The 41,250-nt window shown below is 34.5% G+C and carries 47 protein-coding genes; 12 read left to right on the top strand and 35 right to left on the bottom strand.

Annotated elements, in window-relative coordinates; all coding sequences use genetic code 11:
* Positions 1-158: 158 nt before the first annotated feature.
* Entirely contained in the window at positions 159-2,030 is a 1,872-nt protein-coding gene (locus tag B0A67_RS23030; protein ID WP_072964716.1) for an alpha-amylase family protein, read from the top strand.
* Positions 2,031-2,106: 76 nt separating this feature from the next.
* Here B0A67_RS23030 and B0A67_RS23025 read toward each other — a convergent pair whose 3' ends face one another.
* The 8 genes from B0A67_RS23025 to rsfS form a co-directional block, all read right to left on the bottom strand.
* Positions 2,107-3,165 (bottom strand): glycoside hydrolase family 130 protein, encoded by a 1,059-nt coding sequence (locus tag B0A67_RS23025; protein WP_072964682.1) that lies wholly within the window; start codon positions 3,163-3,165, stop codon positions 2,107-2,109.
* Between the two features lie 63 nt (positions 3,166-3,228).
* Positions 3,229-4,011, bottom strand: a complete 783-nt coding sequence (locus B0A67_RS23020; protein ID WP_072964681.1) for a superoxide dismutase — start codon at positions 4,009-4,011, stop codon at positions 3,229-3,231.
* Between the two features lie 8 nt (positions 4,012-4,019).
* Positions 4,020-4,289: an acyl-CoA-binding protein gene (locus B0A67_RS23015; RefSeq protein ID WP_072964680.1), complete on the bottom strand. Its 270-nt coding sequence runs from the start codon at positions 4,287-4,289 to the stop codon at positions 4,020-4,022.
* On the bottom strand, positions 4,289-4,942 hold the full coding sequence (locus tag B0A67_RS23010; RefSeq protein ID WP_072964679.1) for a phosphatidylserine decarboxylase family protein: 654 nt from the start codon (positions 4,940-4,942) through the stop codon (positions 4,289-4,291). The genes B0A67_RS23015 and B0A67_RS23010 overlap by 1 nt, the downstream gene beginning before the upstream one ends.
* A complete protein-coding gene (locus tag B0A67_RS23005; protein ID WP_072964678.1) occupies positions 4,932-5,819 on the bottom strand; it encodes a phosphatidate cytidylyltransferase in 888 nt (295 codons plus the stop codon). The genes B0A67_RS23010 and B0A67_RS23005 overlap by 11 nt, the downstream gene beginning before the upstream one ends.
* Position 5,820: 1 nt before the next feature.
* The gene (locus tag B0A67_RS23000; RefSeq protein WP_072964677.1) at positions 5,821-6,426 is read right to left on the bottom strand and encodes a lactate utilization protein B/C; all 606 of its coding nucleotides are present in this window, start codon (positions 6,424-6,426) and stop codon (positions 5,821-5,823) included.
* 113 nt (positions 6,427-6,539) lie between these two features.
* Positions 6,540-8,465: an ATP-dependent zinc metalloprotease FtsH gene (ftsH, locus tag B0A67_RS22995; protein WP_072964676.1), complete on the bottom strand. Its 1,926-nt coding sequence runs from the start codon at positions 8,463-8,465 to the stop codon at positions 6,540-6,542.
* 15 nt (positions 8,466-8,480) lie between these two features.
* Positions 8,481-8,852 (bottom strand): ribosome silencing factor, encoded by a 372-nt coding sequence (gene rsfS / locus B0A67_RS22990; RefSeq protein WP_072964675.1) that lies wholly within the window; start codon positions 8,850-8,852, stop codon positions 8,481-8,483.
* Between the two features lie 93 nt (positions 8,853-8,945).
* Here rsfS and B0A67_RS22985 point away from each other — a divergent pair, with 93 nt between their 5' ends.
* The gene (locus tag B0A67_RS22985) at positions 8,946-9,674 is read left to right on the top strand and encodes a biotin--[acetyl-CoA-carboxylase] ligase (RefSeq protein WP_072964674.1); all 729 of its coding nucleotides are present in this window, start codon (positions 8,946-8,948) and stop codon (positions 9,672-9,674) included.
* A 233-nt stretch (positions 9,675-9,907) separates the two neighbouring features.
* On the opposite strand, the gene B0A67_RS22980 is transcribed toward B0A67_RS22985, so the two are convergent.
* Positions 9,908-10,300 carry an SRPBCC family protein gene (locus B0A67_RS22980; protein ID WP_072964673.1) on the bottom strand — a complete coding sequence of 131 codons (393 nt, stop codon included), beginning with the start codon at positions 10,298-10,300 and terminating at the stop codon, positions 9,908-9,910.
* Positions 10,301-10,483: 183 nt separating this feature from the next.
* Complete coding sequence (gene pyrE, locus B0A67_RS22975) at positions 10,484-11,134, bottom strand: orotate phosphoribosyltransferase (RefSeq protein WP_072964672.1); 651 nt, start codon at positions 11,132-11,134, stop codon at positions 10,484-10,486.
* Positions 11,135-11,141: 7 nt separating this feature from the next.
* Between pyrE and B0A67_RS22970 the strand changes: the two genes are divergently transcribed.
* Positions 11,142-11,744: an NUDIX hydrolase gene (locus B0A67_RS22970; protein ID WP_072964671.1), complete on the top strand. Its 603-nt coding sequence runs from the start codon at positions 11,142-11,144 to the stop codon at positions 11,742-11,744.
* 247 nt (positions 11,745-11,991) lie between these two features.
* Complete coding sequence (locus B0A67_RS22965; RefSeq protein WP_072964670.1) at positions 11,992-12,588, top strand: class I SAM-dependent methyltransferase; 597 nt, start codon at positions 11,992-11,994, stop codon at positions 12,586-12,588.
* A gap of 217 nt (positions 12,589-12,805) precedes the next feature.
* On the opposite strand, the gene B0A67_RS22960 is transcribed toward B0A67_RS22965, so the two are convergent.
* From B0A67_RS22960 to B0A67_RS22950, 3 genes are read right to left on the bottom strand one after another with little or no spacing between them, the layout of a single operon-like run.
* Complete coding sequence (locus B0A67_RS22960; RefSeq protein WP_072964669.1) at positions 12,806-13,555, bottom strand: DUF6882 domain-containing protein; 750 nt, start codon at positions 13,553-13,555, stop codon at positions 12,806-12,808.
* Positions 13,556-13,600: 45 nt separating this feature from the next.
* Entirely contained in the window at positions 13,601-14,050 is a 450-nt protein-coding gene (locus B0A67_RS22955; protein WP_072964668.1) for a GNAT family N-acetyltransferase, read from the bottom strand.
* 45 nt (positions 14,051-14,095) lie between these two features.
* Complete coding sequence (locus B0A67_RS22950; protein ID WP_072964667.1) at positions 14,096-14,326, bottom strand: DUF4287 domain-containing protein; 231 nt, start codon at positions 14,324-14,326, stop codon at positions 14,096-14,098.
* A gap of 644 nt (positions 14,327-14,970) precedes the next feature.
* Here B0A67_RS22950 and B0A67_RS22945 point away from each other — a divergent pair.
* A complete protein-coding gene (locus tag B0A67_RS22945; protein ID WP_072964666.1) occupies positions 14,971-15,387 on the top strand; it encodes a helix-turn-helix domain-containing protein in 417 nt (138 codons plus the stop codon).
* Positions 15,388-15,506: 119 nt separating this feature from the next.
* Here the strand turns inward: B0A67_RS22945 and B0A67_RS22940 are convergent, their stop codons facing one another.
* The 3 genes from B0A67_RS22940 to pdxR all read right to left on the bottom strand — a co-directional run bounded on the left by B0A67_RS22940 (position 15,507) and on the right by pdxR (position 19,762).
* Complete coding sequence (locus B0A67_RS22940) at positions 15,507-16,106, bottom strand: hypothetical protein (RefSeq protein WP_072964665.1); 600 nt, start codon at positions 16,104-16,106, stop codon at positions 15,507-15,509.
* A 212-nt stretch (positions 16,107-16,318) separates the two neighbouring features.
* Positions 16,319-18,046, bottom strand: a complete 1,728-nt coding sequence (locus B0A67_RS22935) for a M14 family metallopeptidase (RefSeq protein ID WP_072964715.1) — start codon at positions 18,044-18,046, stop codon at positions 16,319-16,321.
* Between the two features lie 303 nt (positions 18,047-18,349).
* Entirely contained in the window at positions 18,350-19,762 is a 1,413-nt protein-coding gene (pdxR, locus tag B0A67_RS22930; protein ID WP_072964664.1) for a MocR-like pyridoxine biosynthesis transcription factor PdxR, read from the bottom strand.
* A gap of 100 nt (positions 19,763-19,862) precedes the next feature.
* Here pdxR and B0A67_RS22925 point away from each other — a divergent pair, with 100 nt between their 5' ends.
* The 4 genes from B0A67_RS22925 to B0A67_RS22910 all read left to right on the top strand — a co-directional run bounded on the left by B0A67_RS22925 (position 19,863) and on the right by B0A67_RS22910 (position 23,458).
* Entirely contained in the window at positions 19,863-20,321 is a 459-nt protein-coding gene (locus B0A67_RS22925) for a cupin domain-containing protein (RefSeq protein ID WP_072964663.1), read from the top strand.
* A gap of 15 nt (positions 20,322-20,336) precedes the next feature.
* Positions 20,337-21,218, top strand: a complete 882-nt coding sequence (locus B0A67_RS22920) for a dihydrodipicolinate synthase family protein (protein ID WP_072964662.1) — start codon at positions 20,337-20,339, stop codon at positions 21,216-21,218.
* A 194-nt stretch (positions 21,219-21,412) separates the two neighbouring features.
* Positions 21,413-22,762: a DEAD/DEAH box helicase gene (locus tag B0A67_RS22915; RefSeq protein ID WP_072964661.1), complete on the top strand. Its 1,350-nt coding sequence runs from the start codon at positions 21,413-21,415 to the stop codon at positions 22,760-22,762.
* Positions 22,763-23,011: 249 nt separating this feature from the next.
* Positions 23,012-23,458, top strand: a complete 447-nt coding sequence (locus B0A67_RS22910) for a hypothetical protein (RefSeq protein ID WP_072964660.1) — start codon at positions 23,012-23,014, stop codon at positions 23,456-23,458.
* A 190-nt stretch (positions 23,459-23,648) separates the two neighbouring features.
* On the opposite strand, the gene B0A67_RS22905 is transcribed toward B0A67_RS22910, so the two are convergent.
* From B0A67_RS22905 to B0A67_RS22890, 4 genes are all read right to left on the bottom strand, one after another.
* Complete coding sequence (locus B0A67_RS22905) at positions 23,649-24,227, bottom strand: PhnA domain-containing protein (protein WP_072964659.1); 579 nt, start codon at positions 24,225-24,227, stop codon at positions 23,649-23,651.
* A gap of 119 nt (positions 24,228-24,346) precedes the next feature.
* Positions 24,347-24,805 carry a pantetheine-phosphate adenylyltransferase gene (gene coaD, locus B0A67_RS22900; RefSeq protein ID WP_072964658.1) on the bottom strand — a complete coding sequence of 153 codons (459 nt, stop codon included), beginning with the start codon at positions 24,803-24,805 and terminating at the stop codon, positions 24,347-24,349.
* A gap of 87 nt (positions 24,806-24,892) precedes the next feature.
* Positions 24,893-25,585: a DUF421 domain-containing protein gene (locus tag B0A67_RS22895; protein ID WP_072964657.1), complete on the bottom strand. Its 693-nt coding sequence runs from the start codon at positions 25,583-25,585 to the stop codon at positions 24,893-24,895.
* Positions 25,586-25,711: 126 nt separating this feature from the next.
* Positions 25,712-26,683: a D-alanine--D-alanine ligase gene (locus tag B0A67_RS22890; RefSeq protein ID WP_072964656.1), complete on the bottom strand. Its 972-nt coding sequence runs from the start codon at positions 26,681-26,683 to the stop codon at positions 25,712-25,714.
* Between the two features lie 198 nt (positions 26,684-26,881).
* On the opposite strand from B0A67_RS22890, the gene B0A67_RS25310 reads away from it, so the two are divergent.
* The 3 genes from B0A67_RS25310 to B0A67_RS22880 all read left to right on the top strand — a co-directional run bounded on the left by B0A67_RS25310 (position 26,882) and on the right by B0A67_RS22880 (position 28,747).
* Positions 26,882-27,016 carry a hypothetical protein gene (locus B0A67_RS25310; RefSeq protein ID WP_262494753.1) on the top strand — a complete coding sequence of 45 codons (135 nt, stop codon included), beginning with the start codon at positions 26,882-26,884 and terminating at the stop codon, positions 27,014-27,016.
* 77 nt (positions 27,017-27,093) lie between these two features.
* Positions 27,094-27,717 (top strand): PASTA domain-containing protein, encoded by a 624-nt coding sequence (locus B0A67_RS22885; protein ID WP_072964655.1) that lies wholly within the window; start codon positions 27,094-27,096, stop codon positions 27,715-27,717.
* On the top strand, positions 27,707-28,747 hold the full coding sequence (locus B0A67_RS22880) for an RluA family pseudouridine synthase (protein ID WP_072964654.1): 1,041 nt from the start codon (positions 27,707-27,709) through the stop codon (positions 28,745-28,747). Before B0A67_RS22885 ends, B0A67_RS22880 begins: the two co-directional genes overlap by 11 nt.
* Positions 28,748-28,870: 123 nt before the next feature.
* Here the strand turns inward: B0A67_RS22880 and B0A67_RS22875 are convergent, their stop codons facing one another.
* The 15 genes from B0A67_RS22875 to B0A67_RS22805 form a co-directional block, all read right to left on the bottom strand.
* Positions 28,871-29,485, bottom strand: a complete 615-nt coding sequence (locus B0A67_RS22875) for a hypothetical protein (RefSeq protein ID WP_072964653.1) — start codon at positions 29,483-29,485, stop codon at positions 28,871-28,873.
* Between the two features lie 8 nt (positions 29,486-29,493).
* Complete coding sequence (locus B0A67_RS22870) at positions 29,494-30,735, bottom strand: ATP-binding cassette domain-containing protein (RefSeq protein ID WP_072964652.1); 1,242 nt, start codon at positions 30,733-30,735, stop codon at positions 29,494-29,496.
* Between the two features lie 168 nt (positions 30,736-30,903).
* A complete protein-coding gene (locus B0A67_RS22865; RefSeq protein ID WP_072964714.1) occupies positions 30,904-31,779 on the bottom strand; it encodes a sulfurtransferase in 876 nt (291 codons plus the stop codon).
* A gap of 1 nt (position 31,780) precedes the next feature.
* On the bottom strand, positions 31,781-32,611 hold the full coding sequence (locus tag B0A67_RS22860) for a ThuA domain-containing protein (protein WP_072964651.1): 831 nt from the start codon (positions 32,609-32,611) through the stop codon (positions 31,781-31,783).
* A 21-nt stretch (positions 32,612-32,632) separates the two neighbouring features.
* Entirely contained in the window at positions 32,633-33,022 is a 390-nt protein-coding gene (locus B0A67_RS22855; protein ID WP_072964650.1) for a DUF1398 domain-containing protein, read from the bottom strand.
* Between the two features lie 113 nt (positions 33,023-33,135).
* Complete coding sequence (locus B0A67_RS22850) at positions 33,136-34,128, bottom strand: alpha/beta fold hydrolase (protein ID WP_072964649.1); 993 nt, start codon at positions 34,126-34,128, stop codon at positions 33,136-33,138.
* Positions 34,129-34,243: 115 nt separating this feature from the next.
* Positions 34,244-35,083, bottom strand: coding sequence for a mechanosensitive ion channel family protein (locus B0A67_RS22845; protein ID WP_072964648.1), 840 nt, complete (start codon positions 35,081-35,083; stop codon positions 34,244-34,246).
* 88 nt (positions 35,084-35,171) lie between these two features.
* Complete coding sequence (locus B0A67_RS22840) at positions 35,172-35,609, bottom strand: acyl-CoA thioesterase (RefSeq protein WP_072964647.1); 438 nt, start codon at positions 35,607-35,609, stop codon at positions 35,172-35,174.
* A 152-nt stretch (positions 35,610-35,761) separates the two neighbouring features.
* A complete protein-coding gene (locus tag B0A67_RS22835) occupies positions 35,762-36,232 on the bottom strand; it encodes a hypothetical protein (RefSeq protein WP_084074652.1) in 471 nt (156 codons plus the stop codon).
* A gap of 28 nt (positions 36,233-36,260) precedes the next feature.
* Positions 36,261-36,923 (bottom strand): hypothetical protein, encoded by a 663-nt coding sequence (locus B0A67_RS22830; RefSeq protein WP_072964645.1) that lies wholly within the window; start codon positions 36,921-36,923, stop codon positions 36,261-36,263.
* Between the two features lie 131 nt (positions 36,924-37,054).
* The gene (locus tag B0A67_RS22825) at positions 37,055-38,329 is read right to left on the bottom strand and encodes a Na+/H+ antiporter (RefSeq protein ID WP_072964644.1); all 1,275 of its coding nucleotides are present in this window, start codon (positions 38,327-38,329) and stop codon (positions 37,055-37,057) included.
* Between the two features lie 159 nt (positions 38,330-38,488).
* Entirely contained in the window at positions 38,489-39,112 is a 624-nt protein-coding gene (locus B0A67_RS22820; protein ID WP_072964643.1) for a hypothetical protein, read from the bottom strand.
* Between the two features lie 3 nt (positions 39,113-39,115).
* The gene (locus B0A67_RS22815) at positions 39,116-39,886 is read right to left on the bottom strand and encodes a hypothetical protein (RefSeq protein WP_072964642.1); all 771 of its coding nucleotides are present in this window, start codon (positions 39,884-39,886) and stop codon (positions 39,116-39,118) included.
* A gap of 41 nt (positions 39,887-39,927) precedes the next feature.
* The gene (locus B0A67_RS22810) at positions 39,928-40,515 is read right to left on the bottom strand and encodes a hypothetical protein (protein WP_072964641.1); all 588 of its coding nucleotides are present in this window, start codon (positions 40,513-40,515) and stop codon (positions 39,928-39,930) included.
* 73 nt (positions 40,516-40,588) lie between these two features.
* Positions 40,589-41,137, bottom strand: a complete 549-nt coding sequence (locus tag B0A67_RS22805) for a hypothetical protein (RefSeq protein ID WP_072964640.1) — start codon at positions 41,135-41,137, stop codon at positions 40,589-40,591.
* Between the last annotated feature and the right edge of the window lie 113 nt (positions 41,138-41,250).

Genomic DNA, 41,250 nt, shown 5'->3' with positions numbered 1-41,250 from the left:
GTACTCTTTCGTTATAGTTCGGTTTTTTAAATTGAAATCAGAATAAAATTGATTTTAGATTCTTCTTCATTTAAAAATTAGCCTAAATTTAGAAATTGGTTTCTAAAATTATTGATTTGATTTTAAATTTAGAAAAGGTATTAGTTTATAAAATGAATATGATAAATAAAAAAGTTTTTGTTGCAGGAATGGCTGCAACCATGCTGTTTAGTGCATGTAAAACCAAAGATTTAAAAATGAATACAGCGAAAGAAGAAGTTGCTACTAATAAGAAAATTGTAGTGTATCAGGTTTTTACCAGATTGTTTGGGAATAAAGCTACAACCAATAAACCCTGGGGAACAATTGAAGAAAACGGTGTTGGAAAATTTAATGATTTTACGGATCAGGCACTTCACGAAATTAAAGATTTAGGAGTTACTTATATATGGTATACCGGAGTTCCTCATCATGCTTTGGTTGGGGATTATAAAGCTTACGGAATTTCTGATGATGATCCTGAAGTGGTCAAAGGCCGTGCTGGATCGCCCTATGCTGTAAAAGATTATTATAATGTAAATCCGGATTTGGCGGTAAATCCTGCGAACCGATTACAAGAATTTGAAGATTTGATTGTCCGTACGCACAAAGCGGGTTTAAAACTGATTATTGATATTGTTCCCAATCATATTGCCCGAAAATATGAAGGAAAAAACAATCCTGAAGGTGTTAAGGATTTTGGTGCCAATGACGATGTAAATGTTGAATACAAACGAGACAATAACTTTTATTATATCCCAAATAACCATTTTGAAATTCCTGACAATGATATTCCGTTAAATGGAGAAAAAAATCCGCTGGTTGATGGGATTTTTGATGAAAATCCTGCAAAATGGACAGGAAATGGTTCCCGAAAAGTAAAACCGGATCAAAATGACTGGTACGAAACAGTGAAAGTAAATTACGGAATTCGTCCTGACGGTTCTAAAGATTTTCCTGAGCTTCCTGTCGGGTTTGATCAAAAATCATATCCGGAACATTTTGCTTTTTGGCAGGATAAAGATGTGCCTGATTCCTGGAAGAAATTCAGATCAATCGCTTTGTATTGGATTGGTAAAGGTGTTGATGGTTTTCGTTATGATATGGCAGAAATGGTTCCGTATGAGTTTTGGAGTTATATGAATTCGGCTATCAAAATGAAAAATCCAAATGCTTTTTTATTGGCAGAAGTGTATAATCCGAATGAATACCGAAATTATATTCGTTTAGGAAAAATGGATTATTTATATGATAAGGTTGAAACGTATGATAAGCTGAAAGATATTATTCGCGGAAAATCTTCTCCGGACGGATTGTCGGATATTAAAAAAGGAATGTCGGATATTGAACATAATATGCTGCATTTTCTGGACAATCATGACGAACAACGTTTGGCTAGTGCTGAATTTGCCGGAACCCCGGAACGAGGAAAACCTTTGATGGTGGTTTCTACAACTATAAGCACATCGCCAACAATGGTTTATTTTGGACAGGAAGTAGGAGAGGCCGGAAATGAAGATGCCGGATTCGGAAAGCCTACAAGAACTTCTATTTTTGATTATATTGGTGTTCCTAATCATCAGCGCTGGATGAATGACGGAAAATTTGATGGAGGACAACTTTCTGATTCAGAGAAAAATCTTCGTGACTTTTATAAACGATTGCTAAATTTCTCTATTAATAGTCCTGCTTTAATGGGAAGTTTTCAGGAAATTCAAACTGCAAATCGTCAAGATAATGCCGGATATGATGAATTGCTTTATTCTTATGTACGCTGGTCAGCCAATCAAAAATTGGTTGTTGTGGCAAATTTTTCATCAGAAAAAACAAGCGAGTTTGATTTGAAAATCCCTGCTGATATTATCTCAAAATGGAATCTAAAAGATGGGGAATATGTCCTGACAGATCAATTGTATCAAAAGAATGCAGTTCGATTAAAAGTAAATAATGGAGAAGGAAGGGCAGGAGTTACAATTGCGCCATCTGAATCTTTTATTTATGAATTGAAATAGTTTTGATCAAAAAATATAAAAAGAACTTGTTTAGTAATAAATTATACTAAACAAGTTTTTTTATTATAATTTGTGTTTAGATGTTTTCCAGAAGTAAAAGAATTTCTTTAATTGAAAATTTGGCCCCACAAACAAATTCATCAGAAGCGCCATAATAAACGGTAAGTGTATCCCTGTCATTTTCTACAATATGGCCATTTGTAAAGACTACGTTGCCAAAAAAGCCACTTAATTCATAATTTGTAGCAGGAACCATAATTGGTTTTTTGGTTCTTGAAATCACTTTACTTGGATCTTCAAGATCCATTAAAAAAGCACCCAAACAATACTGGTGGCTTTCATTAGCTCCATGATAGATTTCCAGCCAGCCTTTTTCAGTTTTTATAGGTGCAGCTCCGGCTCCAACCCTTTTGCTGTCCCAATGGTCTTTTCTTGTTTTAAGAATACAATGGTGATTGCCCCAGTGAATGCCATCCGGAGACGAAGCTATCCAAATATAATTTCCTCCAATGTCTACACTACTTGGTCGATGCAATGCGTAAAATAAGCCATTTATTTTTTCTTCAAAAATGGCGCAATCTTTATTGTGTGGAGGTAATATCATGCCGTGTTTTTCAAAATTTTTCCAATCCTTAGTGGTGCGCAGGCCAACACCGACACCATTATCTGAAACAGAGGTGAAAGTTAGGTAATAACGTCCCTGTATAAGAGAAACACGACAATCCTCGATTCCGAAAGTTTCTAATGCGCCTTCGCCGGTTAAAATGGGATAATTTTCAGGTTCGTAAAACTCACGTCCGTTTTCGCTGCACAACAACCGAATGTGTGATAATGTGGTCAAATAATCAGTTCCTTTGTAATTGATTACGCGAGCGTCTGTTGCTATTAATTCCGGATCGTCTTTGGGAATCTCAATGATTTCAATCGTCCCTGTTTCTGTTAATATCGGAAAAGAAATTGTATCTTCTTTTTGTTTAGGTCTTTCGGCGACACGTACTGCCAGCCAGATTTTATTTTCAAATTGAAATACTCCCGGATTCAGAAGACAGGTAATTTCTAATCCTTCTCTGCTCGACGGGATGTCGGAAGGAGATATTAAGGGGTTTTCTATAAAACGAGTTGCTATATCTTTCATGTTTTTTGCATAAGTTTTGGATATAAAAAAAGCTGATACTCAATTGCATCAGCTTTTTATGTTTTATACTCTTTTAACTTTTTTCAAAGCCTCTATGTAATTTTCGTTTACTTTTTCCCAGTTTATGTGTTCGTAAAAAGCATCGATATAACTTCCTTTTCTATTTTGGTAATCCAGGTAATAAGCATGTTCCCATAAGTCGATTCCTAAAATTGGTGTTCCCGGAATCAGGGCATTTTTCATTAGCGGATTGTCTTGGTTTTCTGTAGTAGTCACTTGCAGTTTTCCTGCTTTATCGACTACCAGCCAAACCCAGCCAGAACCAAATTGTTTTATAGATTGACCTTTGAACTGATTGGTTAAATTAGCCAGAGAGCCAAATTCTTTATTAATAGAGCCTGCCAAAGTATCTTTGGGAGTTTGCTCTTTAGGTGTCAGGATATTAAAATACAACGTGTGATTGTAATAGCCACCTGCATTTTGGCGAAGTTTAGCATTGTTAAGATCCATTTTTTTCAGGATGTCTTCAATTGGTAAATTCTCAAACTCTGTATTTAGAATTGCTTTATTAAGATTATTCGTGTACGTTAAATAATGTTTGGAATAATGTGTTTCTAAAGTAAGGGTTCGTATTGCGGGAGCCAGAGCATCGTATGAAAATGGCAATTTTGTCAACTCAAAAGAACCGGGATCTGCTTTTATATCATTTGGTGATCCTATCGTTATTTTCTCCTCTTTACTTGGTAGTGGAACTTCTACAACTTCGGTCAGCTTGTCTTTATCATTACAAGAAAATAAGAGGAATAATGAAGTTAAAATGCTGAAATGAACAATGTTTTTCTTCATAATAATAGTTATTTTAATGTTAGTGAATTAATGATTTCAATATAACTTTCTTTAGCTTCATCGATCGATATATGACTAATCTGCATCCATGCGTTTGTTTTGAAAGCATCTCTTAAATCAAAATTTTCAGATTGATTATAGACTGCAGTTCCAAAAGTTGCCTGTTTGTAATAGGCATAAAGTCGCAGCTGCACATCTTGTGGCAGTGAGGCCTGAGTCATTTTGAGAGCGATTTCTACAGCCTCTGAAAAACGTGTATCTAAATCTTTTTCGGTCATTAAGCTTTTGTAGCAATAATAGTTTTTCCACCAATTGCTTTTTGGTTTAATACTACATTAATTGGAGTACCTAAAGGTAGAAATAAATCTACTCTTGAACCAAATTTTATAAAACCTGCATCTGTACCTTGTACGACTTGCATGCCTTCCTGAGCATAATTTACAATTCTTCTCGCTAAAGCGCCTGCAATTTGTCTGTAAAGTATTTGTCCGAAAGTTTCATTTTCAATTACAACTGTTGTTCTTTCATTTTCTTCACTCGCTTTAGGATGCCATGCAACCAAAAATTTTCCCGGGTGATATTTACTGAACTTTATGATCCCGTCCATTGCGTAACGTGTTACGTGTACGTTGATTGGTGACATAAAAATAGAAACCTGTAAACGTTTGTCTTTAAAAAATTCACCTTCGTAAACTTCTTCAATAACTACAACTTTACCATCTACCGGAGCAAGAATCTGATCGCTGTTTCTAATCGCAATTCTTTTAGGGTTTCTGAAAAATTGTAAAATGATGATCAAAATTAGCACGCCTGCAATTTGTACAAGCATTCTTAGCCAGATAATATCAATGAATTTCTCAGCAATTAAAAGTACAGCTACTGCAAATGCAGTACCTAATAAAATGGATGGGCCTCCCTCTTTATGAAACATAATATAAAATTTGATAAAATAAAAATATAATTGGTGCTACAAATATAACACTATCTAGTCGATCTAATACACCTCCGTGACCTGGCATTATGGTACCGCTGTCTTTTACGCCGGCGACTCTCTTAAACTTTGATTCGATCAAATCTCCGATAGTTCCAAAAACGCTTACAATTAAAGCGATTATTGTCCATATTAAGATCGATTTGCTGCTGAAATCCGGATTGGGCTGAATGTATAACTTCGAAATTAAGAAGCCTGCAAAAGCAGCAAAAACAACTCCGCCAAAAAATCCCTCTATGGTTTTTTTAGGAGAAATGCGTTCAAATAATTTATGTTTTCCAATTGATTTTCCAACTAAGTAAGCAAAAGTGTCATTGGTCCAGATTAAAACAAATAGTCCAATGATGATTTTTGCATTGTAATCTTTTACTCCAAACGAAATCTTGGTAATAAAAAGAAAAGGTAACATAATATATCCAATTAAATAAATGTATTTGGATGCTTTGCTTATGGTTTGTGTATCATCAAATAAAAAAACAATACATTTTACAGATACAATAAGGGTAATAATAAGTAATACAGTAAATAACCGATCTGTATCAATGGTAAATACTATATTCTCTTTTAAAAGCTTATTGATGTAATTTTCGGTTTCATTTCTGTAAAAACTAATTAAAGAAACAGTCGAATAAAAAAGAGAAACAAACAAAATCGAAAAGAATTTGTTGATGCCTACTAAGTTGCAGAACTCGTAAGTGGCAATGACAAGGAAGATACCAAAAAGAATAATAAAGCTTTCTGTAGAAAACAAAATCGAAGTTAGTAATAAAGCGATATAAACAGCACCAGAAATGGTTCTCTTGAGTGTTTCATTCATCTTAAAGGTCTTCTAAGAGCAATAAATATAAATTCTTGGCAACACTTCCGTATTGTGTAAAATCTTCTTCTTTTGCTTTTTCGAAATATTTTATGGTGGTGATGTTAGTAGGGTAATCCCTTTCGTATTTTCTCTTGATGGCGCTTAAACCATCGCTTTTTATTAATTGCAGTTGACTTGTTGTCGCAATAATGACAATGTTTGCCGGTAATTCGTTTGGTTTGTCTTGTCTGATTTGTTTTGATGAAAATAAGATTGATCCCTCTTCAGCAATTAAATTCTCACAGGTAGCCAATAAAAATTTAGGATTTTTAGGAGAAGTATAAATTAATTTATTTTCAGCTAGTAAATGAAAAAGCCCGGGCTCATAACATAATACTTCGCTTTCGAACCAATCATTTTCTTCCAGGATATTTTCAAACTGTTCAGCAACCTCTTGTTTGTTTTCACAGTACAAAAATTTACCTCCATTTTTTTTGAAATTAAAAATGAATCTTTCGTCGATAGATAAATGACTGTCAGGAGCATGGTTTCCTCCGTACTCGCTTTCATTTTCTTCATCTGAAGCAGAATCGCTTGATCCAAATATTTTTTTGAAAAAATTCATTTTATATGAAATACTTTACATGTTAATTGAAAACGTTCAAAGATAAAAAAATCTTAATTCAAAAGGCTATTTTGAATTAAGATTTTAAAAAATATTACATATTTACTGAATATTTACGAAACCACTTCTTCTAAATTTTTATCAAAAGTACGTTTTCCGAAAATAGTCTCTAAGTCATCTTTAAAAATAACTTCTTTTTCAATCAATATGTCAGCTAGTTGATTTAGCTTGTCTTTGTTTTCTTCCAGAATTTGAATGGCTCTTTGGTATTGACCTTCAATTAATTCTGAGATTTCTTTATCAATAACTTTTGCAGTTTCGTCAGAATATGGTTTAGAGAAATTGTATTCACTCTGACCAGTTGAGTCATAATAAGTAACATTTCCTATTTTATCATTCAAACCATAAATCGTTACCATGGCACGAGCCTGACGTGTAACTTTTTCTAAATCGCTTAATGCACCGGTTGAAATTCTGTCAAAAGTTACCTTTTCAGCAGCTCTTCCGCCCATAGTAGCACACATTTCGTCGAGCATTTGGTCTGTTCTCACGATTTGTCTTTCTTCAGGAAGGTACCATGCAGCTCCTAAACTCTGTCCGCGAGGAACAATAGTTACTTTAATAAGCGGTGCAGCATGCTCTAACATCCAGCTTACAGTTGCGTGACCGGCTTCGTGAATAGCGATTGCTCTTTTCTCGTCCGGAGTAATGATTTTGTTTTTCTTTTCAAGACCGCCAATGATTCTGTCAACAGCATCTAAGAAATCTTGTTTGTCAACTGCTGTTTTGTTGTAACGTGCAGCAATTAAGGCAGCTTCGTTACAAACATTAGCGATGTCAGCACCAGAGAATCCCGGAGTTTGTTTTGCTAAGAAGTCAAGATCAAGACCTTCTACTTTTTTGATAGGAGCTAAGTGAACTTTAAAGATTTCAGCTCTTTCGCGAATGTCCGGTAGGTCAACAAAAATTTGTCTGTCAAAACGCCCGGCACGCATTAAAGCCTTGTCAAGAACGTCAGCTCTGTTGGTTGCAGCAAGGACAATTACGTTAGAGTTTGTACCAAAACCATCCATTTCTGTTAGTAATTGGTTCAGTGTGTTTTCTCTTTCGTCATTTCCGCCTGACATATTGCTTTTTCCTCTTGCTCTACCTACAGCGTCAATCTCGTCAATGAAGATAATGGCAGGGGATTTTTCTTTTGCTTGTTTGAATAAGTCACGAACACGTGAAGCACCAACTCCTACGAACATTTCTACGAAATCAGAACCTGATAACGAGAAGAAAGGTACCTGAGCTTCTCCTGCAACTGCTTTTGCAAGTAATGTTTTACCAGTTCCCGGAGGACCTACAAGTAAAGCTCCTTTAGGAATTTTACCACCAAGATTCGTGTATTTTTCTGGATTCTTAAGGAATTCTACAATTTCTTGTATTTCTTCTTTAGCACCTTCTAAACCGGCAACATCCTTAAATGTGGTTTTGATATCTGTTTTTTCATCAAATAACTTAGCTTTTGACTTTCCAATGTTAAAAATTTGTCCGCCACCGCCACCTGCGCCACCTGACATTTTACGCATAATGAAAATCCAAACACCAATAATGATGATGATAGGAAGTAAACTGATTAAAATATCGCTCCAGTTGTTTTTCTGTAAAAAATTAAAATCTTTCAGTTTGCCTTCGCCAACTGCTTTTTCTAATTTAGTTTGAAAAATCTGGTCGTTACCAATTTCTAATGTATAGTGAGGACCTTTGTTGGGTCTTTCAAAAATATCATTAGCTACTTTTTTATTTGCCGGATCTTTTAGAGCGGCAGCGTTTAAGTATACTTCAGCTTCAGCTTTATTGTAAACGATTACTTTTTCAATTTGACCTTTTTCTAATAAAACATTGAATTTAGAAGAAGTTAATTGAGCAGGTTCGCTTAAGTTTGATCCTCCGGTTGCAAAACTTATAAATAAAAAAACTAGAAGTATTGCGGTATATATTAACCAAGGACTTATTTTAAATTTACTCGGATTTGGATTATTATCTTTAGCCATTAGAGAAAGTTTCTTTTAGTATTTGTTTTCGATTGTAGTTATTTTGGCGTCACCCCAAAGGCTTTCGATATTATAATATTCACGAATGTGTTTCTGGAAAACGTGTACAACTATGTGCACATAATCCATAAGAACCCACTCAGCATTATCGGTTCCTTCTACGTGCCACGGTTTATCTTTTAAGTCTTTAGATACTGTTTTTTGAATTGAGCCTACGATGGCGTTAACTTGGGTATTTGAATTTCCGTTGCAAATAACAAAATAGTCACAAACTGCCGTGTCTATATCTCTTAAGTCAAGAATACTGATGTCATTTCCTTTTACTTCTTCAATCCCTTTGATTATGTTCGCCAATAGAACATCATTATTAATAGTCTTTTTCGCCATGAATTATTTTATATGATTTTGTAAAGTTACCAAAATTTGTGATTATTTTTGAACCTTAACAAAATATTAAATTAAGTTAATTAAATTCTTTTGATGAAACTAATCAAACTCGATGCCATAGATTCTACAAATGATTTCCTGAAATCATTAGCAAGCCAGGATGAACCTGATAATTTTACCGTAGTAACTGCTGAAAATCAGACAAAAGGCAAAGGGCAGATGGGGTCTAAATGGCAGTCTGAGTCAGGTAAAAACTTAGTTATGAGTGTTTTGGTAAAGGATTTTCTGTATGATAATGAACAGGTTTTTAACTTAAGTGTTATTGTTTCGTTAGCCGTAATTAATGCTTTAAAATCATTGAATATTCCTAAATTAAGTATAAAATGGCCTAACGACATTATGTCATATAATAAAAAGGTTGGTGGCATACTTATCGAAAATACCCTAAAAAGCGATGGCAGGATCGTGTCAGTTGTTGGAATTGGACTCAATGTAAATCAGACAAATTTTGAGCATTTACCAAATGCATCTTCATTGGCCGTGATTTGTGAGACTCATTTTGACAAAAATGCACTACCCTTTTTGATAGTCGAAAAAATAAAAGAGAATATTGAATCCTGGGAGGATAATACTTCTGATTTCTGGAAAGAATATTTTAATTCGTTATTTAGAAAAGGAGTTCCAATGCCATTTAAAAACCTGAAAAACGAGAACTTTATGGGGATTATTCAGGGTGTTTCTTCTGTAGGGAAAATTCAGATTTTATTAGAAGATGATTCGGTTTCAGAATTTGATATCAAGGAGGTTCAGATGCTTTATTAGAGGTTCAGAGATGCAAAGCAGCAAAGGTTCAAAGATTTTGCGTAAAGTTGCTGTCGCAACGCTTTATTTTTTAATTTAAAAATTTCGCAGCTTTGTAAGCAATAAATTGGCCTAATCTGATTCAATGTGCAAGAAATAAGTTCACTACAAGTAAAAAAGCCCGATCGTGAGATCAGGCTTTGATTATATAGTTCAACAATTAACAATTAATAATTAACAATTGATAATTAAAATTACAGCTTCGTCATATTAGTAGCCAAAGTTTCAATGAATTTGCTAATTGGCCCTTTGATCATCATCGCCATCATAGGATTAAATTCGCCTTCGAATTGTAGTTGAACAGCACTTTCTGAAGCTGAAACACTTTCGATATTCGAAACTAAAGTAAAAGGAAGTTTATCACTTGCAGCCCCCAAAACAATTTTGTTTGGCGCTGTTTTTTCTTTCATTTTAAGTTTTATTTCCGGCATGCCTTTTAATCCAAAGATAAAAGCGTCTTCACCAATTACTTCGAATTTAGCGATGTTTTCCGGCATTAGTTTTTCAAAATTCTTAACATCAGTCAATAAATCAAATAAATCTTGAGCTGATTTCTGAACAGTAACTTTTGGACTTTCTAAGTTCATATTTTAATTTTTTACTAATTGTTTTTTTTAAGAATGGGCGGAAAAATAAATTCCAATACGATACTCATTTTTAATAATTTGAAATGCAATTTCAAATTATTAAAATCTAAAATCTAAAATCTAAAATCTAAAATCTAAAATCTAAAATCTAAAATCTAAAATCTAAAATCTAAAATCTAAAATCTATTCTTCTTCTTTCCCCCATGTAGATGGACTTTCGTTCCATTCCAGTAAAGTAGACTGTTGCTCTTCTGTAATGTATTGTTTCTGAACTGCTAAATCTAACAGGTTTTCGTAATTGCTTAACGTATACAAATCGATATTAGCCTTTTTAAAGTTCTCTTCGGCAACATTAAAACCATAAGTAAAGATCGCTGCCATCCCTTTTATGTTGGCACCTTCGTTACGTAAAGCTTCAACAGCCATCAAACTGCTGTTTCCTGTGCTGATTAAATCTTCTACAACAACAACATTTTGTCCTTTTTGTAAAAAACCTTCAACCTGGTTTTGTCTTCCGTGTTTTTTTGCTTCCGGACGCACATATACAAACGGTAATCCAAGGCTTTCAGCAACAAGAATTCCCACTCCAATGGCTCCAGTGGCAACACCGGCAATTACATCTGGTTTCCCAAATTGTTTTTCAATATTCTTCGCAAACTCATCACGAACGTAGTTTCGGATGCTCGGAAATGAAAGAATTAACCTATTATCACAGTAAATAGGAGATTTCCAACCTGAAGCCCATGTAAAAGGATTTTCGGGATTCAATTTAATTGCATTTATTTGCAAAAGCAATTCGGCTGTTTTTTCGGCAGTATCTTTATTAAAAATCATAGTACAAATGTATAAAGTTTTTGTGAACGACAAACCACTTTTTTTGACAAATGAAATCTCAAGAGAGACTGATTTTCAATTATTCTTGTTAGAGAGTATTGATATTGAGCAGCTTATAGTCAAAATGTTTCAAAATAAAATTCAAAAGGCGTATTTATATCATCCTGATGAAAAGGAAATTATGAAGACCCTTAAGGCTAAAATCCCTGTTAATAAAGCAGGTGGAGGTCTTGTGTACAATAAAAAAGGCGAGGTTTTATTTATTTTCAGAAATGGAAAATGGGACTTACCAAAGGGCGGAATCGAGAAAGGCGAGGAAATTGAGGCAACTGCCATGCGCGAAGTCGAAGAAGAAACCGGAGTAAACAAACTTCGAATTACTAATAAACTCGAAAAAACATACCACGTTTTTAAACGCAACGGAAAATACAAACTCAAAATCACACATTGGTTCGAAATGCAATCTGATTTTGAAGGAACGCCAAAAGGACAGCTTGAAGAAGGCATCGAAAAAGTAGCATGGCTAAATCCCGAGCAAATCAAAGAAGCGCTGAAAAACTCGTATGAGAATATTAAATTGTTATTTGAAGAAGAGAAACAGTTGAAATAACGTTATCAAATCTCAATACCAATATCAAATCTTAAATTTAAAACGATTAAGGGATTGTCATCCTGACATCAATCAAAGAAATACATTTAATGTTCGTTTAGATTGCGAATTACATTAAGTAATGTTATATTGCAGGAAAATACTGCAATACTAAAATCGGGTGCTTAAAATTTACTGGTTTTTAGGAGTTGTAGTTGCAAGACGTAACGTGATTTTATCTAATCAGAAAGACAGGCAATCCAATTAAATGGTTTTTAAATCCTTAAAAAAAAATATAGAAATAGAAGACAGCACGTTTAATATGTTGTATTCTACACGCATCAGAAGACTGGCAGAGCGACATTGGACTCCGGTTGCCATTGCCAGGATTGCGGCAGATTATCTGGTTGATAAACCCAATAAAAAGGTTTTGGACATTGGTGCAGGCGTTGGGAAATTCTGTTTAGTGGGCGCAGCTTCTACAAAAGGCCTTTTTTATGGAGTTGAACAAAGAGCATCTCTTATAAAACTATCCAAAAAAATAGCCGAAAAGCATCATGTCGAGAATGTCGAATTTATTCATTCTAATATCACCGATATTTCTTTTGCTGATTACGATGCATTTTATTTCTACAATTCTTTTTTCGAAAATATAGATACTTCCTGTCCAATCGATAAAATTATAGTGCCCAAAAACGAACTGTTCCTTTCTTATTCTAACTATGTCAGGGACCAACTTGCCAAAGCGCCTAAATATACCAGACTTGTAACTTACTGGAGTACATGGGAAGAAATTCCCGAAAGTTTTGATTTAGAATATTCTGCCTGCGACGGAGTATTAAACTTTTGGAGAAAAATGTCGTGATTTATTTCCGTCAAATTAGCGTTTCTTAAAATTTTAAGTTGGGCGTGCCACCATCCCGATAAGAGGGCAAATTTGGTTTACGTTTATACGCCCTCTTATCGGGATGCTGTCGGGCTATACGCTCCGCTGCGGCGGATTGCTTCTATCCCTCACGCGAGCAATGGGTTCTAAAAGGGCTTTCTGTTTTTTTAGTTGTTTTTAAGTCAGGCAGGAAAGCTTAAGCATTACTACCATTTAATTTTATCAAAAGATTATCTTCATTAAAAACAGCGTTAATTACATTCTCATTCTTTTCTGCTTTAATTTCGTTTCCGTTCGATGTCAGTTTATAGCCTTTCTGTGTTAGATAATTTGTAAAAGCATTTTTATGATTTTGAATTTCAAATGTTGAAATTAGTTCTGGAAAAACAGTTAAAATTCGAGAGAATTCTTCACTTTCAACTTTGTCTATTACATCAGATTTAATGGTAAGAACCATTGTTCCGTGTCCGTAATTTCCAAGATAATAACCACTTCCGTTGAACATTTCGACAGCAATCATTCCTATTAAATGTAAATCATTTTCTACGGCGTCAAATTTTCCAACAGTCAATAAATCAATATTATTTTGTTCTCCATATTGCTTTAGTAAAAGAGCTTGTTTCATTACAGATTCGGTATAACCAGCCGCTTTATTTTCCCAGATCCAAAGCCATGTTTCTGAAGAATGAGAAAACGAACCCAAAGCCTGCATCGGGAAAGTACGATTTTCTCCAAATGTTATTTCTTCTTTGTCCATGTCAACATTCCAGGAAAGATCGCCAGTTACATCATAAAGATTTCTTTGTTTTTCTAAAGCAGCAGCTCCAAATTTCTCTAAAAAATCATTTTCAGATGTAAAATGCTTGCTAATGTTGGGTTGAATGACAGTTGAAGTTGACTCCTTATTCTCTTCTTTCTTTTTAAAAAGTTTATTGAATAATCCCATTTCTTTATGGTTTTTAGTTAGTTTGTGTCTTGCCCTGAAATAAGTTTACAAATCGATTTGATAAATTCTGGATTCTTCTTCCCAAGGATGATATCCTTGCCCGATATAGCTAAAACCAGATTTTTCATAAAATCCTGTATGGTCCGTACAAAGGTATAAGTTTTTGAATCCCGCTTTTTTAGAGTCTTCTTTGGCTTTTTCGATAAGTAACTTACTGTAGTTATTTCCACGCTGTTTCTCGTCTATAAAAATGGCGCAAATCCAGGGATATAGATCCATCCGGCTAATAAAATCATTTGTAATAAGTCCGGCACAGCCAATAATTTCTTCGTTATGTTCTAAGAGATACCATTGTGGCAAAGAGTCTTTGGCATTTATACTATGCGTAATGCAGTCTTCATAAATAACGGGTGCTATTTCAGACCAGCTATTCTGAAAGTATTGAATCGTTTTATCTAGATATTCCGGGTTTTCTCTTACGGAGATTATTCTCATTTCTTCTATTTATTGTTGCTAAACGTTTAATTATTTTAGCGTTCCTTACTTACTATTTTCATCTTTTATGCCTTTGAGCAGCGCATAAATGGCCATCGAATGTCCTTGGCCTAAATCGAAATCATTTTTAAGCCAACTTACAATATCTCCTGCTTTTACCTCAGGTTTGAGTTTTCCATCTAATGTAAATCCCTTTTGTTCCGCCAGCATTCTAAACTCAGCCGGACCATTTCCTGTTTTCTCTTTAATAGTTTTTAAATATCCTTGAAATGACATAAAATAGGGGTTAGTGGGTTAGTTTTTTGGAGTACTAAAATACAAATTAAAATATAATTGGTTTTCAGGTTTTTATTTATTTGGTCCAACTTTGTCAAAGTTTTAAACTTTGACAAAGTTTAATGCAACAGATTGCAAATCCGCGCTATTGGGTTTTGCAATCATAAGTATTCGAAACTTTTAAAAATAGGCTGAAAGCCCTAAAAAGCAATAGCGTGGTGCAGCGCACTACGAATTTATCAAAAGAGGAAATTGCCCTGAAAGGGCAACAGAAAATAGAGAATAAAGTTATAAAGAAAAAGGCGTTTTTTAAGAGAACATCATGTAAAATAAGGTAAACATTTTTTTTGAAATTATGCTTCCGCCCTTACAGGGCTTAAAAATATAATCGTTTTTTATTCATAGTGCTTCGCACCATGCTATTGCTATGGCTCTTTCAGAGCAACAGGTTTTGAACACTTAATAATTACAAATCTGCGTAATCGGCTTCATGCTGGGTTTTACATAATTTTTCATTTTTAACTATTTCATGTCTCAAAAATCGTACTTTTGTTTAGATAACAAATCATTTAGATTGTATCGTACATAACAATATATGTTTTTTACATATTGGTTGTTGTGAACCTTAATATTATCTTTGAATTATGAGCACACTAACAAAATCAAACCATATAGGGCGAAAAATTAGCCGAATTCGTGAACTTAGAGACATGAAGCAAGAAGCTTTGGCACAAGCTTTAGGAACAAATCAACAAGCTATATCTACTCTTGAAAACAGCGAAACTATCAGCGATGAAAAACTTGTTGAAGTAGCAAAAGCTCTGGGAGTAAGTGTTGAAGCGCTTAAAAATTTTTCAGACGAAGCTGCAATTAATTATTTTAATAATTTTTATGATAATAGTGGAAGTAATGGCGCATTTTCGCATGGACCATTGTTCACTTTTAATCCTTTAGAAAAGTTAATTGAAGCTTACGAAGAAAATAAAAAATTGTACGAACGTTTAGTTCAGGCTGAAAAAGACAAAGTTGAGTTTTTAGAAAAAATATTAAAGGATAAATAATCTTTTATTCTTTCTATAATATACGAAAGCCTAATAAATTTATATTTATTAGGCTTTTATATTTTGGAGATTCCGATTACTATAATTTGCATAATCATAGTAATCGGGGCATTAGGGTTTTATTTAATATTTTCTTCTCCTATGAATTGAGTCTGACTTGAGTTAGTAAAGAAAAACTTTTCAAAAGTTTGTTTTGCATTATTCATTACGGGATTTAAAATTGTATAGTTTGCTTTATATTTTGAAGATAAAACAACTTCTGGATTTTTCTTATATTTATCATATTGTTCTTTCCAATTTTCAACATATACTTTTTCTTTTATAAACTTATTTCTGTTTTCTTTATCGTCATAATTCAAATAAGATTTTCCAGCTTTAGCTCTTAATAATATTAATTCTTGGTATGAATTGATAAGGGTGTCTAATTGACTTATTACGTATTCAAAACTAATTGCTTCTTTTTCTTTATCTGTAGTTTTATAATATTCAACAAGTTTGTTTTGGAAAAAAGCCATACTATCTTTTGCTTTTATGTCGTTTAGTTTATCTAATGATTTAATATTAAAATCCAAATCATCAATATTGAAATTAATACTTCTTGCTTTTGCTTTTTGATAATCATACAGCATTTTTTCTTCTTTACTTTTTCCACAAGAAGCTATTAATAAGATTCCTAATAATAACGTAATTTTCGTCATTTGATGGTAATATTTAATCATAATTTTATCGTTTTAGTTTTCAAATTTAAAGACATATTATAGGTTGATTTTATGGAAAACCATAAAGTGTTATAAATTAATGTAGAGTAAATTTTAAAATTTTGATAAAGATCCCCACGTAAAAATTTGCAATCTCTGCGTTTTTCAGCACAATCAAAAAAAAAACTGAGCGAACTACGCGGTTAAAAAACTTTACGGTTTTAAAAAATAAACTATAAAACCCGATAGACAGGATATTGCAAATGCGCCTTTTCATAATGCAAGGAATTTTTATAAATCCAGTTCAATTGCGCTTCAGCATTTTTAGCAAATTCGCGGTCGTTTTGTTTTTTGGTTTCTAATTCGGCTTTTAGTTGTGGATTCTCTTTTAGTAGTTTCGAAGCCGTATCTTCAAAAATATATTCTGAGTAATGTTCTTTTTGCTGTAAAATAGGATCGAAGAAATTCCAGTTAAAGAAAGAATCAGTGCCTTCTGGTTCAAAAGCTTCGACTAAATATTTGACACCTTTTTGCTTTGTTGGAACCAGGTAATCACCTTTGGCGAAAGCCATTTTTACAGTTTTAGAAGTTAAGGTTGTATTGTAGTGCAAATAATGTCCTTCATAAGCATTAGGAACCGTTTTAAAATCGGCAATTCTATAGCTTTCTACTTCGATAATCGTATCGTTTTTAAGTTGAGAATACGAGATATTGTTATTCTTCAAGAGATCAATAATGTTCCAATATCCACGCGGGATAATATAGGCAGACGGAATCACAATGTCTTTAACCGATTTGAATTCTTTGATGTACGGAACGTCTTTTTTGTACGGTTTGCTTCGGTCATAATACAAACGATTTCCCGTCGTGGCTTCGCTTTTTTTGTAACCAGCTTCATAACCTAAAAACGAAAATGTCGTGGCTTTGGTGCTGTCTAATTCCCATTTTAGCGTATATGGTTTTCGAGGCTCATATTGTTCTAAGTTCTTAACCCGTAGCCCTTTGATTTTTTGGTAATTCGCGTCGGTAAAATCCAAAGTAGATTTTGTGTATTCGTAGGTCATTTTGACACGTTCAGCATATTTTTTCAGCATGTGTGTTTCAACTACAAAACCTATCGTATTAAACAACGAAGTATAACCCGTTGTATATCTCGGACTGTCTACAAATTGACCAAAACCTTTGTCGGGAGTATCTTTAAATGAATCTACATAAGGCGTTGTTTCGATTTTCTTATTTTGTAAATCCTTTACCAGAGCCGGCATCATTTCATTATTCATAAAATCACCTAAAACAGTTCCTAACTTATTGTGCTGAGTCATAATATAAGTCAGTTTGTATTGGTAATCAGAACCGTTACTGACATGATTGTCGATAAAAACATCAGGATTTATTTTCTGAAAGATTTCGACAAAACTCTTGGTGTTTCGAGTGTCCGATTTCATTAAATCACGATTCAGATCATAGTTTCTCGCATTTCCCCTAAAACCATAAACTTCCGGACCATCCTGATTGGCTCTTGTGGTAGAATTTCTGTTTAAAGCGCCGCCAATATTATAAACCGGAATAGTAACCAAAACTGTATTTATCGGCGCTTTTATTTTACCAATGGCTAAATCTCTGTAGAACTGCATTGTGGCGTCGATGCCGTCAGGTTCTCCGGCGTGGATTCCGTTATTGATAAAAAGTACTGCTTTGTTTTTCTGGATTTTCTCGAAATCAAATTCTTTTTCAGGATTGTAAACCACCATGTGCAAAGATTCTCCGGAATCCGTCAGCCCCATTTCTTGTATTTGAATTGTTGGGAAATCATTCGCTAAAAGTTTAAAATAACGTATCGTTTCTTCATAAGAAGCGGATTGATTTCCATTTCCTTTTTCGAAAAAAGTATCGTATTTTTTATTGTTTTGAGCGAAAATGGTAAACGATACAAGCGAAATGATAATGGTTAAGAATTTCATGGTTTTGGTTTTAAAGCAAGAATCAAATATAGAAAATTTTATTTGCTTCGCCTGTTCGGCTTTCAGTCTCGGGTCAGGTTTTCTTTGTTGATGTTTCAGTTTAATGCTGTGTGTTTTTAAATTTAATTGTGAAGCGCACAAATTTTTTTTACACTAAAGGTGTTGATAAACGCAAAGCTTGCAAAGCTGTGTACATAAAAACTTAGCTACCTTTGCGTAAATATTTGCGCACCAGAAGTAAAATCAGCACAAGTTTATTCGGATTTCAACCTGAAACCTGAAACAACCAAAACCTGAAACATTTTATAGATACTTAGCAAGCTCGATTATTCCTTCTTCGAGTTGTTTCTCGGTAAGTGAAGCATAACCCAATCTGAATCCTGAAATGGGTTTACCAAAACTAAATTTCTCCGGCGTTATAATTTTTATGCCTTTTAGTAATAATTTGTCTGCAATTTCTAAGATGTTTATGTTTGGGTTTGGCACGATCCAAAAAGCCAGGCCTCCTTCAGGTTTTATAAAGGTGACTTTGTTTTTGAGATGTTTGTTGCAAATCATTTCAAAATAATCTCTTTTTGCTTTGTAAATAAGCGTGGTTCTTTTGAGGTGTCTTTTTATTTCGCCTTCATTGATAAGCTGCAGAACAGCTTCTTCCATGATATTATCGCCCTGAACGTCAATCATTTTTCGATGTTTGCCTACTTTTAGAATATTTTCGGCATTACTTACCAAATAACCAATTCGTAAAGCCGGCGCAACGATTTTGCTTAGTGTCCCGATATAAATGACATTTTTTGCATTGCTGTAACTCGAAATAGGTAAAATGGGACGCTGTCCAAAGTGGAATTCGTTGTCGTAATCATCTTCGATAATCGTAAAGTTGTATTGGTTCGATAATTCGACCAGTTTCAATCTCCTTTTCAGACTTAAAGTTACAGTTGTTGGATACTGATGGTGAGGCGTTACATAAATTGCCTTTATGTTTTGGTGGTTCTTCAAATGTTCCTCGACTTCTTCGATGAGCAAGCCCTCTTTATCAATATTTACTGGCAGCAATTGAGCTCCCGCATTTTCGAAGGTTTCCCAGGCAGGTTTATAACCGGGATTTTCGACCATCACATAATCACCTTGCGCCAATAAACAGTTTGCTGTTAGGTACATCGCCATTTGACTTCCGCGGGTAATGCATATCTCGTCCGGCGTAATGTTCATTCCTCTCTTGAAATTAAGCATCTGAACAATGGCTTTCCTGAATTCCAGATTTCCAAATTCAGTACTGTATCCCATAATTTGCCAACGTGATTTTCTGTTAAAAATCTGCCTGTACGCCCTTGCCAATTCGTTCATTGGCGCGATTCGGCTATCGGGAATCCCATCATCAAAAACGATAAGAGGTTGTATTTCTTCCTTTATCAAATCGGTTTTTTGTTGCTGATTGGTGTTTTCTGTAGATAAGGGGAGAATATCAGCGACAAAAGTTCCTTTTCTTTCTATTGTGATTAGCCATCCTTCGGCAATAAGAATGTCTAAGGCTTCGATTACGGTATTTCGGTTTACTTTTAACAGTCCTGCAAGCTGTCTGCTTCCGGGCAGGGCATTTCCGCTATTGAGAATTCCTGTTTTTATGGCTTCAATAATAGCATCGGCGATCTGCAGATATATTGCTTTATCTGTGTTCGTATTGAGTTGAATTTCTAATTTCCAAGGTCTTAACATCTGGACTATCTGTTTATGTTGAAACTGTATCAGTTGAATAGTCCAAAGTTAGGATAATTTTGAAAAGCAATAATGCAAAAAAAATAATAAGTATAAAATTATGGAAACTAAAAAACAATTTTCGTCAAAAGACTTTCATGAAACTTTTGCCAGACCCACTTTTGTGATGCTCGAAAAATTAATTCACAAAAATGTAGAACAAGCCGGAGTACACGATCAGTTTTCTACAGAACGTAAACACCCTGTATTCTTTGTTGATCTTCCGAGTAAAAATGTAAGCATGACAATTGGCGGTTTATTGCCGGATCAATTGACCAATAAACACCGTCATACTTATGAAACGGTTATTTATGTGGTGGAAGGGCATGGATATACAGAAGTAGAAGATGTAAAAGTGGAGTGGAAGGCCGGTGACGCGGTTTATATCCCGAGCTGGGCATGGCACAGACATCAGAATTTAAGCAGTGACAAACCAGCTAAATACATTGCCTGCGAAAATGCACCACAGCTTCAGAATTTAGGTGTTGCTTTGAGAGAAGAAGAGGGAAGAGATCTTTAATAAAAATAAAAGTAAATGAAAAATAATCCGTTTAGTGGCATTATTGCCTATCCGATTACTCCGTTTGACCAAGACGAAAAAGTAGATGTTATATTGTACAAAAAACTGTTAGAACGATTAATTGTTTCAGGTGCTCATGCTGTTGCTCCGTTAGGAAGCACAGGTGTCATGCCTTATCTGACAGATGAAGAAAAAGAAGACATTACAGTAGCAACCATTGAACAGGTAAAAGGCAGAGTGCCTGTTTTGGTTGGGGTTTCAAATTTAACGACTGAAAGAACCGTTTATCATGCGAAATTTGCTGAGAAAGCCGGAGCAAATGCCGTGATGATTATTCCCATGAGTTACTGGAAACTTACAGATGATGAAATTGTACAACATTATGATGCTGTTGCAAAGCAAATTTCGATTCCGATAATGGCGTACAATAATCCTGCAACCGGCGGGGTCGATATGTCACCTGTTTTACTCAAACGACTTTTGGAAATTCCGAATGTCACGATGATTAAAGAAAGTACGGGAGATGTTCAGAGAATGCATTATTTGAGAAGGGAACTGGGAGAAGAGGTAGCTTTTTTTAACGGTTCAAATCCTTTGGCCCTGGCTGCATTTGCTGCAGGTGCGGCCGGATGGTGTACTGCCGCGCCCAATTTGATCCCGAAACTGAATTTGGAGTTGTATAATGCCATTCAGAAAAATGATTTACAGGAAGCTCAGAAAGCATTTTATAAGCAATTGAATCTTTTAAAGTTCATTGTAAATAAAGGTTTACCAAGAGCTATCAAAGCAGGTTTAGAGATTCAGGGGTTAGAAGGAGGTTTCCTGAGAAGTCCCTTAAAACCATTAACAGCAAGCGAAGTGGCTGAGCTCACATTGATTTTAAAGGATTTAGAATAAGTTCCTTAACTGCAAAGTTCGCAAAGTTTTGTGCTCAATCAGCTTTGCGAGCTTTGCAATTTTAAAAAAATCCTAGTGATTAAAAAATCATTGAGCGCTTTGTGGTAAAATTTTAAGCAGTTTTATTTTCAGCTCAAACCTGAAACAAGTAAAACTTGAAACTTGGAACAACTTTTTTTGACTACTTTTGCAAAATGAATAAGAATCACCATTCGAACAATATACTTTCGAACTTAGGAATTGAGAGCCTAAACGAAATGCAGGAAGTAGCGCAAGATGCTATTTTAAATGATAATAATGTTTTACTGCTTTCTCCAACAGGATCAGGGAAAACACTGGCTTTTTTGTTACCCGTTTTAGAATTATTACAGCCTGAAATTCTTTCAGTTCAATGTTTAATTTTAGTGCCTTCGCGTGAATTAGGTTTGCAGATCGAGCAGGTTTGGAAAAAAATGGGAACGCCATATAAAGTTAATATTTGTTATGGAGGCCACTCTATTGATACTGAAATCAAGAATTTGAGTAATCCGCCGGCCGTTTTAATTGGAACTCCGGGAAGAATTGCAGATCATATCGACAGAGATACTTTTAGAACAGATAAAATTCAGACTTTAATTCTGGATGAATTTGATAAATCATTGCAACTGGGTTTTCATGAGCAAATGTCTTATATCATTGGTAAACTAACGAAGTTAAACAAACGGGTTTTGGTTTCTGCAACTTCAGATATTGAGATTCCACGATATACACGTGTAGTAAATCCAACGGTTTTAGATTTTATCCCTGAGGAAGAAGAAAAGACAAATCTTTCGATGAAAATGATCGTTTCGCCTGCCAAAGATAAATTGGGTAGTTTATTCAATTTGATTTGCTCTTTGAAATCGCAGTCGGCTATTATTTTTTGTAATCACCGTGATGCTGCTGAACGTATCAGTGACACGCTAAACGAAAAAGGAATTTATTCGACCTATTATCATGGAGGAATGGATCAGGACGAACGCGAGCGTGCTTTGATTCAGTTTAGAAACGGAAGCGTAAGTTATCTGATCACCACTGATCTGGCTGCACGTGGACTGGATATTCCTGAAATGAAACACGTAATTCATTATCATTTGCCTCTAAAAGAAGATGAATTTACACATCGTAACGGGCGTACCGCTCGTATGCAGGCTTCCGGAACTGCCTATATCCTTGTTCACGAAAGTGAAAAACAATTGGATTATATTGACTACGGAATGGAAGTTCTGAAGGTTGAAAACACAACTACTTTGCCTAAACCTCCGGAATATCAAACGATTTATATCAGTGGAGGAAAGAAGACAAAATTAAATAAAATTGATATTGTTGGTTTCTTCTCTCAGAAAGGGAAATTAGAAAAAGGTGATTTAGGGCTAATCGAAGTGAAAGATTTTATTTCGTTTGCTGCAGTAAAATTCAATAAGGTAAAAGACTTGCTGCATCATATTAAGGATGAGAAAATGAAAGGCAAGAAATTTAAAATTGAAGTTGCCCGAAAAGTGGTTAAAAAAGAAGAAGAGAAGTAAAAATAAGTTCGTTTTCGATTGTATGTGAAAGTTTTAGAACTGTAAATTTGGTTTTATTTTTTAGTGGTTTTTAGCGTAATGGGTTTGTTAATTTATTGAAATTCAGTATTTTAATTCAGTGTATTGATGAATTTGAATGGGTTTTAGACCCTAATCTTGACTGATTGTTAATAAATTAACGGTTAAGGTTTTAATTTATCATATTTTCTGCGTTTCTTGCGCCTTTAAATAATAAACCCCAAATTAATTATGAAAAAAATTATTACGATTGCCATTTTGATGTTTAGTTTTGTCTCTTTTGCACAAATTAAAGTTATTGAAACTGTACCAGTTGAGAGATTAGGAAAAGTAAATAACAATTATATTCAAAAAATTGGAGATGAATATACTGTTTATTATACAAGTATACAGAGTGATGACGAATCTTCAAGCCTGAGAAAGTTTACATTCAAAAATGTAAATAATGATTACAATAGTCTTTACAGTATTATTGTAAATGGTTTTACAGCAAACCCTTTGTATGATATCAAATTAGAATTACCTAATAACTATATTTGGCTGCATTACACAGGAAGTGTTCTTCCGGAGAAAGCGACAGTTCAGTTTATGGTATCTTCTAAAGACGCTTCTTCTGTTACAAGTAGTGTTTCAGAACCACTTTTAAAAGATCAGATTAATAAATTATTTCAAAAATAAATTTTTTGGTTTCAGGTTCTATTTGTTTCAAGTTAAAATCTGTGGTTAAGAAACTTTAAATATCTTAAAAAAGGCTATTCAAAATTTTGAATAGCCTTTTTTTAGTTTGTCTTGTTTTGAGTTTCAGGTTTGGTCTGCAAGATAAAACTTTGAACCTTTGCTACTCTGAGCCTTTGAACCTCAAAAAAAACTATATTTTCTTCACATACTGTGTGATAATAACAATTTGCTGACCGTCTACTTTTCCTTCAATGTATTCGGCATTTTCATGGTCTAAACGGATGTTTCTTACGGCAGTTCCTTGTTTGGCAACCATACTTGATCCTTTTACTTTTAGATCTTTGATTAAAACGACAGAATCTCCGTGTTCCAGGATTACTCCGTTACTGTCACGGTGAATGATTTTGTTTTCGTCGTCTTCGCCTTCGCCTGTTGCTTGCGCCCATGCGAGAGTATCTTCGTCTAAGTACATCATGTCAAGTAATTCCTGAGGCCATCCGGCAGCACGCATGCGGCTTAACATTCTCCAGGCTACTACTTGTACCGCAACGTTTTCATTCCACATGCTGTCGTTGAGGCATCTCCAGTGATTTAAATCGACATTGTCCGGGTTTTCAATTTGGTCAATACAAGTAGTACATGCTAAAATGCTTTCGTCAAGACCACCTTTTTTAGTGGGTAATACTTCATATACTTTTAGGTTTTCTTCGGCGCCACAAAGTTCACATTTTGATCCGCTACGTTTGTTTAATTCTCTTTCGATGCTCATTATTTGGTGTTTTATTTAAAAATGCGAAATTACTTATAATTTGCTTCGCTTGCAAGTTTATGATTTTATGATAGTTTTGGTCTACGGATTTGGCGGGTTAAACTGGTTGATGCTGATTTTTATTTCTTCACTCTTACTGCATCCGGAACCAGCATTTCGTATTCGCCGCCATTTCGCAATACATCACGAACAATACTTGAACTGATATAAGAAGTTTTTGCAGCGGTTAATAAAAATACGGTTTCGATTTTAGAAAGGCGTCTGTTGGTATGTGCAATGGCTTTTTCGAATTCGAAATCGGCAGGATTGCGTAAACCTCTTAAAATGAAATTGGCTTTTTGTTTTTTTGCTAAATCAATGGTTAAACCTTCGTAAGTGATAACTGAAATTTTTGGCTCGTTTTTGAAAGTTTCTTCGATAAAATGTTTTCTCTCTTCAAGTGAAAACATGTATTTTTTTTCGGCATTGACACCAATTGCAATTACAATTTCATCAAATAGAGAAATTCCTCTTTTGATAATGTCTTCGTGACCTAGCGTGATAGGATCAAATGATCCCGGGAATATGGCTTTTCTCATTTTTTTAGTTTCTAAGGTTCTAAGTTTAGAATTAAACGGATTGAACTTATTTGTTGGAATTTGGATTTTAAAAATTGGGATTTTCTATTACGTTATTCTGAGCGTTTTTAGCGCCGGAACCCATTCTTCTTTTGTACAGACTTTGCATTTTGCAGTACCAGCTTTTTGTTCTTCTATATGTCCGCAAAACGTGCAGGCATAAATAGCTTCAGTTGGTATTATTGTGCTTTTTTTATTGAATGTGGCAGGTAAAATAGGTAACCCGTATTGTACGTCTTTATCTTCATAAAAAAATACGCTGATTTCTCCACTTGTTTCTATAAAAGCATGTTTTACCTGTCCCAGATGTTCAATCGATTTTATGCGAAGCTCAGAGAAAAATTCGTCTTGTGCAAGACTTTCTTTTTTGAAAGTAGCAATTGAGAATTTGCCATTATTGATGAGACATTCGGTTTTTCCTTCTATAAATTCCTCGAATTTCTTGCTTTTTCCGGTAAGCCAGGTTACCGAACGATACAGGATAATAATAACTATAAAAACGATCGCGGCCGGAACAATACCAACATCTTCATAAAACATAGGATCGCCTGCAGCAGAACCAAGGGCAATAATAATAACGGTTTCGAAAATAGAGAGTTGTTTTACACCTCGTTTTCCTGCCAGTTTTAAGGTGAGCAGTAAAATGATAAACATTACTGTAGAACGAAATACAACTTCGAGTGCGAAATTCATGGGAAGATCGTTGTAAAATACGCGATTCCATTCAAAGATTTCTTTCATTTTTTTTCTTTAGAGGTTCAAAGACTCAGAGTAGCAAAGGTTCAAAGTTTTTTGTCCGTTCGACGTTTAGGCCATAAAAAAAGGTTCTGAGACCTTAGTAACTTAGCATCTCAGAACCTTAGTATCTTAAGCTAATGCCAGCTCAATTGCATTGGTAAATAAATCTTCCAGCGATATTCCGGCTGCCTGTGCTTGTTGCGGAATCAGGCTTTCTGTTGTTAAACCCGGAATGGTATTCATTTCGAGCATGTACGGTTCGTTGTCTACAATGATGAATTCGCTTCTCGAGAAACCTTTCATTTTTAAGACTTCGTAAGCACGTTTTGCTACTTCGCTTACTTTTTGTGTTAGTTCGTCTGAGATTCTTGCAGGCGTAATTTCCTGTGATTTTCCTTCGTATTTGGCTTCGTAATCAAAGAAATCATTGTCAGAAACAATTTCTGTGATGGGTAAAACTTTGATTTCGCCTTTGTAATTGATTACTCCAACAGAAACTTCAGTTCCGTCAAGGAAACTTTCTATGATGATTTCGTTATCTTCTTTATAGGCTACTTCGATCGCAATTGGCAATTCAGCTTCTGATTTTACTTTTGAGATACCAAAACTAGATCCTGCTTTATTTGGTTTTACGAAACATGGCAAACCTACTTTTTTAACGATTTCGGCTGTATTGATTACATCACCTTTGTTCAGGTAATACGAAATAGCTGTTTTGATTCCGTATGGTTTTAAAACTGATAATAAATCACGTTTGTTGAAGGTAAGGGCAGCCTGATAATAATCGCAGGACGATTGTTTAATTCCTAATAATTCGAAATAAGCCTGCATTAAACCATCTTCTCCCGGTGTTCCGTGAATAGCATTGAAAACACAATCGAAAGTAATCTTTTGATCGTTTACAGTTACGGAGAAATCGTTTTTATCGATTCTATATTCGGCGTTATTTTCGTCTACATAAACCCATTTTTCTTTGAAAATATGAATACGGAATCCGTTGTATTTTGTTTTGTCAAGGTATTGGTAAACTACGTTTCCGCTGATAAGTGAAATTTTGTATTCACTTGAATATCCGCCCATGATGATGGCTATGTTTTTCATTGATTTGATGTTTGATCGTTTATTTGTGTATTTGTTTAATCGTTTTTTGTTACTCCCGATAGCTATCGGGATGCGCTAATTTTTGCTAATTATTTTATTCGTTTGTCAGACTGAGCGGAGTCGAAGTCCCGTTTGCTGCATCACTTTGCAGAACTTTGAATACAATCAGTCTGACAATTGGGAGCATAAAATGCTCTTATGAATTCTAAAGCCCTAGCCCTGATGGGAGCGGCATCCTTTTATGGTGGGGTTCACCATAAAAGATACAGCGGACAGCAGGAAACAGCTCCTGAAAATTATCCTTCGGCTTGGCTCAGGATGACAATCGTGTGACTTTCTTGCTTAAAACAAAATTATCATTTTTTTTGAAACGAAATAGCTTTATCTTTGCCTCAAATAAAAATAAATTTATGAGTTTACGTAAGTATTTAACAAGCCGTGTATTTTTTCTGCAAGTATTAAGTGCGGTTGCTATTATTGCAGTTTTGGGTTATTTGTTTATGCATTGGTTGACTTTTACAACTGATCACGGTCACGAGATCGAAGTTCCGAATTTATCTAAATTGACTGAGGAGCAAGTGGAGGCAAAATTGAGTGATCTGGACCTGGATTATGTGCTTTTGGATAGTGTTGATTACCGAAGTGAATTCCCTAAATACAGTGTTGTTGAGCAAGATCCATTGCCGGGAACAAAGGTAAAAGTGGGAAGAAAAATATATATCAAAATTAATGCATCAGGATTTTCATCTGTTAAAATCCCTGATTTAATTGAAAAAACATATCGTGAAGCAGTGCCTACTTTGAAAGCTTTAGGGCTTCAGGAAGGAACAATTACTTATATTCCGAACCTTGGAAAAGACATGGTTCTGGAAATGCGTTACAAAGGTAGAAACTTAAAAGTAGGAGACCGCGTGCTGAAAGCCTCTAAAATCGACTTGGTTCTAGGAGACGGAAAAGCAAGTTATGTAGATGAGAGTCAGGCGACAGACAGTTTAGCTGCGCCAACTACTGAAACCCCAAAAGATGAACAATAATATTGAAAATTTAGATCTGGAAGACGAGTTATTCGAACATTTTAGATTTGAAGTCCCTAAAGGTCAGGCGCTTTTGCGTATTGACAAGTATTTAATGAACTTGATTCAGAATGCGACACGAAATAAAATTCAGAATGCCGCAACTGAAGGAAACATTTTTGTAAATGATATTCCGGTAAAGTCAAATTATAAAGTAAAACCGCTTGATGTCGTAACGGTGATGTTAACACATCCGCCTTATGAAAATCATATTCTTCCGGAAGATCTTCCGTTGAATATTGTGTATGAAGATGACGCTTTGTTATTGATAAACAAAGAGCCGGGAATGGTGGTGCATCCGGGTCACGGTAATTATACCGGAACTTTGGTGAATGCTTTGGCACATCATTTTGATAATCTGCCAATGAACAGCAGCGAGCGCCCTGGTCTGGTACACCGAATTGATAAGGATACGTCCGGACTTTTGGTGGTGGCTAAAACAGAAGCGGCGATGACGCATCTGGCAAAACAATTTGAAGCAAAAACTTCTGAACGTGAGTATATTGCCCTGGTTTGGGGAAATGTTGCCGAAGAAGAAGGAACGATCGAAGGAAACCTTGCCAGACACTTAAAAGACCGCATGCAAATGGCCGTTTTTGCTGATCCTGAAATAGGAAAACCAGCGATTACGCATTATAAAGTGCTGGAACGTTTTGGTTATGTAACTTTGATTTCCTGCAGATTAGAAACAGGAAGAACACATCAGATTCGTGCACATTTGAAACATATCGGGCATCCGTTGTTTAATGACGAACGTTATGGCGGACATTTGATTTTGAAAGGAACTACGTTTACTAAATACAAACAGTTTATAGAGAATTGTTTTAAAGCTTTACCACGTCAGGCTCTGCATGCTAAAACACTTGGTTTTGTACATCCTACAACTGGAGAAATGATGCGCTTTGATACTGAATTACCGCAGGATTTTCAGGATTGTATTGAAAAATGGCGTAATTACGGAAAAACGCATAGTATGGAAGAGGAAGGATAATTGAATAATTTGTCAAGTAGAAAATTAGATAATTTCTTATAATTTAAAAAAGCTCCAAAATTTTGGAGCTTTTTTTGTTTTACTATTTAGCGGTTTGTTTTTACCATTAAGATAATAAAAAATCTATTCAATGTTTTTAACGGTAAGATCTATGATTTTGGCTTCACCGTTGGTCAAAAATCCTAGTTTTCCTTGTAGGCTTAAGTTGCTTTTCTCAAGGGAACACTCTAAGAAAGTTTCATTATTTACAGAGAAGAATAATTGATTGTGCTGTACTTTTATTTTTACATCATACCATTTATTGTTTTCCAGCTGCATTGTTTTTTTAGACAAAGTTGGACCTCCGCGTTTTTCATATTCATCGCTGCCTTTTTTGTAAACACCTCTGCCTATCACGATATTTTGATCGATTCGATACAAATACGTTCTAATGTATTGCTCTTTATCAATGTTGAGCATGATCTCAAAGAGAGATTCTTTGGTCATGTTTACTTTCAGGCCGATTTCATAATTTTCAGGAAGTTTCTTTTTTGATTCTATTACGCCCCAATGCATCGGGCCTCCTTTTCCTATTAGCGTATCTTTTTTCAGCAACCATTCTTTTGAATTAAAATTCCAATTGGATTTTAATGGCGTTGTTTCGGTTATTGTGTATGTTTTTTTTGCTGTCGAAATGGTTCCGCAACAAGAAGTGATTATCAGGGATAAAAGGAACAATGCAATATATTTAATTCTCATTTTGTTTTTTAATTTAACTCAGAATGGTATTTTATTTTTCCGACTGATCCTGCTGCACTTGGTATAAGTTCAAAAACAGAAGTAGGGGCAAGGCCGGTTTCGATGCGATGTGACACATACAAAATACTAACGTTTGTTTCTTGTTTTATGGTATTGATAAGCTGAATGACCAAATCGACATTTTCGTCGTCGAGACCTTCTACAGGTTCGTCCAGAATTAATAATGGCGGGTGTTTGAGAACAGCTCGAACAATCAATGCGACTCTTTGCTGGCCGATAGAAAGATCAATGAAGCGTTTTTTTCTTAAACTGCTCATCTCAATTACTTCGAGCCATTGCGCTACGGTTTGTTTTTGTAAAGTGGTAGGCTCAATATACAATCCGATGGAATCGAAAAATCCAGAAAGAATCATTTCTTCTAAAGTATGTCCCTTTTGAAATAAATCAGTCATGGAAGTGGTGAAGATGCCTATTTGTTTTTTGATGTCCCAAACGCTTTCTCCTGTTCCTTTTTTTCTCCCGAATAAATGCAGATTCTGGCCGAAGCCTTTTGGGTTATCGCCCGTAATCAAAGATAAAATGGTGCTTTTTCCGGATCCGTTAGGACCAATTAACTGCCAGAATTCACCTTGTTTGATCGTCCATGAAATATTGTCCAGAATTTTGCGATCATCATAACTCACAGAAACATTTTCCATTTTGATTAAAACACTTTCGTGAAAGGAATGCGGTTCAATCGCTTTTGGAATTGCCGATGTATTTAAGGTTTTAAAATGATTTTCGGTTTTTGAAATAGGATGCAATTCAAATGTATTGTCTTTAATCTGTGCTTTATTAGGAACAAAATATAATACATCTACCACTCTGTTTACCAATTGGATAATTGCAATATCTTTTGTCAAATCTTTTAAGGATTCAGCCAAAATCACACGAGAAGCCTGATCTAAGTGATCAAACGGATTGTCGAAAATGATAAAATCAGGTTTTTGATTGATACAATATTTTAAAAACTCTTTTTTGCGTTCGCCTGAAGAAAAAGTTCTCAATTGTCTGTGCGATTCTGGAGAAGCTTCAACGCTGTCGTACTGGTATTCTTTTTCGATGAATTTCTCGATCGCAATGTCTGAAAACAGAATTCCTTTTTGGTTGTTAAAAACGGCTAATTCTCCTTTGGCTTCGCCGGAAAGTAAAGTATCTATAAAAGCTTTTTTATTTACCTGATTCGATAAAAGTATGTCCCAATGTTGCATTTTGTATTGTATTTAAACTGTTGTCTCTATTCTTAACACATAGAAACATAGCTTTTGTAAATTTAAAAATAGGCGTTTCACTTATTTAAATACACATAGCTATGTGTGAGAAATATGTTTCTTTTTTGTATTCTTTTTTACACATTTGAAATCTATGTTTCTATGTGTTTAATTTTTATTGTATCCAAATGAGTTATTTGTTTCTTTGGTCGCCAATTCTCGATCGTTTCTCGACCATTCGCTCCAGGAGCCTACATATAATTTTGGAGTTGGAATTCCAGCATAATCCATTGCTAATAAAGTATGGCAGGCGGTAACTCCTGAACCGCAATGTACAATTACATTCTTAGGATTTTTATCGCCAATAATTTCTTTATATTTTTTTGCTAAATCTTCAACTGGTTTATAAAACCCATCTTCATCTAAATTTTCGCTAAACGGAATATTAATAGCGCCGGGAATATGTCCTGCGATTAAATCCAGCGGTTCTGTAAGACCATCAAAACGGTTTTTATCTCTTACATCAATTACAATGTTTTCTTCGTTATTTCGGGCTGTTTCGACTTCTTCAATATCGGCCTGAGCCAAATTCCATTTAGAAATTGGATAATTTTCAGTTGGTTCAGAAGTTTCAATTGCTGAACTTACCGGATATCCCGCTTTTATTGCTGCTTGTAGACCTCCGTTGAGAACCTGAACTTTTTCATGATCAACTGCACGTAACATCCACCAAAATCTTGCCGCTGCATTCGATCCGTTTTTATCATCGTAAATGATTACATGACTTTGAGGAGAAATTCCGAGTTTTGAAAGTACCTGAGAAAATTTCTCTAAAGAAGGTAAAGGATGTCTTCCTCCGTTTGCAGGATCTTCAACGGTTGCTAAATCTTGATTTAAATCGACAAAACGAGCGCCTTTTAGATGTTCGTTTTGATAATTTTCCATGGCATTGATTCCGGCTCTGGCATCGATTAAAATAACTTCAGACGAATTTTTTATGTTTAAAAATTCTTCTGGGTTTATAATGGGAGAAAGTTTTGACATTTTATTTTGTTTTTTTAGAATTGCCCAACCAAAGTAATCCATTTAAAATTAATTGGCTTTGTGGTTCGTTTTCAAAAGTATACGAAAGCGTTTTATTGGTTCCGTGTTCATAATCGATATCATTATGTCCCATGTTTACATAGAGCATTTTGTAATTTTTATTGGTCCAGACTACCGGATAATAGCCTTCATGCCAAATTTCGTTTGGTTTTGGGCCCGTTCCTAACGGAAAGCTGCTCTCGTCAATTGCTACAAGGATTTTTATATCCGGATTTTTTCTTAAATTATTGCTCCATCTGTACCATTCGTTTGGTTGAGATCGAAATATTTTAGGAATATCTTTGGTCACGGCATGCTGGTTTTCGATTCGTAAAACTGCCGATGTTGGCCGCCAGGTATTACTGCCATATTCTCCGGAACCTAAAAAAGTATTGTGATACCAATTCCAGTTTTGTGGATAATCAGAATCATTGAGTGCAAATGCCGAAAAGTGAAACCCGATAAAACCACCGCCATTTTCCATGTATTTCTGAAAAGCTTCTCGCTGGCCTGGCGTTTCCGGTCTTGTGTCTAAAAACAAAACCACCTGATATTTTGCTAAAAATTTGGTGTTTAAATTGTCCCAATTGCTGGTCGAATCGTATTGAAAATGGTTTTCTGCAGCGACTTTTGGAAACCATTTATTAGCTTCATGCACAAAACTAATGTGTGCCGGATCATTTTTTGCGGTATAAAAAGCGATGACTTTAAATGTTGAATTTGCTTTTTTATGTTGGGCAAATCCTAAAAAGCAAATAGATAACAACGCAATCAGAATAATTTTTTTAAACATGAAGTTTTGTTTAGCTTTTGATTAACCCGGAATTTTTTCGATTAATATTTCGTTATCATCTTTGTCATAATAAGTACAGGTCATTTCGATAATATCGACGCGCCATTTTGCGATTCCGGATTGAGCGGCATGATTGCAGAAAGTCAGATAATCAGTCTGACCGTCCTGATGCATTACTAAAAACTCAATAAAACGTTCTTTATTGGCGAAAGGTGCCACCTGAATTTCAGGATATTTTTCGTCTGCTGAAACTTTGTAATTATTTACGCCATAGTATTCAACATTGCCATTGTGCACAAAAGTGTCGTAACCTTTTACGCCCAAAATGATTAAGTCTTGTATATAATTAGGGAAATCTGCACCAGATTGTACCTTAGCATGTGCTTCTTTTATTTGTTCGATTGTAAACATGTGTTTTAGGTTTTAAGTTAGGGTTTGCCACGGATTTCACGAATTAATATTTTTAAGCAATACGAATAAAAATTAATGAAAATCCGTGAAATTCGTGGCAAACAAAAAAAGGATTATTGTTTCAAAAATACGATTAATGGTTTTATAAATTGATCAAAAGATTCAATATGGGGTAAATGTCCCGTATTGGGAATTTCTACTAATTCTGAATTTTGAATTGTCTTTTGAGTTTTTTTACCCAATTCGAGATAGTTACCCATTGTTTTTCTCACTTCTTCATTTACCAACGGTTTTCCTATGGCTGTTTTATCTCTCGTCCCGATGATTAAAAGTGTTGGACTTTTGATGTTTTTAAATTCATATAAAACTGGCTGCGTAAAAATCATGTCATACATCAAAGCGGAGTTCCATGCGACTCTTGCATAATCCGGAGCTGTGGTCCAGCCGGCGCCAAGTTCAGCCCACTTTTGAAAATCGGCATTCCATTTTCCATCATAATAATTCGCCATTTGATAGCTTTTTATATTTTGGTAATTTTGTTTTAATTCAGATTCGTACCACCAGTCAACAGGTTTATACGGAACTACTAATTTCCAGTCTTCTAAGCCAATTGGGTTTTCAAGCACTAGTTTTTCGGTAGTTTCAGGATACATCAAAGCAAATCTTGTGGCTAACATGCCGCCCATTGAATGCCCTAAAATGGTTGTTTTTTGAATGCCTAAATGATCCAGTAATTTTTTTGTATTCTCAGCCAGTTGCTGGAAAGTGTATTGAAAATTATCCGGTTTTGATGATTTTCCAAAACCTATCTGATCCGGAACGATTACTCTGAAACCTGCTTTTGTTAATGCTTTTATAGTAGTTTCCCAATACGCTCCGTTGAAATTTTTGCCATGTAGTAAAACAATATTTTTATTGTTATAGTTCTCCGGTTTAATATCCATGTACGCCATTTTAAGATTTTGACGCTGATTGCTTATTTCTAAAAATTGTACAGGAAAAGGATATTCATAATTGGTTAAATTAATATCGAGTGCCTTTATATTTTCCTGCTGCGAAAAGCAGAAAAAGGGAAGTAAAAGCAGTATAAGTTTTATATGTTTCATTTTCTGGATGTGTTTCGTTTAGGAGTAACTATAAAATTAGAGTTAACGATTTTAAAATCAAAGAATAAAATCTTAAAGTTCTCAGAAAATAATAAGAAGAGGTTATTGTTCGTTTTTATTGCTTTTTTAAGGTTACAACTTGCTGCGGATAAGGAATATCAATATTAGCCGCGTCAAAGCATTTTTTGATACTTTGCAGTAAATCGCAATACATTACGAATCCATCTGTAGAATTTTTTGCCCAGGCCCAGGCTTTTAGTGTGACGCTTGAATCTGCCAGGGCAACAACACGGGCGACAACCAAAGGCATTTTTTGCTTTTTATTTTCGGCAGTTCGGGTATCTATAAAAAGAGGATGTCTGGCGATTTCTTCCTGCATGATGGCCAGTGCCTCTTCAATATTAGATTCGTAGCCAATGCCAATTTCGATTATTTTACAGCATTTGGTGTCATGCATATTGGTGTTTACAATAATCTGATTGCTAATAACAGAATTTGGTATGATGATTCGGTTGTTTTCAGCGTCTTTAAGAACGACCTGTCTTAAGTTAATGTCTTCGACTGTGCCAACGAAATTATTGATCGTGATTTTATCGTTGATTCGGAAAGGTTTAAAAATGACCAGAAAAATTCCACTTACGATATTGCTCAGGGCTTGTTGAGAAGCTAAACCTGCAACTAGAGAAATTACTCCGGCACCGGCCAGAAAAGAATGACCAATGATTTTGAATTCAGGAATTTGTATTAAGGCAAAGGCGAATCCCAAGATATAAATTACGGTTATAATTAAATGTTTTAAAAATCTAAAACCTGTTGCATCATATTCTTTATCCGTTAATTTTCGATACAAAAAATAGCGAAGTACTTTGTCTGTAACCGCACCCAGAATAATGGTTACAAACCCAATTATAGCGATAATGATAATTATCCGGAAGTCTTTTGCGTAATCGATCATGAGTTTTGAATTTTAAAAAATCCAAAAAACAGATATTTAAAAATATCGTTTTTTGGATTTCATAAAGTTAAGTAAAATGTAGTTTATTTTATAAGCCAACGAAATCGTCACTTTTTGGAAAAATACTCAAGGCCTGAATAGCGATTTCAGGAGTTGGCGAAGCTAATTTACGAAGTTTGGTATCCATCCAGGCACCATCAACGGTAATGACAGCACAAAGAGTATCATCTTCTCTTCTGAACTCGTGAACGATGGACCAGCGCGAAGCATCGGCTTTCATTTTGGATGTTTTGGTGTGAAGGAATATTTTATCAGAAAGTTTTAGTTCTTTCCTAAATACACATTCTTCTCTAAATAAAACAGGTCCAAAACCCTGAGTTTGCATCACTCTTAGAGTTAGGCCCAGTTCTTCAAGAATTTCGATACGGTGTTGCGCACCAAAATCGTAATATGCACTATGACGAACGTGAAAATTAGGGTCAAGATCAGACCAGCGAAAAGATATTTCTTTGATAAATGAAGCCATTTGATATTTGCGTTTTAATGATATTGAGAATATTCTTTGAAGACTTATTTACTTCAAAAAATAGTCATTTATAGTAAATCGAAATTACAAATAAAATCACAAAAAGTATATTCGAAGGTGAAAGTATTAACAATTCCCTTTTTAATTCAGTTCTAGAGGCTTTCCAGATTATCCCATTCATATTCTATTTTATTGATTTTTATAAAATAGGGGATAAGGAGCAGAATTTCTAATCGCAAGGAAAAATGCCCGTTTTCTGTACTTGTCAGAGGAAGGATAAAAAATGAAGCAACACATATTACAATGCCGCAAATTGCATCTATTTTAGCTATTATTATGGCATTTGGTTTCTCGAACCAGAGCGAATAAGCGGCAAATCCCTTGTAAAGCATTACTGCAATTATAAAAAGCCCTGTTACGGAATAAGCGGTGTTACTCGAAAATCCGTAAAGAGATACGTTGACATTTGGAATAAAAAGATTCGTGATAAGTGCACCGACTGCACCAACGGCTAAAATCATAAAGATCCAGCAGAAAACTTTAATCCACCATGGTAAAAGTTTTCTTCTGATGATGGCGGGTTTATCAAATTCGTCAAAACGGCTTTCTAATTCTTGATTCATTGTGTTTATTTTACAAGTTCGGTTGTCATTATATTACCTGGAAAATAACCAGAATCATGATCGTTAATTCAATACCTAAAATAATCCAATAGAAGTTTCGGCTTGGTTTTGAAATACTTTTTAGGCCGGCTATGATTTTATTTTTTATAATCTCAGAAAAACTTACATTTTCATCCCTGAAATCAACATCATCGAGATTTACTTTTTTAAAGCCGTAGATGATGATTTTTTTCAGCCACTTGTTCTCTTTAGAATCTCTTATTTCCTGTATAAGTTTGAGTTTTAGTTTCGTTTTATCGGTTCCTTTTTTCAATAAATCAGGCTGGTTTGATTTGATTTTGTTGAGTACTTTATCGATAATCGGGAATAATAAAACTTCTCCTTTGTCAGATAATAATCGATGGATGGTTTTTGAGATGATATATTTATTTCCAAGGGTAAACAACAGAAAAGGAACTGCAAATATAGACAGTACGGTTAATGTGTATCCGATTGGTCGTAGGGCGAATAATAAAAGTACAATAGCAGAACCGTTTGCATGACCCATTCCTGTACCGGATTGATAAATTATAGTACAAAGGGAAATAATCGAAATAACGATTAAAAATAATTGCCCGATGATATTTATTTTAATAAAGCTAAAAGTGGCGCTTCCGAATAATTTAGTAGCATATTTTAAATTATCATTCATTGAAAATTGGTTTTTTTGGGTTGGTAGTTAATAAAGTAAAAATATAGAAAAAACATTACAAATGTTAAAATATATTCTTTATTAGATATTTATTCTTTAATGTATTTATTTCTAATTGTTTAATTACATGATTAAGATTGCGGCTCTTCTTCTTTTGTGGCATTTAATGTTTTGACAATAAAAGGCAGTGTGAGTCCCTGGCCAATCAGTGTTAACAATACAACGGCGACGGAAATAAAAATAATAACAGTTCGTTCCGGAAAAGGTGTTCCGTCTTCAAGTAATTTTGGTAATCCCAAAGCGATAGCTAATGATACGATACCGCGCATTCCTGACCAGCTGATAATAATACTGTTGTTAAAATCTAAAAGAGCATGTTCACTTACTTTTCGTTTTCGTTTAGTGTTTTGAAATGCTTTTTGCAGGTTGATTTTCTGAAGAAAGATCCTTGCCATTCTAATCAACAAGGCCACAATAGTGATAATAGCTGCGTAACCTATATAAGGCAAAATCATATCGTTAGGAATGTCTTTTAATATATAACGAAAGTTGAGACCTATTAGAATAAAGATCAATCCGTTTAATAGAAAAATAATGATATCCCAAAGACTTCTGGATTGGTTTTTTAAGCTTTCGGGAAATATTTTTTTACTGAAACGAGCAATTGTTAATCCTAAAATAACTACTGCTATTACTCCGGAAACATGTAAATGTTCTGCAATAAGATAGGTAACAAAAGGCATTAGGAGCATGAAACTGATGGTAACTTCGACATTCTTTTTATGTACTTTACTCAGTATGAAAGCCAGGATTTTTGCCATTACAAAACCTACCAGAAAGCCGCCTCCCAGCAATAATATAAATTGTAAAGTTGCTTTCCAGATTATAAATGCAGATCCCATTACAGACGCGACTGCAAAGCGATAGGCAACAAGGGCAGAGGCATCGTTTATGAGGCTTTCGCCTTCAAGAATGGTTAAGGTTTTATGAGATAAATTTAATCCTTTTGTAATGCTTATAGCGGCTACTGCGTCAGTAGCTGACAGAATAGAACCCAATACAAATGCCAAAGGCCACGTCATTCCGGGAATAGTGTAGCGCGCTACAACTGCAATCCCAAGTGTCGTCAGGAAAACCAATGAGATGGCTAAAGTACCAATGGTATTAATATTAGTTTTGAAGTCTTTGGGCGAAATATTAAAAGAGGCATCATACAATAATGGGGGAAGAAAGAGTAGAAAGATAATTTCCGGATTTATCTCTATTTCACCCATCGACGGAATAAAACCAATGGCAATTCCGGCAATAACAAGTAATATTGGGTAGGGTAGTTTTATTTTGTGAGCAAAAGCAGAAAGTCCGATGACAATAGCCAGAATGAAAATGATTATGCTGTAGTTTTCCATTTTTAGAATTTAGAAAAATGCGAATGTAATTAATATGGATTTGACAAAGCTAAATTATTTAGGGGACGCAAAACGAAGTTATGAAAAAAAAGCAGTTTTGATTTTGAAAAATAGTGCAGCCATTTTAAACATTATTGTTATGTTGATTTTCTGATTGTCCTAACTTGTTGGGAAATAATCTATTAATAAATTATTACCATCTTTCCATTTTATCCATCCAGATTTTAATTGACTTTTTACGTCGTCGCATTCAGATGTGAAAACCTCAATCCAATCGCCTTTCATCGATCTGACCTGAAAACAATCTTCGCCTGAATATCGAATTGCTCCTGAATTTTTATTGGGTAACTTATAAATTTTGTCCATTTTCGATTTTCTTTGAACACTAAACATATCCTGGAGAAATTTTTCCCAATTTCTAAATAGGGTGCTTTTGCTTTTCTTAATCCAGAGTGATTTTCCGGATTCGTTGTCTACAATTATTTTAAACCAGTTGTTTTCTTTTTCTTCGCATCGAAAAACGAAGTAATTATAATCTAGCCAAAGTATTTCCGGTTTTAACCATTTTTGCTGATTCTTAAGATCTTTAATGTTCCAGCTGTTGATCGATTTATCATTAAAAAACCGAATTGTTTTTACCGGTTCTTTATCATTAATAGAAGTGTAAAAAGGTAAAACTGTTTTGTCATCAAATTTAATGGTAACCAAACCAATTCCTAAATTGGTCTGTGCAAATAGCGAAATCGACAAAATCGAAAAGAGTAAAGTTAATTTTAGTTTCATTTTTTATTTTGTGTTACCCTCTTCATTAAAAAATTCTGTAATCGAAGTATTTTCAAATAAGTAACGTTTGACTTTTGCCTTTGTAGTTTTTGATGTTACGGGCTGATCTTCTTCCATGGTGTTGGTTTGATTTATTGTTATGTCTCCACCTTCATAATTGTAAAAAAGTCCTGAATGGCCGCCCGCGCCCCGATACTCTGCTTCGATCATATCAAGAATAAAATCGTTTCCGATATATTTAAATGAACCGAAAATAGTACCACTTGGGCCAATACTGTAGAGGTTGATATTCAATCCTCCATTTTCTATAGTAATATCTTCGGTGTCGTATAATTTATAATCGGCTTCGTTGTATTCAACCGGCATCGTTATATTTGAAACTTTGTCTAAACGATATGATTTATCTCCGTTTTGCAAAAGGATGAGCATTGGTCTTTTAGAAACATTATTTTCCCTGTATTTCAGGACAATGGCAATATCAGCTAAGCCGTCATTGTTCAGATCTCCTTCTGTTTCATATTGAACTTCATAAATGCCGGTTTTGGGAAGGAAGTCTGCAATTTTCTTTCCTGTTTTCGGATAAGTGACCTCAGGTTCATAAGCAATGTTTTGATCTGGTTCGCCGTTTACTTCTTCAAATTCACGATAGGGAAGGCTATCTGTTACTTCAGTGCTTTTTGCGGGGTTTTTATCGTCTGTTTTCTTTGTGTTCTTGCAGGATTGAACAGCAATCGCGAGCAGAATTAAGAGGTTTAGGGTAATTCGTTTTTTCATTTATAAGGTTTCGGTCAGAAAATTCGATTGTCTTAGATGTTTTAATTCAGTTTACTGTCAAAAGCCCTAAAATCATTGATTTTTGGCAGTGGTTTTACTATGATTTTTTTAGTGGTCTGTTTCAGGATTTTTTCAGAGCTTAATGGTTTAGTTATCTCAGTTCTTTTTCCTGTCAAAAGATTGAATTCGGTTTCGGTCGTATTCTTGCCATCCCAAACTACATTAGTTATTTCGTGTAATTCAAAATATCCATTGTTGAATTTGAATTTATGCCAAAAATGATTTTTACCAATTTCAGATCCAATGAATAAATAACCTTCCTCAATAAGAACATCAGGAATTTGATCGCCACCGTATTTCCCATTTGGATATTGAGGTCGCATTAATTTTTCTGTAGAGACGTTCAATTTATACTTTTTGTCTTTTTGTAAAAAATAGATTTCTAGTTTTAATGGCTGTGTCTCGTTTATCGTATCCATTTTTAGCAATACTTTATCAATTAACCCGTCATTATTTAGATCGCCTTCTTCGTTTCTGATTGTTATGGTAAAAGTGTCTTTTAATTTTTGTGTTTGTCCGTAAATGGTAATTTGAGTGAGAACAAAGAATAGTAAGAATGTCTTTTTCATTTTAGATCTGATTTTGCGTTTTTGTGAGATTTGATGATTTTTGTTCTTATCAAAAATAGAAACTTCCGTTATCTTATCTTAGTTTTATTATGCTGTCATCTGTTTGAATTTTATTGCTTCTGATTTCAGGTCTTAATCCAGACAATGCTTTATCTTTATAACTATCATATTTTATAAAATAATATTTTTTATTATTAATATGTCCTAAACCATTAACATAGATGTTTTCACCAGAATATGAGCTTGTAGGTAATTGATAACGTGTGTTTCTTTTACTATACTTGAATTTATATGTCTTTAATGTTGAGATAAAATTTTTATAAGTAAATTCATTTGGCAAAAAATAAAGTATGCTTAAATATTCTCCGCCTTCTCCATTTTCTTTAAAAATTATCTCAATTATTTCATTTGTATTTTGTTTATAAAACTCAAATTTCTTTTTGTTTGTTGAAATTGTATCGCTCAATAACTTAAAACCTTTTAATGATAATTGTTTATGTTCTGTAGGGTTGTAATAATTAAATGCTTTTCTAAAGTCAGTCACTTTTAAAGTCTGCCCAAATGATGAGTTTATAAAAAGAATTACTATTAAAACAAGAACAATTTGCTTTACTATTTTCATTTCTCGTTGTCATTAGATTTATATGAAATTAAAGAAAATATGTTCATTGTTGATAAAATTAAATGGACTCCTGTTTTTTTGAATTTTAGACTTCATTCTTGGTAGTGTAAAGG

The organism is Flavobacterium aquidurense (assembly GCF_002217195.1).
Taxonomy (GTDB): domain Bacteria; phylum Bacteroidota; class Bacteroidia; order Flavobacteriales; family Flavobacteriaceae; genus Flavobacterium; species Flavobacterium frigidimaris.
This window is presented reverse-complemented; position numbering and strand designations above follow the sequence as displayed.

Bases quoted from the DNA above. Each gene is read 5' to 3' on its own strand.
- B0A67_RS22925 (WP_072964663.1), top strand. From the start codon at position 19,863: ATGGAAACTAAAAAACAATTTTCGTCAAAAGACTTTCATGAAACTTTT.
- B0A67_RS22840 (WP_072964647.1), bottom strand. From the start codon at position 35,609: ATGGCTTCATTTATCAAAGAAATATCTTTTCGCTGGTCTGATCTTGAC.
- B0A67_RS22980 (WP_072964673.1), bottom strand. From the start codon at position 10,300: ATGAACTTAGAAAGTCCAAAAGTTACTGTTCAGAAATCAGCTCAAGAT.
- B0A67_RS22845 (WP_072964648.1), bottom strand. From the start codon at position 35,083: ATGATCGATTACGCAAAAGACTTCCGGATAATTATCATTATCGCTATA.
- B0A67_RS22910 (WP_072964660.1), top strand. From the start codon at position 23,012: ATGAAAAAAATTATTACGATTGCCATTTTGATGTTTAGTTTTGTCTCT.
- B0A67_RS22985 (WP_072964674.1), top strand. From the start codon at position 8,946: ATGAAACTAATCAAACTCGATGCCATAGATTCTACAAATGATTTCCTG.
- B0A67_RS22920 (WP_072964662.1), top strand. From the start codon at position 20,337: ATGAAAAATAATCCGTTTAGTGGCATTATTGCCTATCCGATTACTCCG.
- B0A67_RS23000 (WP_072964677.1), bottom strand. From the start codon at position 6,426: ATGAATTTTTTCAAAAAAATATTTGGATCAAGCGATTCTGCTTCAGAT.
- B0A67_RS22950 (WP_072964667.1), bottom strand. From the start codon at position 14,326: ATGTCATTTCAAGGATATTTAAAAACTATTAAAGAGAAAACAGGAAAT.
- B0A67_RS22855 (WP_072964650.1), bottom strand. From the start codon at position 33,022: ATGTTTACAATCGAACAAATAAAAGAAGCACATGCTAAGGTACAATCT.
- B0A67_RS22970 (WP_072964671.1), top strand. From the start codon at position 11,142: ATGTATAAAGTTTTTGTGAACGACAAACCACTTTTTTTGACAAATGAA.
- B0A67_RS22850 (WP_072964649.1), bottom strand. From the start codon at position 34,128: ATGAAACATATAAAACTTATACTGCTTTTACTTCCCTTTTTCTGCTTT.
- B0A67_RS25310 (WP_262494753.1), top strand. From the start codon at position 26,882: ATGAATTCTAAAGCCCTAGCCCTGATGGGAGCGGCATCCTTTTATGGT.
- B0A67_RS22895 (WP_072964657.1), bottom strand. From the start codon at position 25,585: ATGAAAGAAATCTTTGAATGGAATCGCGTATTTTACAACGATCTTCCC.
- B0A67_RS22860 (WP_072964651.1), bottom strand. From the start codon at position 32,611: ATGTTTAAAAAAATTATTCTGATTGCGTTGTTATCTATTTGCTTTTTA.
- pdxR (WP_072964664.1), bottom strand. From the start codon at position 19,762: ATGTTAAGACCTTGGAAATTAGAAATTCAACTCAATACGAACACAGAT.
- B0A67_RS22835 (WP_084074652.1), bottom strand. From the start codon at position 36,232: ATGAATCAAGAATTAGAAAGCCGTTTTGACGAATTTGATAAACCCGCC.
- B0A67_RS22880 (WP_072964654.1), top strand. From the start codon at position 27,707: ATGAACAATAATATTGAAAATTTAGATCTGGAAGACGAGTTATTCGAA.
- B0A67_RS22820 (WP_072964643.1), bottom strand. From the start codon at position 39,112: ATGAAACTAAAATTAACTTTACTCTTTTCGATTTTGTCGATTTCGCTA.
- B0A67_RS23015 (WP_072964680.1), bottom strand. From the start codon at position 4,289: ATGACCGAAAAAGATTTAGATACACGTTTTTCAGAGGCTGTAGAAATC.
- B0A67_RS22810 (WP_072964641.1), bottom strand. From the start codon at position 40,515: ATGAAAAAGACATTCTTACTATTCTTTGTTCTCACTCAAATTACCATT.
- B0A67_RS22815 (WP_072964642.1), bottom strand. From the start codon at position 39,886: ATGAAAAAACGAATTACCCTAAACCTCTTAATTCTGCTCGCGATTGCT.
- B0A67_RS22915 (WP_072964661.1), top strand. From the start codon at position 21,413: ATGAATAAGAATCACCATTCGAACAATATACTTTCGAACTTAGGAATT.
- B0A67_RS22960 (WP_072964669.1), bottom strand. From the start codon at position 13,555: ATGGGATTATTCAATAAACTTTTTAAAAAGAAAGAAGAGAATAAGGAG.
- ftsH (WP_072964676.1), bottom strand. From the start codon at position 8,465: ATGGCTAAAGATAATAATCCAAATCCGAGTAAATTTAAAATAAGTCCT.
- B0A67_RS22865 (WP_072964714.1), bottom strand. From the start codon at position 31,779: ATGTCAAAACTTTCTCCCATTATAAACCCAGAAGAATTTTTAAACATA.
- B0A67_RS22905 (WP_072964659.1), bottom strand. From the start codon at position 24,227: ATGAGCATCGAAAGAGAATTAAACAAACGTAGCGGATCAAAATGTGAA.
- B0A67_RS22890 (WP_072964656.1), bottom strand. From the start codon at position 26,683: ATGAAAAACATAGCCATCATCATGGGCGGATATTCAAGTGAATACAAA.
- B0A67_RS23030 (WP_072964716.1), top strand. From the start codon at position 159: ATGATAAATAAAAAAGTTTTTGTTGCAGGAATGGCTGCAACCATGCTG.
- rsfS (WP_072964675.1), bottom strand. From the start codon at position 8,852: ATGGCGAAAAAGACTATTAATAATGATGTTCTATTGGCGAACATAATC.
- B0A67_RS22875 (WP_072964653.1), bottom strand. From the start codon at position 29,485: ATGAGAATTAAATATATTGCATTGTTCCTTTTATCCCTGATAATCACT.
- coaD (WP_072964658.1), bottom strand. From the start codon at position 24,805: ATGAGAAAAGCCATATTCCCGGGATCATTTGATCCTATCACGCTAGGT.
- B0A67_RS22935 (WP_072964715.1), bottom strand. From the start codon at position 18,046: ATGAAATTCTTAACCATTATCATTTCGCTTGTATCGTTTACCATTTTC.
- B0A67_RS23005 (WP_072964678.1), bottom strand. From the start codon at position 5,819: ATGAATGAAACACTCAAGAGAACCATTTCTGGTGCTGTTTATATCGCT.
- B0A67_RS22965 (WP_072964670.1), top strand. From the start codon at position 11,992: ATGGTTTTTAAATCCTTAAAAAAAAATATAGAAATAGAAGACAGCACG.
- B0A67_RS23020 (WP_072964681.1), bottom strand. From the start codon at position 4,011: ATGAAGAAAAACATTGTTCATTTCAGCATTTTAACTTCATTATTCCTC.
- B0A67_RS23025 (WP_072964682.1), bottom strand. From the start codon at position 3,165: ATGAAAGATATAGCAACTCGTTTTATAGAAAACCCCTTAATATCTCCT.
- B0A67_RS22945 (WP_072964666.1), top strand. From the start codon at position 14,971: ATGAGCACACTAACAAAATCAAACCATATAGGGCGAAAAATTAGCCGA.
- B0A67_RS22870 (WP_072964652.1), bottom strand. From the start codon at position 30,735: ATGCAACATTGGGACATACTTTTATCGAATCAGGTAAATAAAAAAGCT.
- B0A67_RS22885 (WP_072964655.1), top strand. From the start codon at position 27,094: ATGAGTTTACGTAAGTATTTAACAAGCCGTGTATTTTTTCTGCAAGTA.
- B0A67_RS22805 (WP_072964640.1), bottom strand. From the start codon at position 41,137: ATGAAAATAGTAAAGCAAATTGTTCTTGTTTTAATAGTAATTCTTTTT.
- pyrE (WP_072964672.1), bottom strand. From the start codon at position 11,134: ATGATTTTTAATAAAGATACTGCCGAAAAAACAGCCGAATTGCTTTTG.
- B0A67_RS22940 (WP_072964665.1), bottom strand. From the start codon at position 16,106: ATGATTAAATATTACCATCAAATGACGAAAATTACGTTATTATTAGGA.
- B0A67_RS22830 (WP_072964645.1), bottom strand. From the start codon at position 36,923: ATGAATGATAATTTAAAATATGCTACTAAATTATTCGGAAGCGCCACT.
- B0A67_RS23010 (WP_072964679.1), bottom strand. From the start codon at position 4,942: ATGTTTCATAAAGAGGGAGGCCCATCCATTTTATTAGGTACTGCATTT.
- B0A67_RS22955 (WP_072964668.1), bottom strand. From the start codon at position 14,050: ATGAGAATAATCTCCGTAAGAGAAAACCCGGAATATCTAGATAAAACG.
- B0A67_RS22825 (WP_072964644.1), bottom strand. From the start codon at position 38,329: ATGGAAAACTACAGCATAATCATTTTCATTCTGGCTATTGTCATCGGA.